The following is a 57671-nucleotide window of genomic DNA, read 5'->3' on the forward strand; positions in this document are numbered from 1 at the left end:
TGCTAAGTGGCGCTGACGATTAACTTACCAAGCGCACTTAACTTCAAACCAAAACCGCCAAGCTTATGGCGTCCACTTGAGTAGTTTGTTAGTTGCCTACGCCCCTATTCTTTTATTTGCACCAAGGTGCTCATTGCTTGCCGCAAACTAAATTACTACCACCACGCCGTGCTTGATAGCTGACAGAACTGACATCTTTCGATTAATGCGAGTTGGCGCGAAAAAGACACCACCGAAGTCACTGAAAAACGGGTTGAGGAAGATGTCACTTCCGTTGCTCACGGACGGACACAAAAAGCAGTTCCGCGAAACCTCGAGGGCTAAAGCGAATGACGCTTTCACGCTGCCACCGGAAAGAAAGTTAAGCAGTGGGGCTTGTCACTGCATAGCTAAAGGGACAATGATTTGACCACTAAATTTCTAAGTGCAACTAACGCCCGCTTAAGTTGTGAGTTACGCACCACTGAAGCCAAATTTTAAACCGTAATCACCCAAACCAAAATTAACGCCAAAACCGCCAAGCGTTACGAATCAACTTGAAGCGTTTGTTAGCAGTGTTCTAACGTCTTACCGCCGTTACTGTGACTTCAATAAGTATGTCACCTTCTAACGCAACACCTAGGCACGCTCGCTGAGGCCAGTGTTCTGAGTTTTCACCCAACCACTCACACCAGACTTTATCCATTTTAGGTTTATCAGGCATATTCGCGATAAACACCTGTGCACTTACTATTTGAGTTTTATCAGAACCTAGCTCTTCAAGGTTTTGTTCTATCGTCTCTAGCGTCAGTTTAGTTTGACCTACTATGTCAAAAGAAGTGTCTGATGATGTTGCTACCGTCCATACCAAATCCTTATATGCTGAGGACTTATTTCTGCCTTGATAGACACCACACTTCCTTTCAATCATTGTGTTCTCCTTGAACTGCTAACGCCCTGTTAAGGTGTGAGCAACGCAATACCGATGCCGCCGCATACCACCTTAAACACTAAACGCAACGCAACGCATAGTAAAAATGCCACGCGTTGCGAATCACTCTTAAACAGTTTGTTAAATTTCAACTAATACCATTCTGACTGGTCATGCTCTTCAACATTTACCTCAATGCTATGCGCCTTAGGTATGTATAAGTCTACGATTTCGACGTCTTCTAACTCCCCTCCGACAAACTCATAGCTCAAGTTAAGCTCACAAATAAAGTCAAAAGGAATTACCTCTTCCCTTGTGGTTGAACCGAACGAATAGAAATGCCCATCTTCTTTGTCGTAAACACCGTTGGAAAAGTCTGGACCGATAACTGTCACATCTAGCTCAATGGTTAAGTCTAAAGCCAGCTGACACTCTTCGTCGCTTACATGAACAACGTTGATTTCAAAATCACCAACTTCTGAAACCGAAAAACTGTCAACCTCAGCGTCTTCCCAACTGGAGCTATTATATACGTCACTACCAGAGATATAATCTGAAACCTGCGCTTTGATCTCGTCTGTCTTTGATTCGATAAATTGCTTTACTTTTTCCGTTCGAGCATTTGTATGGAGGTTATAAATATCAAGTAGCTTTTCTAAACTATCAACTGCTATAAGTCTTTCATTTCCCTCACAATATGCTTTGAGATCTTTATCATCTGAAATGACGTACAGCTTTTCGCTTTCCTCTAGATATGTCTCTAGAGACAATAAAGAAATTGCATCGGGAAACTCAGACTTTTTCTTACCGTCACCGAAAGGAGCCTTTTTCTCAAAGTAGAGCTCTAATAGTTTTTCAGGGTCTATTTGATCTGCTTCAACATATTCATACTTACATTCTGTATTGAAGCTATGGAAAACTTCGTTTGCCTTACCATATACATCCTCTTCTCGAACATCAGCAAACAAGGAAGACAAACTTGGGTCGTCTATTGTGGACAGGATATGAGCTTTTCTTTTAAAAGACTGAAGTGACCCCAGCGCTTCCTTAATGGAGAGTTCAATTTTATTTTCAACCTCTCTTTCGACTACACTGGTCATCAGGTAGCGCAATTCTTCCTTTTGACAAAGCTCTTTCAACGATAAAAAAGAGATAGATTCAAAATTATAATTACTTTTTACGAAATACTGCGTATCTATAAATACATTTCTTGTTTCTAACATTCTGACACCTATGTCAATTTGAAATTTAACGCCTTGTTAATTGGTGAGAAAACGCTTCCACCAAACTTTGTATGACCACCTTAACCACCAATGCTGACCATTACAAAAGTGCCGAGCGTTTTTGAATCCAGTTGAACAATTTGTTATATGCATTTACCACTGAACGTAGTTACTGAGTACTTTTATTACCCAATCAAGAATTCCATTGATGATTAAGAGTGCAAAAGCAACAATAAGCCCGCCAACAAGGGTTTGCCACAGCCAATTCAGTGGTGAGCGTCCTGCCCTTGCAAACCTAACGTTAGGAAATATCTTATTAACCAAATTAAGAATTTGTTGATTGATGAACCCCCAAGCATTTGAGAAAACCAGAAATGTAAACAAAAAGGTAATAATAAATGCACTTTCAATTTTTACATAAGGGTACAATTTCAGAGCCATAACTAAACTAGCAACGAAGCCCAAGCCAACCCCAAACAATTGAATTAATAATTGAGTCCAGTTGTTGCGAATTTTACCGTTATGATTCTGAAATTTTTTGATAATCTCCAACAGCCCACAGAAAACTGAATCCACAAGGTCACCGTCATCTGAAGAGACTTGCAGGGTTGTGTTGTTGGGTTCATTGGAATCTAGACGTAACTCAATACTAGTGCCTTGCTGTTTGTTCGAGAATACAGCTCGATTGGAGTCTAGCGTAAAGATGACTCGTTCAACTCTTGTAGCCTGAGCATAATGCTTTTGTACATCGGAGAACTCTGTCAGTTTATAACCACGATTATCAAACCTAATAATGTAGTTCTGAAGTAAAACGTCTTCTTGAACTCCGCCTTTCTTTTCCAGTTGTTCGTTAGATGAGATGCACCTTTCAGCAAGAAAATCATTAACCTGCTGCAAAAGCTCTTCGTCTACAGTCACGTTCTTGATGAACTGATCTCGTAAAAATGTTCCCACTGAATTCTCCATTGCATATAACGCCTTGTTAAGTAGCAGCTAACTGCCACTGCACTCAAGCAAAGCCACCGTAATCACTAAACCCAATTCAAACCAAAATCGCCGACTGTTAGCTGTCTGCTTGAACAATTTGTTATGGCTTGGACTGTCAGCAAAGGCTTTACTGCCCTGCCTCAACCATTGTCTTTATCTTCTTGGCTTTCTCGAAATGATCAAGTTTGTGCTCTTGTATCCACCACGTCGCCGCTTCCATTAGCAACTCAGGGTCATCATTTTTGTTGGCGAAAAATGCGTAAAACGATACGCCTACGTTCTCACCCTTTTGATCTAGTTTCTTTTGGCAAACTTCAATGACTTTGCGTCTTAATGAGTCACGCATATTTGAAAACCTGTAAATAATAAATGGGATACTCGACAAATAACTCATTGCTGAATGTGAGTTTATTGATATTAAATCTCGAGAGCCATAACGCTTTATAGACGGACCTATTCCGCACTTTCTCGCACGCTACCGCCTTCTATAATCATAGAATTGGTCTATGTTAGAGTATTATTACTGAAAAATCAGTTAGCTAAGTAGTATTAAACTTGTTGCTCATCACAAAAGCTTGAATTTTTCCGTCTAAGTTCGGATCTTACGCCTAAACTGATAAACTGTATGTATAAACAGTACTTAAGGTAGTGCCGATGAAATCTCCTTTTATGAATTACATTCGTGAATTTATGCGTGCTAGGCATTATTCAGAGCGAACCATTGATGCTTACCTTACCTGGATAGTTCAATACATTGTCTACCATAACAAGAAGCATCCTCGCGATCTTAATAGCAAAGATGTAGAGGACTTTCTTTCATATCTAGTGACGAGTCGAAACCTAGCGGCTCGTAGCCAAGCTGTCGCTCTCAATGCTTTAGTATTCTTATATAAACACATAATTGGAAACCCGATTGAGTTAGATATTCAATTCAAAAAATCACATAAAGGAAAAAAACTGCCTACGGTTCTAACAACGAAGGAAGTCACAAAGCTATTAGAAAACATTCCCGCTAACTATTTGCTACCGACACAACTGATGTATGGCTCTGGACTGCGTTTAATGGAGTGTTTAAGGCTTAGATATCAAGATATTGATTTTGAATATGGTGCACTTAGGATATGGCGAGCTAAAGGTAATAAAAACCGTATTGTTACATTGGCTAAAGAGCTATTACCGGCAATCGAACTACAGCAAAAAAATGTCATGAAGCTTTGGCAGCAAGATCTTAAGCAAAAAGAATACTCAGGTGTGTTTTTACCTAATGCATTAGCAACGAAATACCCCAACTCTAACAAAGAACTTAACTGGCAGTATTTATTCCCTTCGCTACGATTGGCCGTTGATCCTGCATCAAAGCGGCTCTATCGTCATCATATTAATGAGACGAGCCTTCAAAAAGTCGTCAAACAAGCGGTAAAAAAGGCGGGTATCAGTAAGTCGGTAAGCTGTCACACTTTGCGACATTCCTTTGCAACTCACCTTCTCGAAAGTGGTGCAGATATTCGCACAGTTCAAGAACAACTTGGCCATACGGATATTAAAACCACCCAGATATATACTCATGTAGTGAATCGTGGCGCTAGTGGAGTAAAAAGCCCACTATCCAACTTACTGTAGGCAATAAAATTTAGGCAATAAAAAAGGAGAGCAAATGCTCTCCTTTATCAAAGATCTAAACTGCTAATTAAAGAGCAGCTTTCGCTTTTTCAACTAGAACTGCAAATGCAGCTTTGTCGAATACAGCGATATCAGCAAGGATCTTACGATCGATCTCGATAGATGCTTTCTTAAGACCGTTGATGAAACGGCTGTAAGATAGACCATTTTGACGAGAAGCCGCGTTGATACGTGCAATCCACAGTTGACGGAATTGACGTTTCTTGTTGCGACGGTCACGGTAAGCGTATTGACCTGCTTTAGTAACAGCTTGGAAAGCTACGCGGTAAACACGTGAACGTGCTCCGTAGTAACCTTTAGCTTGTTTTAGAACTTTCTTATGACGTGCACGAGCTTGTACACCACGTTTTACGCGAGGCATTATGTCTCTCCTAAACTAAACGATTGATAAACTAAAAAGAATTAAGCGTATGGCAACATACGTAGAACTGCAGCAACTTCACATTTAGGAAGAATTGCATTCGGACGTAGTTGACGCTTGTTCTTAGTAGTACGCTTAGTCAGGATGTGACGTTTACCAGCGTGCTTAAATTTGATACCACCAGCTGTTTTCTTAAAACGCTTAGCTGCACCTTTGTTGGATTTCATCTTAGGCATGATGAAGAACTCCGCATTGTTGAGTTAATTAAACAATAGTAATTAGGCGAATAAAACCCTACCGTTTCCTTCTTTAGAAAGGGACGGCAAGGTTATATTACTTGCAAGCCGTAAATTACTTCTTCTTAGGGGCCAACACCATGATCATCTGGCGACCTTCAATTCTCGTTGGGAAAGATTCGACTACTGCAAATTCTTCAGTATCCGCTTTCAAACGATGTAGAACGTCAACACCGATGTCTTGGTGAGCCATTTCGCGGCCACGGAAGCGAATTGTTACCTTCACTTTGTTGCCGTCTTCAAGGAAACCAGTCAGGTTGCGTAGTTTTACCTGATAGTCTCCAATATCAGTTCCAGGACGGAATTTTATTTCCTTAATCTGAACCTGTTTTTGCTTTTTCTTCTGCTCTTTAGCAGCTTTGCTCTTTTCAAAGAGGAACTTACCATAGTCCATCACACGACAAACTGGTGGCTCGGCGTTAGGGCTGATCTCTACGAGATCCATACCAGCTTCTACAGCTGCATCTAGCGCTTCTTGAATCAGAACGACACCAACAGGTTCACCATCTGCACCTGTTAGACGAACTTCACGAATGCCACGAATCTCACCGTTTAAACGGTGCTGGTTTTGTTTGGCCGGTTGTTGGCCACGTCTTCCGCCTTTAATAGGTTATTCCTCCAGATTGAGCTTACGGCTTGCGATTTCGGCTTGGATGTATGCGATAAAGTCATCCACTTTAAATTTACCTAAATCGTTGCCCTTACGAGTACGTACTGCAATTTCTCCAGCTTCCATTTCTTGGTCGCCACAAACAAGCATATACGGTACACGTTTCAAAGTATGTTCGCGGATTTTAAAGCCAATCTTCTCATTTCTCAAGTCCGCTTTGGCTCTAATTCCACTTTTTTGCAGTTTTTTCGTAATTTCTTGAACATATTCAGACTGTTTGTCAGTAATTCCCATAACAACAGCTTGCTCTGGAGCTAACCATGTTGGGAAGAAGCCTGCATATTCTTCAATTAGAATACCAATAAAGCGCTCTAGTGAACCTAAAATCGCGCGGTGAATCATAACTGGCGTGTGACGCTCGTTATCTTCGCCTACGTAAGTTGCCCCTAAACGCTCTGGTAGTGCAAAATCGAGCTGCACTGTACCACATTGCCAAGCTCGGTCCAAACAATCATGCAAAGTAAATTCAATTTTAGGTCCATAAAATGCACCCTCGCCTTCTTGAATCTCGTATGCGATGTCCATAGATTTAAGCGCAAGCTCTAAATCCGACTCTGCACGGTCCCACATTTCATCAGAACCAACACGTTTTTCAGGACGCGTAGATAGCTTAACAACGATATTGTCAAAACCAAACGTCTGGTATGTATCGTAGACCATTTCAATACAAGATTTCACTTCTTGCTGAACTTGCTGCTCGGTACAGAATACGTGTGCATCATCTTGTGTAAAGCCACGAACACGCATAATGCCGTGCAAGGCACCAGACGGCTCATTACGGTGACAAGAGCCAAACTCAGCCATACGCAACGGTAAATCACGGTACGACTTAAGACCTTGGTTAAAGATCTGTACGTGACCAGGACAGTTCATTGGTTTGATAGCGTATTCACGGTTCTCTGAAGAGGTCGTAAACATCGCTTCTGCGTATTTGTCCCAGTGGCCAGAACGCTCCCAAAGTACGCGGTCCATCATCAATGGGCCTTTTACTTCTTGGTAATCGTATTCTGTTAGCTTCTCACGAACAAAGACTTCAAGATCACGGAAGATAGACCAACCATTGTGGTGCCAGAACACCATACCCGGTGCTTCTTGCTGCATGTGGAACAAGTCCAGATGTTTACCAATTTTACGGTGGTCACGCTTCGCCGCTTCTTCTAGGCGTGTTAGATGCGCCTTCAGTGCTTTCTTGTCGTGGAATGCCGTACCATAGATACGTTGCAACATCTTGTTGTCGCTGTTACCACGCCAGTATGCGCCTGCTACGTTCAGCAGTTTAAAGTGCTGGCAGAAGCTCATGTTTGGCACATGTGGACCACGACACATGTCGATGTATTCTTCGTGATGGTATAGACCTGGACGATCATCTTTAGAGACGTTTTCATCCAAGATTTCAATTTTGTAAGTTTCGCCGCGGCTTTCAAATGCGTCGCGCGCTTCTTGCCAGCTTACTTTTTTCTTAACCACTTGATATTTGGTTTTAGCAAGCTCTTTCATGCGCTTTTCGATCTTCTCTATATCATCTTGTGTTAGAGATTCTTCTAGATCGATATCGTAATAAAAGCCATTGTCGATCGTAGGACCAATCGCCATTTTTACGTCTGGGTACAATTGCTTAATCGCATGTCCCAATAAGTGAGCACAAGAGTGACGAACGATCTCTAGACCGTCTTCGTCTTTTGCCGTGATGATTTCTAGGCTTGCATCATTTTCGATGAGATCACAAGCATCTACACGTTCGCCATCTACACGGCCAGCAATGGTTGCTTTCGCTAAACCAGGACCAATAGAAAGGGCAACATCTAGAGTAGAAACAGGGGCATCAAATGAACGCTGACTGCCGTCAGGAAGAGTAATTACAGGCATGTATAATCCTATTACAGTGGTCTTGCACACCAAGCAAGACTTGCATTAATGATTAACAACCTTACGCAGGGTAAGACTGTCACTATTTATAGAGAGAGTTGCGGTATTGAGTGCAAATACAGATGCACGCTTTAGCGCAGTGCGACATTGTAACTAATGAGTGTTAAATAACAATCGAATTCTATCTCTCGTCACATTTTTACTGTCCGGCGTCTTCATATGACGAGTCAATGACATAATAATGAAGATTGAATTACCAACCAGTTTTCCTATTATTAGTAGTGTAAGCGTTTTAATAGTGTGAGCGTTAAACGTCTTTGGCAACGCCTTACCCATTCAAGTAAACGGCATTTAGGTGAACAGTATGGATACTTTAGATTATTACGTCAGACTCAATAAAAACGGCCACGCCAATGTCTATCGCGATGGACACCTTCTACTAGGAAGTGAAGTGATTGAAATTGATAACATGCACGATGAAAACAACCATTTCAACTCAGAAGCAACGGCGATTATTCAACTGGCGAACGGACAGCGACTCGATGATATTAAGGTGCACGGCGAATAAGGTGAATGCTGAATAAGGTACATAGCGAATAAAAAAGAAGGAAGCACTAGGCTTCCTTCTTCGGTTTTATACTCGCCAATTCACTATTTATAGGTCGATAACGTCAAACTCTACAAGTGGAGAGATATCCGCTTCATAGTCTACGCCTTCCACACCAAAGCCAAATAGCTTCAAGAACTCTTCTTTGTACTCAACGTAATCCGTTAGCTCTTTCAAGTTTTCAGAAGTAATCTGTGGCCATAGTGCCTCACAGTGCTTCTGAATGTCTTCGCGCAGTTCCCAGTCATCAAGGCGCAGACGGTTTTTGTCGTCTACTTCAGGTGCTGTACCATCTTCTTTATATAGACGCTGTGAGAACATACGGTGGATCTGTTCCATACAACCTTCATGAATACCTTCTTCGCGCATCTTCTTAAAGACCATCGCGATATATAATGGCATAACAGGGATTGCTGAACTTGCTTGAGTCACAACAGATTTAAGCACAGCAACGTTTGCACTGCCGCCCTTTTCTGCAAGCTTAGCGTTTAGCTCAGACGCTGCGCGGTCTAAGTCCATTTTCGCTTTACCCAATGCGCCTTCCCAGTAGATTGGCCACGTTAGCTCTGTACCAATGTATGAGTAAGCGACAGTCTTACAGCCATCAGCCAAGACACCAGCATCAGACAGTGCGTTAACCCACAATTCCCAATCCTCGCCACCCATAACGGTAACAGTATCTTTGATCTCTTCTTCTGTTGCAGGCTCAACGCTTGCTTCAATAATCGTGTCAGAGTTAGTGTCAACCGCGGTAGACGTGTACGTCTCGCCAATTGGTTTTAGCGATGAACGAATTAGCTCACCGGTATCCGGTAACTTACGCACTGGCGATGCTAGTGAGTAAACCACCATATCAATTTGACCAAGGTCTTCTTTAATCAGATCGATAACTTTTTGTTTTGCTTCGTGAGAGAAGGCATCACCGTTAATGCTTTTTGCATACAGGCCTTCTTCTTTCGCCAACTTTTCAAATGCTGCCGAGTTGTAGTAACCCGCAGTACCTGGCTTGCGCTCAGTCGCTGGCTTTTCGAAAAATACGCCGATTGTTGACGCACCACCACCAAATGCCGCAGCGATACGAGAAGAAAGGCCGTAACCACTAGAAGAACCAACGACAAGTACACGCTTTGGTGCATTAGCGATTGGGCCTTGCGCTTTGGTATAAGCAATTTGTTCTTTTACGTTAGCTTCACAACCTACTGGGTGAGTAGTAGTACAGATAAATCCACGAATTCGGGGTTTGATGATCATATTCAGTTCCTCAAAAAATCCTTGTTAGGATAAAAGGTTCAAAGACAAATCGCATCTTATTTCTGTCAAAACCCCTTAATTTCCTAAGTGGTTGGAGCACTTTCAGAGCAAAAGCCTCTTTTATTGAGATCAAAAGAAGAGCGCATAAGCGCCCTTCTTTGGTTAACTTGTTACGTTTTATCCTGCTGAACGAAATGATGCTCGGCAGGAGTCAGTGATTAGGCCACACTATTTAACTTCGGTTTATTTTCACTGTGTGTTCTGACCTCACTCAAATCGTGGCTAAAGTGGTCCACTTGAATCGCTTTATAGCGCAAAGCATCAGCTGCGTTGATTTTATCGACTTCCTCTTGCGTCAACACCCCCGCTTCCAATGCTTGAGCCAAGCGCTCGTTGAGCAAACCTTTTTTCGCCACTTTGCCCGCTTTGACGCCTTTGAATAACTTCTTCTCTAGGTCTTGAATGTTAAACATCGCAATGAAAGCGTTTTCCATCAACCCAATTTTGTCATCTTCTTTAGGTCCGATGTAACAAAGTTGAGTTAATCGATCACGCTGCGCACCCGGAATCATCATCGCTTTGGCGATATTCAGACCAATATCATCCGACGGTTTTTCAAAGTGATTACCAATTGGGAATAACAATCCTTTTAAAGTACGTCCTGCCCAACGTGCCGGGAAGTTGCGATACGCTTCATTCAAAGACGTCGCGGCATGATGCATACAGTGCTGAACCGCATAGTGGACAAAGTCTAGATCCGCACGCTGACGACCATCATCTTCATACTTTTTCAACGCCGCAGAAGCCATGAACAAATACGCCAATCCATCACCTAAACGCGCTGAGATCGTCTCTTTTCGTTTTAGGTCACCACCAAGCGTTAGCATGGCAAAATCCGCACTTACCGCTAAGGCTTTGCTAAGCCTTGTCAGATCTTTATAGTAGCGCTTCGTTGGGCCACTCATGTACGCCCCAACAAAAGCGGAGCCTGTTAACGCCGCACCAAATGCGCCAAAGGTATTTTTCGTCGCGTGGCCAATGTGCTTGAATAGTAACTTATCAAAGTCCGCCGACCCCTGCTTTTCATCTGGGTTTGCTGCCGCTTCCATCTCTTTTAACACGTAAGGATGACAACGTGTGGCACCTTGACCAAAGATCATTAAGTTACGGGTTAAAATGTTCGCCCCTTCCACCGTAATGGCTACTGGGATCCCAAGATAGCTGGAGGCTAAATAGTTCATAGGGCCATCTTGAATCGCTCGCCCTGCATGAATATCCATGGAGTCATTTAGAATGGTACGCGCCATCTCCGTCATGTGGTATTTCGCAATCGCAGTGACAATGCCTGGCTTTTCACCCATATCAAGCGAAGTTGTGGTCATGGTACGCGTGGCTTCAAGCAGGTACGTCAAACCGCCAATACGGCCCATGGCCTCTGCCACCCCTTCAAACTTACCAATCGACATGCCAAATTGCTTACGCACATAGGCATACGCCCCGGTCGTTCGTGTTGTAAGGTGACCAATTGCCGTGCCCAATGCTGGCAATGAAATACCACGCCCTGCTGACAAACATTCCACCAGCATACGCCATCCACGACCTGCGTAATCAGCGCCGCCAATCAGCCAATCCATAGGAATAAATACATCGTTACCACGTGTTGGACCATTCATAAAGGCAAGATGAATAGGATCATGGCGCTCACCAATTTCCACCCCTTTATGGTTTGCTGGAATCAAAGCACAGGTAATACCTAAATCTTCTTTCTCACCCATCAGTTGGTCAGGATCATGAAGTTTAAAGGCTAAGCCTAATACCGTCGCAACAGGGGCAAGGGTGATGTAGCGCTTGTTCCAGTTAAGGCGGATACCAAGTACTTCTTTACCTTCATGCTCGCCATAACACACAATACCTTTATCTGGGATACCACCCGCATCGGAGCCAGCTTCTGGGCCCGTCAATGCGAAACACGGAATATCCGTTCCGTCTGCAAGACGTGGTAGCCAGTAGTCTTTTTGCTCTTGTGTTCCGTAATGGGACAATAGCTCACCAGGGCCCAACGAGTTAGGAACCATTACCGACACAGCCGCACTAATGCTTCGCGTTGCAATTTTGGTCACTATCGTTGAGTTCGCTAATGAAGAAAATTCACGACCGCCATATTCTTTGGAAATAATCAGTGAGAAGAAACGTTCTTTGCGTAAAAAGTCCCACACGTCTTTCGGAAGATCACGATCTTCCGTGACAATTTTATAGTCATCAAGCATCGCCAGTAGCGTTTCAAGCTCGTTGTCCATAAACGACTGCTCTTCCGCCGTTAGAGAAGGCTTGGGGTATTGATGTAGTGTTTTAAAATTAGGCGTTCCAGAGAACAGCTCACCATCCCACCAAACACTGCCCGCTTCCATGGCCTCACGCTCTGTTGCGGATAGTGGTGGCAGTACTTTTTTAAACATTTTAAACGCTGGGTCACTTACCCATTTTCTTCTTAGAGAGCTCATGTTACCTATCCTTTTGTTCACAATTTGTCTTGTTTTTAAAATAATTATTTAGGGTACAAACTTTGAGGTACAGCCCTTTCAACCATGGTTGAAAAAGGGAAACACGTAAACAATTGTCGAGTTCAAAATAAAAAACTCAAGTTAACCATCTTGGCTATTCAGCAGCGACACCTGCAGCCAAGTACGGAATAATTTGATCGATGATCACTTCGGCATCGACATTTCTTTCAAATGAACTGTATGCTATTTCTGAAAGGGCTTGACTTGAAGCCATAGTAAAAACACACGTTCCTAGGGTGAAATGCAACCGCCAAAACAGCGTTTCGGGGGTTAACTGAGTATTCGCCTTTAACACCGATTGAGTAAACATTGCCAAGGTTTCGGTGTAACGCGTGGTAATAAACCAGCGTAAATGCCCTTGAACATCGGTATAGCCACGACCCACTAACAACATGAAGCGACTGGCGCCATTCGGCTTTACTTGATTCAAACTCAACAACGGCTGCTTCAGTGCAACAAACACTTCTTCCATCGTGTACGTGTCGCGATCATTAAGCTCATACAACGCTTTTTCTACTGCTGGCATAAAGGCTTCTAGATAACGATTCAATACCGCTCTTACTAACGTTTTTTTATCACCGAAATGATAGTTGACCGATGCCAAGTTCACATTCGCTTTGCTGGTAATCGTACGCAGGGATGTGTCGTTAAAGCCCTGTTCGGCAAACAATACCTCGGCTACATCTAAGATTTTGTCTTTGGTGGTTATCTTTGCCATTTCAATCATCCGTATAAAACATATGTTTGAATATACCCCCGCAACAGCAATATAACAAGTGATTAACATCAAAGAATTCAAAACTGGTTAGACCAGCGGTAAAAAAGGTCACGGAACATCAAACGGTTACAAAAAGAAATTTGTTTGATTTTTTTGAAAGGAAAAGGGAACTAACGCAAAAGAGGGGGGTCTATTATTATGCAGTCAGTAATGAACCGATGAACACATTTCCACTGATTTTTCATTACTGGCGGCAATGCTGCTTTTTTCTTATAAACTCCTATATTTGTATGTGCCCAAACCACACTTGGTTTGGGCTTTTTTTTGGTTCCAGATTTTTATTTTACGGTGAAATTGTTAGCCCTCCCACAATGATTTAGTATCTGAAAACAACGACTTAAACCAAAGAACCACCGTATCAATGAGACGTGTAAAAAACGAACCTTGCTCAATACTCGACTTCGCTACGAGCGGCTCCGTCATGATCTCTTCAACGCCCACTCGCCACGTCACACTGCCAACAATATCGCCTTGTTTTACTGGTGCGATAAGCGGCGCATAGATCTCCACTTCTTTCGACAGCTCTCTGCCTTTCCCTCGCACATACGTGGCGTAGACATCTTGTTCAAAGCCGACCGAGAGATTCTTGCCCTCGCCTTTCCAGATTCGGACCGAGCGCTCATCACTATCGGCTACCGCCAACTGGTCGGTTTCATAGAAGCGGAAACCGTAATTAAGCAACTGTCTGGACGCCTCTACTCGCGTTTGTTTACTTGGCGTCCCCATCACAACAGAAATCAATCGCATCTGCCCTTCTGTCGCAGAGCTAACCAAACTGTAACCAGCCTCTGATGTATACCCCGTTTTCCCGCCGTCCACATTGAGTGAGTTGTCCCACAATAAACGGTTTCGGTTATATTGCTTAATATCCGCCCAAACAAAGCGTTTTTCCGAGTACAGCTCGTAAACCTCTGGTACGTCTTCAATGATACGTTGCATCAAGATGGCCATATTTTGTGGCGTAGTATGAATCCCTTCACCATCAAGTCCGTGGGCGTTGATAAACTCTGTACTGCTCATTCCCAGCGACAGTGCCCATTGATTCATTAATGCGACAAAACCACTCTCTGTGCCCGCTACGTGTTCAGCTAACGCAACAGCGGCGTCGTTACCAGATTGTATGATCAGTCCTCGCATCAAATCTGCTACTGTGACGTTGTCACCAGGCTTAATGAACATTTTGGACGAATCTGGGAATTTTACCGACCACGCATTTTCACTCACGGCGACTTTACTGTCCCAAGATGTTCGCCCTGATTCAATTTCTTTGCCCACGACGTAAGCCGTCATCAGTTTTGTCAGGCTTGCAGGTGCTAACGCTCCATCTTGATTCTTACCCACTAAAATTGCGCCAGATTGGTAGTCCATCAGCACATAGCCTTTCGCATTTAATGTTGGTGGGTTTGGTGTCACCAACGCATAAGCGGTAGCAGACGAACACAAAGTCATAGATGCTAATAGCAGTGACAATGATTTATTCATCTCACTTACTCCTTAAATTATGGTTGCTCCACTGGTTTTCGATAGAGGAAATGCGGCATCGCTTGATGTTATAAAGTCATCGAGTTCTGAATGGAGCAGATAAATGAGTCCCCTCTCATCAAATTAGTTGAAAATCAGTTATTTCACATGGTTTTTTTGTAAGATTTATTACGACGTCAAGTGTTGGAAAAATGCGAAGAGACAAAGTAGCAGGGTTTAGGTCGGCGCTAGAGAAAATGGCGTGCTTTCGTGGAATGAAATCACCCAAAGAAAACATTTTAAGCTAGGTGCAACGATCTTATTGGCAATCTAAGTACGCAATCGCCGAGCCAGCCTGCTTTTTAGCTAAATACATGGCTCTGTCCGCTATCGCAATCGCATCTGTTGTGCACCACTGCGACTCTTTACACAGCGTCACACCAATACTTAAGCTCACATCAATCTCTTTACCGTCACTGGTCTTAAAGCGGTGAGAAAAAACTTGTAACAAATGTTCAGCGATACTTCGAGCATGGGGCTGGTTTTTAATTCCTTTCATCACAACAAGAAATTCATCGCCTCCTAGCCTCGCGATAATGTCTGACTGACGAGTAAAATCATTAATTCGTCGCGCCAATTCTATTAGGATTTCGTCGCCCGTCGTATGACCATATTGATCATTGATAAATTTGAAATTATCGACATCCAAATAAAGAAAGGCTATCGATTGAGTAAAGCTTTCGCTATCGTTGATGAGGGTTTGCAAACGGCGATCAAGTAATCGACGGTTAGGTAAGTTAGTTAATGGATCTAGGTTCTGCTCTTCGATAACTTTCATCTCTCGGGCTTTGCGCTCCGAGATATCCCTAACCACCGCCAATAAGTAACAAGACCCATTATGCTCTACCATATTGACACTTGCTTCTACAGGTAGCTCGGTACCATCTTTTCTTCTATGCGTCGCTTCAATATATTTGTTGCGCTCTACCTTCATGCTAGATACATGATCTTTCCATGACAAAGAGGGAGTAAACAACGGATTAATGTCTGGCACGCTTAAACGCAGCATTTCAGCCTTAGAGTAACCTAAGCGCTGATAGGCGAGCTCATTACAGTTGAGAATTTGTCCTGAGGCGGGGTCCACCACATAAATGGCATCGTTTGACTTGAGTACCAGTTGCTCCAATAGCAGCTCGCCAGCCTGAGACTGACGTTCGATTGATAGATCACGAATTTGAGCGATAAACTGCGTCACCAAACCATCCTCATCGCGCTGGGCTACAATACAAAGCAACGCATAAATAATATGCCCTTGCTTATGTTGGTAACGTTTTTTAATCTCTACCGCTTCATTAGGATGCTGGTCGAGTTTTCTACGAATAACCTTATTAAGCTCTCTATCATCTGGATGAGTAATCACGACGTGATCAGACATAATTTCAGTTCGGGTATAACCCAATAGACTCAGCAGCGCTTGATTAACATAGTCAAGCTTACCTGACGAGTCGGTGATGATCGTCGGTACTGACGTTACATCAAATAGTTTCAATATTGCACTATTCAAATTGAGTGTACTCTTATCAATCACTTCCTTATCACCTCTTACGGCATCCGTTCCGCATCTATCGGCTTAAACTTACATGGCTCAAACTGACTGACATTTAATGCTCTCGTGCTCATCACATTTTAATGTTTGACTAACTGTCCTGTTGGTTAACTGCCGACGTAAAAGATATCGACATAAATAAACCGTAATCTTCTATATTGAAGCGTGTATTTCATAAAATTCGAATCATTGGCTTGCCATTATTTACAAATTACTCAAAATTGAGACAGATCAAACTCCTGTTTGATTACTCATTTCGAGGCATATATTCCACGTTCCTTATGCAATAGCATCGCGCCTCTCCTATTCTTGGGCTCGCTATGCACACTCAAACAGACCACAAAATCAATATTGTTAATCAGCAACTTAACAATAAAGCCAATCATAACGCGGCCACCAGTACGCTTATTTCTTGCAAGCCCAGCATTTGTCGTAAGCCCAACTTAGCCGAGGCGACTAAAACGCTCATTACTCAAGTAAAAGCTGAACTGCCGCTATACGATGAGTCCACATTCAAATGTGGCCCTGATAACTCATGCATAGGCTGTCCCAAAAAACTATTGGAATTGGTTGAAACGGAAGTGAGTTATTGGGAGTCAGCACTAGATCGCGGCATCACACCCAATTTTGAAGAACTGCGTCGTTTTGGAAAACTGTGCCACAGCGTCAGACGCGGTCTCATGCGTAATGGACTGGTTAAAAATAACAATTAGCCTAACCATTAAAATGCCGTGAAATGATCACGGCATTATAGTCTACCCAATCTCATCTCCCACTGTACAAACGTGCTTTCACTCATCTCTGCTATAAATAAACAATATCATTGAAATTTATTCCAATTTTGTCCGGTCGAGTGTCATAAGCTTCATGATTTTTAAGAATTTTGCGTGTGTGTTGATCTGAAAGCAAACTCACTATTGATTCTGACACACTAACCTTTAGTATCTTTTAGTAACAATTCGGCATGGTTTGCCACCCTATTCACAATGGATGATAAAATGAATAAAAAGACATTCAGCAGTTTTGCATTGAGCACTATCCTCGGTCTTGCGCCTTTTCAACTCTACGCACAAGATACCAATACATCGCAAAGCAATTCCTCCGATATCAGCTGGAGCGCGGTAGTAAAAGAAGCGAAGGGACAGACAGTCTACTTCCATGCATGGGGGGGGAGCCAAGAAATCAACCGCTATTTGCAATGGGCTGGGCAACAAATCCAACAGCAATATGGTGTCACATTTAATCATGTTAAAGTCACGGATATCGCTGAAACCAGTGCGCGATTATTAGCCGAGAAAGCCGCAGGGAAGAATAAAAACGGCAGTGTTGATATGGTGTGGATCAATGGCGAGAACTTTAAGTCCATGAAAGAAAATGCACTTCTTCATGGTCCGTTTGTCACATCACTACCAAGTTGGCAATACGTCGATAAATCATTGCCTATCGATGTTGATTTTTCAGTACCAACCGACGGACTTGAAGCACCTTGGGGTGTGGGTCAACTGGTTTATATCCATGATACAGCGACGCTCAACAATCCACCAACTTCATACTCAGAAATGCTCAACTACGCACAAGCGTATCCCGGCAAACTCAGCTACCCTAAACCACCAGAGTTCCATGGCACCAGCTTCTTAAAATCATTACTGATTGAGTTAACTGAAAATGATCCGTCTTTAGCAAAACCTGTTGCGGAGGCGGACTTTGCCGGCGTCACTCAACCACTATGGGCGTATCTCGACGCATTTCATAAGGTCGCATGGCGTGGCGGCAAACAATTCCCGGCAGGTACCGCTGAAACGCTACAGTTGCTTGATGATGGGCAACTTGATTTAGCGATTACGTTTAACCCCAATGCGGTTTTTTCTGCTCAAGAAAGCGGCACATTAAGCGAAACCACCGCCGCCTACGCTTTCGATAATGGTGCACTATCTAACATTCACTTTCTTGCAATTCCATGGAATGCAAAGGCACAAGCAGGCGCACAGGTTGCCATCAACTTCCTACTCAGCCCAGAAGCACAGTCTCGCAAGGGTGACATTACCGTATGGGGCGACCCTTCAGTGCTAGAAACGCAGTATTTACAAGGCTCCGCTGCCAAAAGTCAGCAATTCAAGTCGGTAGCAGAACCGCATCCAAGTTGGCAAGCCGCTCTCGAACAAGAGTGGCTAAAGCGTTATGGTAGCTAGTTCACGATGCTAAGACTGTTGTACGGCCTATTAGTCGTTGTCTGCATACTACCAACCATACCCGGATTGCTGGGTGTGGTGGTGGCATCACTTGGCTACATTCCACCATTGAACCTGCATGCATTTTCTTTGGATGGATTTAGCCAAGTATTCGCCTGGCAAGGCGTTGAAACGTCGCTATTGCTGACCTTATTCACGACACTCGTCAGCAGCTACCTTGCCTGCGCGTTGACCTTTTTTATCTTAGAGTCCTGCTGGAATCGTCCAATCTGGAACAAAATCGAACTGGCACTGTCTCCGCTGCTTGCTATGCCGCATGTGGCTTTCGCCATCGGGTTCGCGTTTTTATTTGCGCCAACTGGATTTGGTATTCGCATGCTCATCGAGTTTTTCGACATCAACCTACATTCCGACGCCGAGGCTCGCGCTTGGCTTATTAAAGACCCATATGGTGCGGGTCTAACGCTCATGCTGGCCTTAAAAGAAGTGCCTTTTCTACTCCTAATGAGTATCCCTATTGTTAAACAGCTTAAAGTTCAGGAAACGATAAAAGTCGCGTCGGCGTTAGGCTATCGTCATCATGTGACATGGTGGAAGGTCATCATGCCTCAATGGTTTAACAAAATGCGTTTCCCCATACTTGCCGTCATCGCATACAGTTTATCCGTCGTTGATGTGGCATTAGTACTTGGTCCAACTAACCCACCGACCTTTGCCGTACTGGTTTGGCAGTGGTTCAATGACCCCGATCTACAGCTGTTGCCTCGCGCTTCAGCAGGCGCCGTCATGTTATTTATGATGGCGTCACTTTTTATCCTGCTAGCCAGACTAATCGAACACGCAATCTGCAGCTATGCAAAGCAATGGCAATATTCTGGGCGCAAGGCGCCTCGCCTCCCCGGCAGAGCGATTATTCTAGCCATCATCACGCTTTCGCTTACCATTGTTCCGCTTATAATCACTTGGAGCTTTGCCCTGCGGTGGCGCTTTCCTGATATTTTACCAAGCCGTTTTACCTTACGATTTTGGCAATATGAATGGCACGGTGTACTCGACGTTTTGTCGCAAAGTTTATCCATCGCTTTGGTCTCTGCCACTCTTGCCCTTTTCTTTGCAGTGATTGGCCATGAATATCGACTCCGTTATCGATGGCAAATCCCGGGGTATGTCATTGCCATCCCTATGCTGATTCCACAGTTAAGCATTTTGTTCGGATTACAAATTATGACGCTGGTTGTCAGCGATGGCAGTTACGCATTCTGGGTCTGTTGGTCTCATGTGTTTTTTGCTTTTCCCTTTGTGTATCTTTCATTAGATGGCCCCTGGCGCAGTTACAATGAAAAATTAACTCAAGTGTCACTAAGCCTTGGCAAGGGCCCTGTTTACACCTGGATGCACGTAAAACTGCCACAGTTACTGCCTGCCATCATCTTTGCTTGGGCAGTTGGAATGAGTGTCAGTTTAGCTCAATACCTGCCAACACTGGTTCTCGGGGCGGGGCGCATTTCTACCGTCACCACCGAAGCGGTTGCGCTGTCGAGCGGTTTTGACCGCCGTGTCACCGCCATTTATGCGCTTTTCCAAGCCCTGCTTCCACTACTCTTTTTTACTCTGGCCATACTGGTCAGTCGGTTAAATACTCGTTATCGAAAGGTTCGAGTAAAAGGATTACGACTCAATGACGCTTTCTCTAGAAAACCTCACCATCTGTAAGAGTGATGGCGAGGTGCTGTTTTCTAATTGCAACATCTCGATTCAACCGGGAGAAATTGTGACCTTAATGGGCCCGAGTGGTTGTGGGAAATCAACGCTGCTCGATGCTGTCGCTGGGCACCTAAGTGCTGAATTCACATACACTGGACGCGTTATTCTAAACGATCAGGCTATGGATGCTCTCGCTCCCCATGAAAGGCGTGTCGGCATATTATTTCAAGATGATCTGCTATTCCCTCACCTTAATGTTTGGGAAAACTTGGCATTTGCACTTCCCAATGCAATAAAAGGCAAAGACCGCAAAAAAGAGGCATTAAGCGCGCTTAACGCCATAACGCTGACACAACTTGCCCACCATTACCCTGAACAGTTATCAGGCGGCCAACGCGCGCGGATCAGCTTAACAAGAATGTTGCTTGCAAAGCCAAAAGTCGCGCTACTTGACGAGCCTTTTAGTAAACTTGATAAGGCGTTACGCAGCCAATTTCGAGACTGGGTGGTCACGCAATTACATGACGCCAATATTCCCGCGTTAATGGTTACTCACGACAAGGACGACATTCCATTAAATAGTCGAGTCTATACTTGGCCATGGGAGGCTCACACACATGCTTGATAGACTCAGTATTAAGGTTATACGCTGGCCGTTGTCAAAATGCGCCGACGCACTCAATCATTTCGATATCACGGCAAATCAGATCACCCTGTTCGGCTTTGCTCTCGGCTGTCTAGCCTTCCCCGCCTTGGCATTGGAACAGTATACTGTCGCACTGATGTTCATCTTACTCAATCGGATCTGTGACGGGTTGGACGGCGCACTCGCACGTATTCAAGGTATCTCGGATGCGGGTGGTTTTCTCGATATTAGCCTCGATTTTTTGTTTTATTCTCTCATCCCTTTCGGATTTGTTGTTGCCAACCCTGAAAGCAATGCCATCGCTGGCGCGTTTCTTATTTTCTCTTTTATCGGTACTGGTTCAAGCTTTTTGGCGTTTGCTGTAATGGCAGGAAAACAGGGCATAGAAAACCCAGTTTATCAGCACAAATCCTTATACTATATGAGTGGACTAACCGAAGGCACTGAAACCATTGCTTGCTTCGTGCTGTTTTGTTTATTCCCACAACATTTTGCCATTATTGCTTATGCTTTCGGCTGCGCTTGCTGGTTTACCACATTCACTCGTATTTACTCCGGATTTCACACGCTTAAAGACCCAAAGAGCCAAGTCCCAGAGAATAAAAAAAGCTAAGAATAATCAGCAATAATGAGATGGGGCTAACGGTGACATCGCCTCAATCCTGCATTAATATGATAAAATTAACGTTAGTATTAACATTGAAAAAACGAAGGATTTACTATGTCTTCTGATTACACGGGTTCTAGCTCGGCGTATGCACGCCAAGAAAGCGGCTACCGCGAAAAAGCATTAAAGCTCTACCCATGGGTATGTGGTAACTGTGCTCGTGAGTTTGTTTATTCAAACCTTCGTGAACTTACGGTTCACCATAAAGATCACGACCATACGAACAATCCCAACGACGGCAGCAACTGGGAACTCTTGTGTCTGTATTGCCACGATCATGAGCACTCAAAGTACACCGACCACGACCGTTACGGCAGTGAAGTCAAACCGGGCCAAGATGAGCATGAAGGTGCCACTCATAACCCGTTCGCTGATTTAGCGAAAATGATGAAAAAGTAAGGTAGATACCATACTAAAAAACGAATAGTAGATAATAAAAAAGGATACCAGTCGGTATCCTTTTTTTACTTAGAGAGGCTTGTTAAACGTCGTATGTCGTTGACGCTGTATCGCCACCAGTACCGGTCCAGTTTGTGTGGAAGAACTCACCACGTGGACGGTCTGTGCGCTCGTAAGTGTGAGCACCGAAGTAGTCACGTTGAGCTTGCAGAAGGTTCGCTGGAAGACGAGCGGTTGTGTAACCGTCTAGGAACGAAAGTGCAGAGATAGTACATGGCATTGGGATACCAGACTCTAGTGACTTCGCAGAAACCTTACGCCACGCTGCTAGGCTGCTTTGTAGGATGTTCTTGAAGTACTCATCAGAACCTAGGAAGGCGATGTCTGGGTTTGCTTCGTACGCATCACGGATGTTGCCTAGGAAAGCAGAACGGATGATACAACCGCCACGCCACATTAGCGCAACGTTACCGTAGTTTAGATCCCAACCATTTTCGTTCGACGCTTCACGCATTAGCATGAAACCTTGAGCGTAAGAAATAATTTTAGAAGCCAGTAGTGCTTGGCGTAGTGCATCAACCCACTCTTGCTTGTCGCCTTCAACTGGAGTGATTGTCTTCTCAAACAATGCTTCAGCTTCAACACGTTGGTCTTTCAGTGCAGATAGACAACGAGAGAATACAGACTCAGAGATTAGTGTTAGAGGAATACCTAGATCTAGTGCGTTAATACCCGTCCACTTACCGGTACCTTTTTGGCCAGCAGTGTCGAGGATCTTCTCAACTAAAGCTTCGCCGTCTTCATCTTTGTAGCCAAGGATGTCAGCTGTGATTTCAACTAGGTAGCTGTCTAGCTCAGTCTTGTTCCAGTCAGCGAATACTGCTTGCATCTCGTCAGCAGACATACCTAGGCCATCTTTCATGAACTGGTATGCTTCCGTGATAAGCTGCATGTCACCGTATTCGATGCCGTTGTGTACCATCTTAACGAAGTGGCCTGCACCGTCGTTACCAACCCAGTCACAACAAGGCTCACCAGCGTCAGTTTTTGCAGAGATACCTTGGAAGATTGGCTTAACCGCTTCCCAAGCTTCAGCCGCACCACCTGGCATGATTGAAGGACCAAAACGTGCACCTTCTTCACCACCAGATACACCAGTACCGATAAAGTGAATACCTTTCTCACGACAATGCGCGACACGGCGGTTGGTATCTGGGTAGTTAGTGTTACCACCATCAATGATGATGTCACCCTTGTCTAGAAGCGGGATTAGGTTTTCGATGAACGTATCTACAACGTCACCAGCACGGACCATAAGCATCACTTTACGTGGCGCTTCTAGCTTCTCAACTAGCTCTTCTAGAGAGTAAGCACCAACAATGTTCGTCCCTTTCGCAGGACCTTGTAAAAATTCATCAACTTTGGCAGCAGTACGGTTATGCGCCACAACTTTAAAGCCGTGATCGTTCATGTTTAGGATAAGGTTCTGACCCATTACGGCCAAACCAATAACACCAATATCACCTTTCATCATTCTCTCCATCAATTCGGCAACTTAACTTGCTGCGATTAAGTTTTATTTAACTTCATACAACCAAAGCAAACGGCTCTGATCGTTAATTTTATTTAAGTTTACAGCTCACAATAGTCTGTGTCTGTGAGGTTTTTACATGGGAAGCGCCAAGCTCGGCCGTCGTCATGCAATAACTTGTCGCACTCTTTTGGTCCCCAAGTGCCACATGCATAGCCATACAACGCTTGCGGTCCCTGCTTATAATCTAAGATTGGCTGAACAAACTCCCAGCATGCTTCTACGGCATCGCTGCGGGCAAATAGCGTGGCATCACCATTCAGCGCATCCAACAATAAACGTTCGTATGCGGTTAGCATCTGAGTCTCTTGCAATGAAGCGTAGTGGAAATTCATCTTCACTTCTTTGGCGTTAAACCCAGCACCGGGCTCTTTCAAGCCAAAACTCATTTGAATGCCTTCATCTGGCTGAATACGAATAATGAGCTTGTTTTCAGGTGCATTTTTGCCAAAAACAGGATGTGGTGTTTGTTTGAAGTGAATCACGACTTCAGTCACACGTGTAGGCAAACGCTTACCAGACCGAACGTAAAATGGCACACCATTCCAACGCCAGTTGTCGATAAACATTTTAAGGCCCACGTACGTTTCCGTTCTTGAATCGTCCGCGACGCCATGTTCGTCTCGGTAACTCGGTAGAAACTGTCCGCGTACATTGGACTCGGTATACTGCCCTAGTACGAGGTTGTCGCGTAAGTCATCATCAGATAACGGACGAAGACACTGCAGCACTTTTACTACTTCATTACGAATAGCATCGGCATTGATTTGCGCTGGCGACTCCATGCCCACCATTGCTAAAACTTGCAACAAGTGGTTTTGGAACATGTCACGAACTGCGCCAGAACCGTCGTAGTAACCACCACGTTCTTCTACACCAAGGAACTCAGCGCCAGTGATTTCGACATAATCCACATACTGATGGTTCCAAAGTGGTTCAAACATCGCATTCGAGAAACGCAAAACCAGCAGGTTTTGAACCGTTTCTTTACCTAAGTAGTGGTCGATACGGTAGATTTGATGCTCTTGGAAATGCTCATGAATCTCTTTATCTAATTTACGAGCAGAAGCAAGATCGTAGCCAAATGGTTTTTCGATAATAAGACGCTTCCAGCCATCCGCTTCACTGTTAAGACCGTGAGCCGCTAGACTTGCAGGAATAATGCTGTAAAGGCTTGGCGGTGTCGCCAAATAGAAGAGCGTATTACGTTGTTCAAAACCATACTGGTTGGCAACGTCATCAAGACGGGTTGCCAGTTTTGCGTAATCTTGAGTATCCGATGTATCAATCGCTTGATAATGAAGGTGGTTGCAGAATGCTTCTAGTGTTTCCGGTTCCGTTTTCTCCATTTCTTGCAATGACTTTTTAAGCTTTTCTCTATAAGACTCGTCACTGTATTTTGTGCGGCTTACACCAAGAATAGCGAATGATTTTGGCAGCTGTTTGCTGGCAAACAAATGGTAAAGTGCAGGGATCAACTTACGGTAAGTCAGATCACCTGAAGCACCAAAAATAACGATGCTGCTGTTTTCAGGGATTACCATCTTTTTTCCTTAGACAATGGGGGCAATTGTTTAGCGGACGCAATGTTAACAGCGTGCTAGACAAAAAGAAAATAACTTTTACCTATCCAAATAATAGGCAAATTCACTCAATTTATGACATCTGACCACTAGACCGCAAACGTTTCACTCACCATATAAAACTGAACTCATTAGAAACAGCACATTCCATGCGACTTAAGGGCTCTGGCTAGAGGAAAATCAAACCGTTGCCAAAATTTACAAACAAATAATAATAAAATCCAAATTTTAACAATATAATAGAAAGGTCAATCGACGAATAGCTATAAGAAACAGTGAGACAGTCAATATGCTTTCAATTTTCGAAATCTACAAAATCGGCGTCGGCCCCTCAAGTTCCCATACCAATGGGCCTATGATCGCCGGATATGAATTTACTCAACTACTTACGTCTGCGCTAGACAGCGTCGATCGAATTCAAGTCGATTTATATGGTTCGCTTTCGCTCACTGGCATTGGTCATCATACCGACCGCGCAACTATCCTCGGATTATTGGGTAACAAACCTGACACTATTAAAATCACCAGTGCCAATGAAGCGATGCGCGCCGCGATTAAAGAAGGTAAACTGGCGCTGTCTGGTGAACATAATATCAATTTCAACTTCAAGAAAGACATTATCTTCCACGAAGAGAACCTGCCATTACATGAAAATGGCATGACTATTTCAGCTTTTGATGCCGACGGAAACCGCCTGGCTTTCGAAACCTACTATTCCATTGGTGGCGGATTTATCGCGACCGAGGACGAACTAAAATTCGGCAAAAAAACCCAAACAACAGAGGTTGAGTTTCCGTTTTCTAGTGCGGATGAGATGCTTGAAAAAGCAGAGAAAAGTGGCATGAGCTTAGGCGGCTTCATTCTTCGTAATGAGGTGTCATTCACGAGTATGGAAGACATCGACGCCAAAGCAGAACAAATCTGGCGTGTCATGATGCGTTGCATGGAGCGTGGCTTTGAAACCGAAGGAATCTTAGACGGTGGTCTTAATGTCACTCGTCGTGCGCCGAATCTACTGAAAAAATTAGAAGCCAATGCGGCCATAGAAAATGACCCAATGGAAATCCTAGACTGGATTAACCTGTTTGCGTTTGCGGTAAGCGAAGAAAACGCGGCGGGTGGACAAGTGGTCACCTCCCCGACCAATGGTGCCGCGGGTGTAATTCCGGCGGTATTGATGTATTACCATCGCTTTATTAAAGAGCTCGACACAAAACAGTTGAAAGACTTTCTTGCCGTCTCTGGTGCTATCGGTATTTTGTACAAGACCAATGCCTCAATCTCTGGTGCTGAAGTGGGTTGTCAAGGCGAAGTCGGTGTTTCATCGTCCATGGCTGCTGCAGGCTTAACCGCACTTCGTGGCGGCAGTAACGAGCAAATCTGTATTGCGGCAGAAATTGCCATGGAGCACTCACTTGGCATGACCTGTGACCCAATTGGCGGTTTGGTTCAAGTGCCATGTATCGAACGAAATGCGATGGGTGCAATGAAAGCAATCAACGCCTCTCGCATGGCACTAAAGCGCACCAGCAAATGCCTTATCTCGCTAGATAAAGTGATCGAGACGATGTACCAAACAGGAAAAGACATGCATAAGAAATATCGTGAAACGTCACAAGGGGGACTTGCGCTTATTCACCTTGCACCGCCGTGCGAGTAGTGTTTTGTTGACATAGGTAAAAATAAGAAAGGCGGCCCATAACCTGGCCGCCTTTTTCAGAACATATTGTGAGTCATACTACTTAGCAATCAGATCTTGATACGCAATCGTCTTACCTTGTGGCTTCTCATTGGCCAATTTAGCTTTCGGAGATCCCGGTTGCGCTAACCAATATTCTCTGCCTTTTTTCTCATTGAGTTTAGGACCACACTCTCCCTGTACGCCGCTACGCTCTAAACGTTTGAGCACTTTATCTTGCGCTGCTGCGAGTCCATCTAACGCTTGCTGAGGCGTTTTCTCGCCACTTGCCGCTTCAGAAACATATTGCCACCAAAGTTGCGCCAGTTTCGGATAATCAGGAACGTTAGTTCCAGTAGGCGTCCATTGCTTGCGCGCATCGCTGCGATAGAACTCAACGAGACCACCTAGCTTCGGTGCAGCATCTGTCATGGCTTGTGAGTTAATATCCGACTCACGAATTGGCGTTAACCCCACTAATGTTTTCTTTAAGCTCACTGACTTCGACACCACAAACTGAGCATACAACCACGCCGCTTGACGGCGATCAAGTGGTGTACTGTTCAAGAACGTCCAAGAGCCCGCATCTTGGTAGCCCAATTTCATCCCCTCTTCCCAGTATGGTCCTTTGGGAGAAGGTGCCATGCGCCATTTCGGTGTCCCATCTTCATTGACAACTGGTAGCCCTGGTTTGGTCATATCAGCCGTAAATGCGGTATACCAAAATATTTGCTGCGCGATGGACCCCTGAGCAGGTACTGGGCCAGCTTCACCGAAGGTCATACCTTGAGCTTCTGGTGGCGCGTACTGCTTCAGCCAATCTACGTATTTTGTCGTAGCATAAACGGCAGCAGGGCCATTGGTTGCGCCACCTCGAGCCACATCCGACCCAACAGGGCTACACCCTTCCAATCGAATACCCCACTCATCCACTGGTAAGCCATTAGGTAGCCCTTTGTCACCTGCGCCTGCCATTGAGAACCACGAGTCGGTAAAGCGCCAGCCTAATGATGGATCTTTTTTTCCATAATCCATGTGTCCGTATACGCGCTCCCCATCGATCATTTTAACTTTTTCACTGAAGAACTCAGCGATGTCTTCATAAGCAGACCAATTCAACGGCACTCCTAACTCATAGCCATATATCTCTTTGAATTTGGCTTTGAGATCTTCGCGTTCAAACCAATCGGCACGGAACCAATAAAGGTTAGCAAATTGTTGATCCGGCAATTGATAGATTTTGCCATCAGGCCCGGTAGTAAAGTCGATGCCAATAAAGTCAGGGAGATCGAGGTACGGGTTAGTCACACTTTTGCCTTCACCCGCAATAAAGTCCGAAATAGGAACCACTTTGCCATAGCGAACATGAGTACCAATCAAGTCCGAATCATTAATATAACCATCATAGATATTTCGATCCGTTTGCATCTGGGTCTGCAATTTTTCGACCACATCCCCTTCCTGAATCAAGTCGTGATTAACCTTAATTCCGGTAATTTCATAGAAAGCCTTCGCCAGCACTTTCGCTTCATATTCATGAGTGGTGATCGTTTCTGAAGCAACATTAATTTCCATTCCTTGAAACGGTTTTGCAGCATCAATAAACCATTGCATTTCTTTAGTTTGCTCATCAGTACTTAGCGTTGATGGCGTAAACTCTTCATCCATCCACTTCTTCGCTGCCGCCATATCTGCATAAGCCTTTGGTGACAACGCCGCAAACATTAATGACAATGAGATGCACGTGGCGAGATAAGGTTTATTTATATCCTTTTTCATTATTATTTTACTCCGTTTTTGAGTGTTTACGTTACAACTTACTACGCAATTAATGGACACAGTTCCAATCACCTTTCTATAAACGTTGTGCCTGTGTCGGTTATTACAGCATTAGCAGCACCGTCAGTTGGCGATGCAGATAATTTCAGTTAAACTTATTTGTTAAAATATTCATTCCTATTGGTCATTAGCCATCTCATTTTTTATCTAGACAATAACGAATGACTAATTTCATGAAATGAATTTATTCACCCCCATTTCAATACCGTGCTCAGCCACAAAATCGAAATTGAAAATGGAACCCAAATAGACAGTTCGGTTGCGCCGATAAATCCTAAATGAATATAAGCGGCGCTGAGTAGTCCAATAAAAAGCCTGTCTCCTCGAGTGGTACTGATCGGCAAAAATCCTTTTCTTTCAATACAGGGTGATTTCACTTCCAGTATTGTCATCGTTAATAGAATCGACGCTATCCCTAAAAAAAACATCGCTGATGGTGTTGTCCATGCCATCCAATTCATCATACTTCTCCTGTTAAACTCGACCCAATGCAAACCCTTTCGCCACATGGTTTCGTACAAACCAAATTACAAGTATTCCGGGTAAAATCGTTAGTACGCCAGCGGCAGCCAACACTCCCCAGTCAATGCCCGAAGCACTGACCGTTCTCGTCATAACAGCAGAGATTGGCTTTGCATCCACCGACGTTAATGTCCGAGCCAACAGCAGTTCGACCCAGCTAAACATAAAGCAGAAAAATGCCGTCACACCAATCCCAGAGCGAATCATTGGTAAGAATATTTTCGCGAAAAATTTGGGGAAACTATAGCCATCAATATAGGCGGTCTCATCAATTTCTCTTGGGACCCCAGACATGAAGCCTTCCAATATCCACACAGCAAGAGGGACATTAAATAAACAATGAGCTAGCGCTACTGCAATATGCGTGTCAAACAACCCTACCGAAGAATACAGCTGAAAGAAGGGCAACAAAAACACGGCAGGTGGTGCCATCCTGTTAGTTAATAGCCAAAAGAATAAGTGCTTATCACCAATGAATTTATAACGTGAGAATGCATAGGCTGCAGGTAACGCGACGAGCAGTGTAATACACATATTCATCACTACGTAGATAACGGAATTCACATAACCCATATACCAAGTAGGGTCAGAAAATATCGTCGTGTAGTTGTTAAACGTCCACGCCTCTGGCCAAAAACTCAAACCACCCAATATTTCTTGATTTTCTTTGAATGACATATTAAGCAACCAATAGATCGGCAGCATTAAGCACACAATATAAAATGACAGCCCCACTATTTGTGTATATCGCGTATATTTAGATTTAGTCATTGTACCTTCCTTTATTTGTTTTCACCGTGCGTCATTGCGGTATAAAACAACCAACTGACCAGCAATATAATTAAGAAGTAAATAATAGAGAATGCCGCGGCGGGCCCAATATCAAATTGACCAATGGCCATCTGTGTGAGCGTTTGGCTTAGAAACGTCGTCGAGTTACCCGGCCCCCCACCGGTAAGAACAAACGGCTCGGTATAGATCATAAAACTGTCCATAAAGCGAATTAGGACACCGATAAGCAAGACGCTCTTCAGCTTAGGCAGTTGAATATAACGTATGATTGACCATGTTGACGCTCTATCGATATTGGCCGCTTGATAGTAAGCATCTGGAATGGCTCTTAGCCCCGAGTAACACAACAGCGCAATCAATGAAGTCCAGTGCCAAACGTCCATTAAGATAACCGTCAGCCATGCGTCAATAGGGTTACCCGCATAGTTGTAGTTAATCCCTAGGTTGTTGAGCGACCAACCTAACAGCCCAATATCAGCCCGTCCAAAGATCTGCCAAATGGTGCCCACCACATTGAGCGGAATCAACAACGGCACGGCGAGAATTATCAAACAAAATGCCGACCACTTCCCTTTTGTTGGCATCGTCAATGCCACAATAATTCCGAGCGGAACTTCAATTAATAACACCGTAAAGGTAAACCCGAACTGCCTCAATAGCGCCCCATGTAAGCGTTCATCATTGAGCATTTCACGGTACCACTCTGTACCAACAAAATACGCCGTATGAGCATCAAAAATATCCTGTAGTGAGTAGTTCACCACGGTCATTAAAGGAACAATGGCGCTAAAGGCCACCAAAACAAATACTGGGAGTACCAGAAACCAAGCCTTATTGTTCGTTACCTTATTCATTGGTTTTCTCCTACCTTCACCAAATATTCGTTCACGTACAACATGGTCCATTGCTCTGGAAAACTGATGTAAGCAATGTCTTTCGGGACCAACTGATCTTCTTGAAGACGTGCTTTTATTTGCTGCGTTCCAAGCTTAAGTGTCAGAATTTTATACGTACCTAAATCTTCAACATGCTCCACACGAGAGACCAGCGCACTCGGTGTTTCCTTTTCCCATACGTGTACAAATTCGGGCCGAATGCCGATCTTAATGTTGTCGCTGGCCGTTTCGGCAATAACCTCTCGGAATCCTTTTGATAGCGGTATCTCAACATTGTCAAATGACACGCCATGCTGTGTTGGCTCTACCGACATCAAGTTCATGCCTGGGCTACCAATAAAATAGCCAACAAACGTGTGGTTAGGTCGCTCAAACAAGTCCCTTGGCGTCCCAAATTGCACGATTTTTCCGTCGTACATCACTGCGATTTCATCAGCGAATGTCGAAGCTTCTAATTGATCGTGTGTTACATAGACCATGGTGATGTTGAACTGTTGATGGATCTGCTTGAGCTTACGACGCAGCTTCCATTTTAATTGCGGGTCGATCACGGTGAGAGGTTCGTCGAACAAAATCGCGGACACATCATCACGTACCAGGCCTCGTCCCATTGATACTTTTTGCTTTTCATCCGCCGTTAAGTGCTGCGCTTTTTTTGACAACACATTTGTTAGCTCAAGAATGTCTGCAATTTCCGTAACCTTAGAGTGAATTTTGGCCTTGTGAACCTTCATATTCTTCAGCGGAAAGGCCAAATTTTCATAGACGGTCATGGTGTCGTAGATAACTGGGAACTGAAAAACCTGAGCAATATTTCTATCTTGTGGGCGCAATTCATTGACTTTTAGGTCATCAAACAAGACTTCCCCCTGTGAAGGGCTCATCAATCCGGAGATGATGTTTAGAAGCGTGGATTTACCGCAACCAGACGGCCCCAGTAGCGCATAAGCTCCCCCTTTCTTCCAAACATGATTCATTTCTTGAATGGCATAGGTCGAATTAGCATCTGGCGATTTATCGTAGGTATGAGCGAGTGATTTGAGCGTAATTTGCACCATGGTTATCGTCCTCGCACATCATTGATAGGCGCATGAATGAGCTTCTCATCCATGCCGAATACGTAGAATTTGTGAATGGGAATATAGATCTTGATCGTTTCATCCACTTCATAGCTGTGCACCCCGGCCAAATGAAGCACTAAATCAAAATGCATGTTACGCACGTGTAAAAAAGTTTCAGAGCCACTAATCTCAGCCACTTCAACTTGAACCGTCAGCTCAACATCATCATCATTTTTCGGCAATAAACTGAGATGACTCGGTCTGATACCAAAGTTGTAGCGATCTTTAGGTAACAGGCTAAGCGACTGGTTAAGCGCAAAATGGGCGCTCTGATCAAACGTAACTTCACTGTCCGTCACATCTCCAGGCAATAAGTTTATGGGAGGCTCACTAAACAACGTGGCGGAGACGATGTTATCTGGTTGATGGTAGACCTGCGGTGTGATGCCGGTTTGTACGACACTTCCTTCATGCAATATTGTGGTCGTCCCGCCTAATGCAAGCGCTTCATTAGGTTCTGTTGTGGCATAAATGGCAATGGTGTGGCGCGTCTTGAATAACTCTCTCATTTCCTGTCGCAACTCTTCACGCAACTTATAGTCCAAGTTGACAAGCGGCTCATCAAACAAAATGATTTCTGCGTCTTTAACCAACGCCCGCGCCATCGCAGTACGTTGCTGCTGGCCACCCGATAGTGCTAAGGGATGTTTGTTTAAGTGCTCAGTAATACGCAGCATCTCAGCGGTCGCATGAACGCGCTCTTGAATATCTTTCTTTGGCGTTCCGGCTAATCGTAGCGGTGAGGCGATATTTTCGAATACCGTTAAATTGGGGTAGTTAATAAATTGCTGATAGACCATAGAGATGTTTCTGTCGCGAACTGACACCCCAGTGACATCCACACCGTTCACCTCAATTCTTCCCGACGTGGGTTGATCCAAACCCGCAATAAGACGCATTAGCGAAGTTTTTCCTGCTAACGTACGTCCCAACAGAACATTAAACGACCCGGGTTCAAACGTAAGGTTGATATTGGAGATATGAGTTTCTCCATCAACAATTTTGCTTACCTGCTCAAGTGTTAGCGACACGAGTAACTCCTACATTCCCAAACAATAACTTTCGATATTGCTCAATAATGCGAGAGTTGTGCCAACAAATTAAATTAGTAACATAAATATTACATTTGTAGATACAAGCCATTGAAGAGTAATAGAATAAATTACTAAGACACTGTTGTTACTCAAATTTACCCACTGTTTATTTTCTTGATCCAAGTAACAATTGTTAACATTTTGTGTTCAGAGTGTTCACTGGAATGATATGTTGTTTGAGCAATTAGTGAACATTTTTGTTCGCATACGAACCTTTAGTGTTTCCACTCTAAAAATGGCGTAAGTAATGGCATGGACAATATTCACAAAACAATCATAGAGAAATCATGGCGACGATGCCGCGAAGCGGGGCTTTCCCATTCCAGTACGCCCATCATTGAAATGACAACCGGGCAGCCTTTTTCGCACATTGAAGAACAAAGTGCCAGTTTGATTCATACCACTCAGCAAAAAGTGCTGCCGTTTTATGACAGTCTGCTCGCCAACAGCAATTGCTTGATCTCGCTCGCCAACCCTAAAGGTCAAGTACTCAACAGCTGGGGGGAACAACATTTTTTTAGTCGTCAGCAACCGAATGTCTTTAAAAATGGCGTACACTGGAAAGAAAGTCTAATAGGAACAAATGCAATAGGAACGGCGTTACAAACAGGCTCTGTTGTGCAAGTTTTTAGAGATGAGCATTTTCTCGCGTCCAATCGCTTTATGGCAGGATCGGCCGCGCCGTTATTTGATGCCGATCGTCGGCTCACCGGGGTATTGTCCATTTCAAGTGATGCGTATATGCCGACAGCCCATACATTAGGTATGGTCAAACTGATGTCTCAAGCCATCGAAAACCAGCTCATTGCCAGCCGCTTCCAACATGATCACTACTTATTTTGGTTCAATTCATCCCCCGACAATATTGATAGTCAATGGTCTTCATTACTTGTGTTCAACGAGGATGGCATTATCGTTTCAGCGAATCGCAGAGCCGAAGTCGTATTAGGTAAAAACCTTGCCCTGCAGCGATTTGAGCAAATTTTTGATGCTAAACTGAATCATGTCATGTCACATCCTGCTTTTACGCCGTTTCCGGTCTCATCGCTGAGTCAATCTCGGGTGTTCGCCATTGTGCTTCCTCCTACGCAGCCAAAAGCTCGACGACTTGATTACCGAACCAGCACTCCTACACCACCACAAACGACCACCGATGCGCCTCTTGATCTCGCTGGAATCAATATGGGCGATCCCCGATTGGCTAAAGCAATCAGTCAGGCAAGCCGAATTCTGCATACTGACATTCCGATATTGATTCATGGGGAGACAGGCGTTGGTAAAGAGGTGTTTGTGAATGCCCTCCATCAGTCCAGCGCACGAAAAAATGCACCTTTGATTGCGGTTAACTGCGCAGCGATACCCTCTGAACTGGTGGAGTCTGAATTATTTGGGTACGAAAAAGGGGCATTTACTGGCGCGCATACGCAAGGCTATATTGGTCTTATTAGAAAAGCCGACAAAGGCACATTGTTTCTAGATGAGCTCGGTGATATGCCGATGAATGTCCAAGCGAGGTTATTACGGGTCTTGCAAGAAAGACAGGTCACACCTTTAGGTTCCACGTCTTCTTACCCAGTTGATTTTAAACTTGTTTCGGCAACCAACCGTCATCTTAAACTGGATGTGGACCAAGGTACTTTTCGACAAGATTTATACTATCGAGTCACCGGGTTAAATATCACCATCCCACCATTGAGAGAACGCACTGACAAAGAAGCCGTGATCGCCTTCCTACTGCGCAGGTACTCGCTCTCTGAGTCCTTACCCCGCTTAAGTTTTGATGTATTGGCACTATTTAAAGCACATCCATGGCCCGGCAATATACGACAAATGGTGAGTGTGATTCAGATTGCAGTGGCGATGTCAGATACTGATACCATTACGATAGAGCACCTTCCCGATGATTTTTTAAGTGATTTGGAGCCGTCTCTCATCTCTTCTCCTGAACGTATTATTCCGCAAACACTAGACAGCCCGCCTGATGATTGGCTATCAGTGTATGAGGCGCAAGGGCGGAACATTTCCGCGACGGCAAAGGTTTTAAACGTCAGTAGGAATACTATGTATAAGCGGTTACGCGAACACGGTATTCGTTAACGATCCCCCAAATTGGGCTCAGGGGATCCATTAGATTTGTGGCAGTGTTACTACCAAAGAGATAGGTTCACTATGATGTGAGTTTTTCTTTTAGACGAGATATCACAGAGGTTTTAATAGTACTCAACCTTGGTTTGTCTTGTTCTGGAAACGGTATTGGCCGCATTAACGCCATCGTTTTAAGCCCTAATCGAGCCGTGATCAACCCCACACCAATGCCTTGTCCCGCCCTAGCTGAGAGCTTCTCTGCGATATTTAACGACAAAAGATCAGCACTCGATTCAATCGCAAGCTCACTCGCACCAGCCAGTGCAATATTCACTAGCACCAATTTAAACAGCTTTAAACGAGACCAATAACCCAACTCGACGCCATAAACCGCAGATAACTGATCAATCATTCTAAAGTTTCGCCATGCTATCAATAACATGTCGGCAATGGCCAATGGGCTTAACGCCACCAATAATGCCGCTTCTCCCGATAACTTAGAGACGGTTGTCAGCGCTTGTTTGTCCTGTTCCTTTATCACCATAGATTGATACATGTTGAGTATTTCAGCATCGCTATGTGCACTATGAACACTGTTTTTCCAACGGTCAAACGCTGGGTGCTCTGGTTGAATACCCGCTTCTTGAGCCAGTTTCTGGCAGAAGGCTTGTCCTTGTCCCACACCATCATTGTCAATAATTGCTTCTGCTTGTTCTTGAGCAGAGAAATGATCTTTCAGTTTTCTAAGTTTGTACAACTCTTTGCCGAAAGCTCCAATTCCTAAAGCGGCGATGGCTGTCACTAACCCAGACCAGCCCAGCGATAGCCAGTCACCGGTATTGATTGCAGTTACGACATTATCAACTGCTTGCCATCCAACGAGCCCAGTAAATACGATCAGCAATGAGCTTGCCAACCATCCTTTCTTACCGCTCCCTTTGACGACTTGTTCTAATTCTTTATCTTCCAAGTCATCGGATAGTTCCGGAACCGAAGGAACAAAGGTGTCTTGTGCCTCAAATAACGCCTGACTATTCACCTCTAAAGACTTATCAAGTGTCGGTTCATCTTCGGCGAAAACTTTCCGCCCTTTTATGTCATTCATCGAAGTTTATCTCCAATTAAATACTGCAATGCTTTATCTATTCGTATATGGCGACAAGGGGTATCCGGGTCGTGCTCAAGAGGCCTAAATGCCGTAAATTCAAATCGATTATTTTGCCAATACTCTGGTTTTGGCAGCTTTGCTGGTACATCCCCCGGATAAAGCGTCATCGGGTCGCCTGCCAATGTTGTCCCTCGCAGTGCTGGCATATTTTCGGTACTTTTCCCGACAAACCCCGCCTCTGTCGCGAGGATGGACGCCACACTCATACAACTCATGTCGATGTTTTCAAAGGCCGTTTCTTGCCAAGCGGGATGAACCATCTGCTGCAACAAACTGACTAAGTTATTATGCTGCTCGGGTGTGACATGATCAGCTTTCGTGGCAGCAAACAAGATTTTGTCAATTCGAGACGAAAACACACGACGAAGCAAATTGCTCTGTCCATAGCGAAAGCTCTTCATAATTTGTTGCAACGCACCTTTCATATCGTGAAAGGCTTCTGAACTTGCCATGAGAGGCTGCAGGCAATCCACCAGCACAATCTGACGATCAAAGGTAGAAAAGTGGTTCTTATAGAACTGTTTCACTACTTTGGTTTGATACTCTTCATAACGACGTTTGAGCATGGCATAACCACTTGTCTTTACCACTTTCTCTGACGGCGCATGACAAGGAAAAAACTGCAATACTGGTGCACCTTTTAACTCACCCGGCAGAACAAAACGTCCTGGTTGTACCCAATGAAGTCCGCGTGCTTTGCACGTGTATAAGTATTGAGTAAAGCTATCAGCAATGTCAGCGATGACCTTTTCGTTCTCTTCGCCATTCGCGTCAAACTGATCAAGCGTTGTCAGCCAATCTTGCGCACATTCACGACGAATCCCAGTAAGATTGTCAAACTGTAGCTCACTCCACTGCTCAAACGTAAGATCGAGTAACGGTAGGTCTAGTAACCACTCGCCAGGATAATCAATAACATCAATATAAAGTGTCGATGTTTTGCTCACTAGCCGTTTTGCCCCTTTAGCGGGCTTGTACTTAACCGCTAAACGTATCTCACTCACATCACGTGTTGGCTCCGGCCAACTAGGCGGCGTCGAGAGCAATTGACTCACAGCCTCGTCATAAGCGAAGCGAGGAACCATTAAGTTAGATTGAGGGACACGCTTTGCGCCGATCAATCGTCCGTCTCGCGCGCAATCAAGTAACGGCAAATTGTCATGAGTCGACGTGTGAAGTAATTGGTTAACTAACGAAGTAATGAACGCGGTTTTCCCCGCGCGAGACAAACCGGTAACCGCAACTCTTACATGAGAGTCCATACTGCGGTGTAAAAGATCGGATACTTCTTGACCTATTCGGCTCATTCAACGAACTCCAAATAAATAACGAGGTGACAGTATGTACTATACGAGATTAACGAAACATGAACAAAAAACCCCTGAAATTATTCAGAGGTTTTCGTCATAGTCAGAGGTTTTAATAAAAAAGCGTAGGATTTCGCTTAATCGTCTTCGATCAATTTGTAGATAACGAAGAGTGCAATTTCAAGAAGCGCAGTCAATACACAGACCATCGTTACATACTTCTCATTGAAGATGCTGACACCATGAAAGATCAGATCGTAGCCAACAAAAAAACCGACGATGAGCAGTACTGCAATTTGTAATATTTGTATAAATCGAGGCATTCGCGCGCTCTCCTTCGTTATTTTTTCAGTATACTGCTGAATTATAGATAAAAAAGAGAATATGTCTGCACATACCCTCTTATTATTTTCCGTCTATGATGCGCTTTCAGCCTCAGCAATTTTCACTTTCCAAGTATCTGGTCCAATTTGGTGAGCATTCGCCCCTGTTGAGTCAACCGCAACCGTGACCGGCATATCTTCAACTTCAAACTCATAAATCGCTTCCATACCGAGATCTTCAAACGCCACAACACGAGCTTTCTTAATCGCTTTAGCTACGAGATATGCAGCACCACCCACCGCCATTAGATACACCGCTTTGTGCTCTTTAATGGATTGAACGGTCGCCGGTCCACGTTCTGCTTTACCAATCATTCCCATGATGCCAGTGTCATTGAGCATCATATCGGTAAACTTATCCATACGCGTCGAAGTCGTCGGTCCTGCCGGACCAACAGCTTCATCACCCACGGCATCAACAGGACCAACGTAGTAAATGAATTTGCCTTTAAAGTCCACGCCTTCAGGTAAACCTTCACCACTTTCTAACATCCCTTGAATACGCTTATGCGCCGCGTCGCGACCCGTCAGAATTTTGCCAGAAAGCAGAACCGTTTCGCCAGTTTTCCATTCTTGAACGTCTTCTTTTGTTACGTCATCGAGGTTCACACGACGCGTATTCGCGCCCGCTTCCCAAGTAATATCCGGCCACTCTTCCAATTTAGGTGGCGTAAGTTCAGCAGGACCACTTCCATCAAGAGTAAAATGGACATGACGCGTTGCGGCACAATTGGGGATAAGACAGACGGGCTTGGAAGCGGCATGCGTCGGCGCGGTTTTGATTTTCACATCAACAACCGTCGTCAATCCGCCTAAGCCTTGAGCACCAATACCAAGTTTATTCACACGGTTAAAAATATCGAGTCGAAGTTCTTCTTCTGCGTTTTCGGCACCTTTATCAATAAGCTCTTGAATATCGATATGCTCCATCAGCGATTCTTTGGCTAGTACCGCCGCTTTTTCTGCGGTACCACCAATCCCTATTCCAAGCATACCCGGAGGACACCAACCTGCGCCCATTGTCGGCAAGGTTTTTTCTACCCACTCCGCAACGTCATCTGATGGGTTTAGCATCACCATTTTCGTTTTGTTCTCTGAACCGCCGCCTTTCGCCGCAATCTGAATTTCTACTTTATCACCTGGTACCATATTAATGTGTACTACTGCGGGTGTGTTGTCTTTGGTATTAATTCGCTTACCGGCAGGATCGGCGAGCACTGAAGCGCGCAACGGGTTATCTGGATTCGTATAAGCTTGTCGCACCCCTTCATCGACCATCTGTTGGACGGTAAGATCTGACTCCCATTGGACATTCATACCAATGTTAACAAAACACGTCACAATACCCGTATCTTGGCAAATTGGTCGATGACCTTCCGCAGACATTCGAGAGTTGATCAAAATCTGTGCAATCGCATCTTTTGCCGCTTGGCTCTCTTCTTTTTGATACGCTTTGTCCAACGCCTGAACAAAATCGAGAGGGTGATAGTACGAGATGTACTGCAATGCATCAGCGACACTACTGATTACGTCTTCTTTACGAATAATCGCCATTGAATACCTCTTTATTCTAATTGCTTCCTGTAAGACGGACTTCTAATAAACTATTTCCTTGTTTATAACAGGCTAAACCCCATTAAATTCAAGGATAAATGTCCAACTTTTTATTGTGAAAATATGATACTCTTGCTTTCCTCTATGCGCCACGTGTGCGACAACGTTTCTGTCACAATTTACACAAATGAATACAAAAGAACTGCAACCTATTCAATTCCTTGACGTTCCTTATCAAGAAGATCTTGCCAAACACTACTTTGCCGCGATTGAAGCTCAGCCTTGGTCGATGTTGCTTAAATCTTCATCTTTGAATCATGAAAATGGCCGATTTGATATTCTCGTCAGTAATCCAATAGCCACATTAGTCACTCACGATTCAACAACCACATTAACGCATGATGCAGTGATCGACCCTAGCCACTCAAGACAAGAAACCATTGTTAGCCATAGTCAGCAAGACCCCTTTCTCTTAGTTGAAAGCGCCATTCAAGACCATATTGGTCCGATAAATTACGATTCAAAATGGCCGTTTCTAGGGGGGGCACTAGGCTACTTTGCCTATGACCTAGGACGACGAGTTGAAGACCTTCCTGAATTGTCACGTCATGATATTCATGCGCCAGATATGGCGGTAGGCATTTACGACTGGGCTCTGATTGTCGATCATCAAGACAAAGAAGCGGTCGTCATTGGTCGTCACGCCAATGAGAAACTTAAGTGGCTGCAAGCTCAGAAAACAGCACCAATTGCGCCGTTTACGCGAACATCGGACTGGCTGACCAACATGTGCCACACTGATTACGCAACTAAATTTTCAGCGGTTCAGCAATACCTGCAAGCAGGAGATTGCTACCAAATTAACCTCGCTCAACGCTGGCAAGCCGATTATCAAGGTAGTGAGTGGCAAGCTTTCCTGAAACTTGACCAACAAAACCAAGCCCCTTTTAGCGCTTTTATTCGTCTAGACGACATTGCTGTATTGAGCGTATCGCCAGAGCGTTTCTTACAGGTTAACGACAAACAAATTGAGACGAAACCAATCAAAGGAACACGTCCACGCAGCCTTGATTCAAAGCAAGACCAAGCGAATGCGGTTGAGTTAGTAAATGCAGAAAAGGACCAAGCCGAGAACTTGATGATCGTCGATTTACTTCGCAATGATATTGGTCGCGTTGCCAAACCAGGTAGCGTCAAAGTACCCAAGCTGTTTGCCATTGAGAGCTTTCCCGCCGTTCACCACTTAGTCAGTACGATTACCGCGACGCTAGATGACAAGTTCAACGCCATTGACCTATTAAGAGCGAGCTTTCCCGGGGGGTCAATTACCGGTGCGCCTAAAATTCGGGCCATGGAAATAATTGAAGAATTGGAACCTCACCGTCGGCATATATACTGCGGCAGTATTGGCTATATCAGCGCTCATGGCGTCATGGATACGAGTATTACGATTAGAACGTTAGCGGCCTATGAAGGTAAACTTCACGCTTGGGCGGGGGGCGGAATTGTTGCCGATAGTCAATGCGAAGCAGAGTATCAAGAGACCTTTGATAAGCTAGCTAAAATCCTACCTATCCTGTAACCCCACTTTATTAGGCCACTGTCTTCTATATTCACTTAAGCTAAGTTAGGGTTCCATTTCGTCAGCGTTTTTACGAGATCTTTTGCGGTATAGGGTTTGGACAAAATATCGTCCATCCCTACATCAAAGCATGTTTGCCTTTCTTCCCTTGTCGTGCCAGCAGTCAATGCCACGATAGGGTTTTGATACTGCTCGGCACGCAATATTCGGGTGGCCTCAAATCCATCCATGACTGGCATACGGCAGTCCATAAAAATAAGGTCATACTGACGCTTTCTTGCACAGTCAACCGCTTCAACACCATTCACGGCCACATCATGGGAAATCGCCAATTTACTTAGCATCTTCGTAATAATGACTTGATTAAGCTTAATATCATCAACAACCAGCACTTTCATTGTTGATAAATCAAAGGATGCTGACGCTCCGTTCTCTACTCTTTGCGAATGGATTTCAGCCGTTTCAACGTTAAGCGGCAAAACCACTTTAAAGACCGTACCAACGCCTAATTCACTGCTAAGGGAGATGCTGCCACCCATTAATTCGACTAAACGTTTACAAATCGCCAGACCCAAGCCCGTTCCTTCATAATTTCTTGAGCTCGAACGATCGGCTTGAGTAAACGGCTGAAACAATTTTTCTTGAGCAGAGTCACTAATCCCAATACCAGTATCAGAAATACGGAACACGTAGTTCCCATTTTCTTCTTCAATGTTCAAGTGGACATGCCCACGATCGGTGAACTTAACCGCATTTCCTAGCAGATTAACCAGAACCTGAGTCAAGCGCTCCTGATCGGCACATATGATTTTGTCATCTAAGCATTGTGCGTCGATACTAAAGTTCAGTTGTTTCTCTGTTGTTTTGTGCTCAAAAATACTTTGCAACATACTATCGATATTGTACCAACGAAATTCAGAATCAATCAGCTCTAACATCCCGGCATTAATCTTACTGAAATCGAGAAGGTCATTAATAATGGTGCGCAGCATCAAGCCTGATTGGCTTAGGTTTTGGTGCAGGTCTTTTTGCGAGTCAGTAAGCTTGGTATCGGCTAATAGCTCAACACTGCCTAGCAAGCCATTAAGTGGCGTTCTAAGCTCATGGTTTATCATCGCCAAAAACTCTCGAGTCGCTCGCTCAGACGCTTCTGCTCGCTCTTTCGATTCAACTAAGCGAAGGGTGATCAGATTACGATAAATTGAACTTGATAGTAACTCACCAACCGAGGACATTTGGCTATGAACAAAGCCCATATCGACTGAGGATTGAGACACGATCAAATTAATTGAACCAATTTGTTTTTGCTCCACCTCGATTGGGATACTCGTGTTGATATGCGCATCCCCTTCCAGTATGACTTTAGGAGGACCTGAGACATAAGAAGGTAACTTTAATGAAGGTAAAGTATCAGGGGCTAACGTAATAGAACATTCTATACTTTCAGAGATTTCATCCAGTTGCTTGACCACATCGAGCAGTAATACATCATCAATATTCGTTCGCAAAAACAACCGACCAAAGTAAATCAATATTTTTTCAACGCGCTGCTGTAACTCTAAACGTTTAAAGCTCGCTTCTGAGCGCTGCTCGACTTGCTTAAGTGCCACTTCAAGTTTCTGATTGGCATAGAACAACTCAAGGCTTTTTTCTTCCAATAACTTCTCAGCGGCCTGACGGGCAGCCTTTTCACGCTTTAGTTTTCTTTCGATTGCTGCTTGACTAGGCATAGGGTTCTCAAGATAGCGTCAAATGAAAGCGAACCACACTATTGTCGTCTGTTTGTGGGACCATATTAACCTCTATTGTTTCACCAAAATGATTCGCACATCCTTCGATCAAACCCAAGCAAACGTGCGACATGCATCGTGCGCTCTCATAATCCATAACCATTTCGGATTCATTTTCACTAATAAAATGAAACTTCGGCGGCTGTGCGTCGGCATACAACTTTTTCACTTCCACATGAATATAGTTTTCTACATGGCGAATAAATTGAAACGTAGAGTCACTGTTATTGATCCCTGCATTATTAGGTAATGACCGTAACAACGCATTAAAGACGGTTTGACCGAAAACCTGTTGCAATGTTGCGGGATCAATATTGGTTTTTTTACTTAGATTCACAATGAGTTTCACCAAATCTCTATGGTCATAACTGCCCACCGAGGTATATATCCCCTCATCCCCTGACATTTCGAGGACATCATCCAAAACATCCAAACCAAACTTTTCTTCAACCAACTCCATGAACTCAGTAAAGATAATTCCTTTCATCTACGTTCTCCTTGCTTGCCGTTTGAATGTGTCACTATTATTCTTCCACAGTAAAAGTATTAGAAGAATATCACGATAAATCAACACTATTGACGTAAGTAATAACGTTGTTCACTGGTACGAGTTAGATTGTTATGGAAGAAAAACCAATCGAGCCATCATCAAAGCTCACAGTCAAATTTAAACTAATTTGGTCAGCCGATTCACTCGTCCACACTGAACAAAAGTTGGTACTATTTGCGGTAATAAGAGCCTGGTGACAACTCAAATCAACGTCTCGAATTTTCTTGGATGTGCGTTGACTCACTAATTGTTCAATTTCACGTCGACAGACTTGCCAATGATTTTCTTCCTGCCTTTTCACACAGTTTTGGTAAACGAGATTAGGCATAAAAATCAGTTCAAAGGACAATAAGGCGTCCGACTCACAAGAGTAAGATGGCCTGACCGAGATTTTTTCACGTCCTGTTCCATTATTAGGAATGGTGAGTCTAAAAATATCAGTACACGATTTCTGTACTGCAAGCCTGTCGGAATAATCTAAATTAACCGTATCGCCATCAACATTTGGTGTTGCAATTGCACTCCGTAGATCAGACTTATTAATTTCAATTGCACACCACTTTTTCATTGTATGACTCAGTCTGGCAATATTGCTGTCATTCTCACCCGGTATAGCAACGCCAACCCCAACCATATCTACCGCATCTGAAATATTATATAAAAGCAGATCGGGAACCTTTCCAACCAAGTTAGCGTAATTTATTTCAAATGCGCCGCTTGGTTGTGGTTCGAATATCGCCCCCTGAACCAAAGAATACAACGCCTCAACAAACAAAATGGGACTCGCCAACTGGTCGGTATTTTCTAACAATTGCCGTTGCTCAAACGTACAGCGACTGGCCGATGATGGAAATAGCAATCGCTGCGGGATAACGGTTGAAAACAAGGTAACGTCAACCACGAGCCTTTGCTGAATTAGTGTTTTCTGGGTTACGTTAAACAAGGACACATCGAGTATGCAACGTCGAGGCGTTATACCTCGGTCCGCATAATCTTGCATGACAACACAATACTGCGCGGTTTGTTTAACCGTATAACCCAAAGACGGGCTCGATACCGTCATAATACGCAAATGGTCACTGACTGATACCGGTACTCCTAACGCATCAGCAAACTGCCGCTTAGATATAAATACCGAATGATCACTTAATATTGAATAAGAAAATGTCGGTTTTTGGGAGTTTATACGACTAAATTGCTCGGGAACGTGTCTATGAACACGATGAATAAGGTGGCAGTCGACACCGATAACAACGCCCTCTACCATACAACGTAAGTGAATCTCGCCAGTAAACCCATCGGTAGGAATGAAGCCATATATCCCATGGCCAAAGTCTTTTAATACTCCACCTGAGTGCTCACATACAACAAGCTCCGGAGATAGCTGGTTTAATGCAATGCTCTCAGAAAATAAATACTGCTCGGTAAACACAAACATGCCGCAGGGAAGTTGCACTATCGTCCTGGTATCTGCCGCATTCTCAAAGGGGGGCGATATCGATTCAAAGTCTGTCATATCAGCACATGACCCTCTCTGTAGAGTTAGAGAGTAATCCCTTCACCTGATGCGGCGTCATCGGACGATAAAACAAATAGCCCTGAATGTAGTCAATACCAATATTTGTTAGTACTTCTAACTCAGCTTCGGTTTCAACACCTTCCGCCACCACTTTAATATTCAAATCATGTGATAACTGCGCTAACATTTTTACCGCGAAGTATTTCTGCTTGCTATCCTGAATGTTTGAAATGAATTTTTTATCAATTTTCAATTCATCAAAGTCGAAATCACTAAAGTAAGAAAATGACGCATTTCCCGTACCAAAATCGTCCACCGCTATTTTGACACCCGATGACCGAATGGTTTCTATTAATGTTTCGTTTTTACTGTTATTGGTAAAATAGGACGTTTCGGTTATTTCAATTGTGACGAGACCATTATCAATCAACGACGAATTGATCAGCTCAAAAATATCATAGAGATGTTCAGAATACTCTCCTGACTCTGCAAGTGAACAGTTTAGAGAGATCGACACGGCTTCAGCTCTTGTTGCTTGAATCTTTAGCAATTCCTCTATCGCTCGCTCAGCCACTATGAGATCAAGCTCTGAAATGAGCTTTAGATCTTCCGCTAAGTAAATCACCTCCTGAACGGTATAATTTATACCTTCAAACCTAAACCGACATAACGCTTCCAATTTGGCCACTTTTCCTGTCGACAAATCTACAATAGGCTGAAAGTTAACATCAATGTCCTTATCTCTAATCGCGTCAATTAACAAGCGCTCTAAGTGCCGCCTTCTAATATTCGCTTTGATCAACGTTTCATCATAAAAGTTAATATTGCTCGTTCCTACTTCATGGGCATACATTGCTTGCAATGACTGTGAGATCACTTCATCGACACTATCTTTATTCCCTCCATGAAGGGCTACCCCGATTTTCCCTTCAGAGATATCTTTAATTAAGTGATCCTCTAAATACGCCCTAAGACCAGCAAAAAACTGCCCAACGCTGGTGTTTATCGTAAGTAAGTTCTGCCCATCGGTATTTCTAGTCCTAATTAGGACTAGAAATGTATTATTGCCTAAATAACCAAAGCTCTCTTTATTATGAAAATCACTCAGTGCGAGTAACACTTTGTCACGTGATGCCTGTTCAAGACCAGAATAAAAACTGGGTTGAAAAGCCAATACTACAAACTTATCGGTACGGTGAGATAAATCCTGCGCTTTTTTACGAAAAGACATTTCATCAAGTACACGTTTGGAGATGTCCATACCATCGCTGGACATCGAGCTGCGACCTCGAAGATCAAAGTCAGTACGAAACGTATAGATGTACAAACTCTGAGAATTGACTAATTGAATTTGTCGCACATTCACCATTTCGAGCATCGTTTTATTGTCTTTAGACCGTGTCGCCATTGCACCTTGCCATTTATCAGAGCAAGTAATGGCTTGTTTGAATGCTTCAATATGCGCACGATTTTGATGGAATAAACTAATGTCGGTGATGTTGTGTCCCAGCATCGTAATGGCGGAGACTGAATGTTGCTGACACAGCGTTTCATTTACAAAGATAACGTCATGGTTATGGTTTGCGATCATCACTCCCCCCATTCGTTCATCGAGTAGCTGCTCAATAAGAGTGAGTACACTAATGGAGTCGATTGCCTTTGAAAGTACGGTGGCACAACCCTTAATCTTGCCATCAAGTACCAGATAAACTTCAAACTTGACGATCATTACATCCGCTTCCGCAGTTCGTAGCGCTACCGATGTGGCTTCCGGTTTGCCACTGAACTCTACATTTCGGATTAGGCTCTGCAATTGATTGATTGTCTCTAATGAGGGTGCTTGTACGTGGTCACGAATGCCATCGAGCGACAGTAGCTTCTGCCAAAATGCCGCCGTCGATATGACATACGCCATATCGGACAGTGCTTCGGTCCAGAATATTTTTCCTTTACTCTTTGTGCTTGCTACCATGACGTCTCTCTTATAAAACGTTATATATTATAATGTTGTGTCAAACGCACTGTATAAAATCTGATAGATAAAAACTATTGTATGAGAACAGTGTTGCATCAAGTCGAATAAGCCTACTTTCAAACTAGGAAAAATGCGTAAAAAATCAAGCCAAGCCCACTCAACTCCCTATTTGAGTTCCCTAATGACCGAGAGGGGGTAAGAGCTCTTGATGTCAGAGATTCAACCGACTGTGTGACGTTCATCTCGTTCCTTTAACAAAATTCTACTTTATCAATAACTCACTTGAATCAATCAAAAACACTCCTAGTTTAGTGATATCCCAAGCTTAACGAGAACGTGTGATGAACTATATTTATGTGTCTGATATATATGACGATCATTATATTTCTTCCCCTCCTTTGAGGCGCTTAAGTGAAAAAGAGGTGCCGGAAGAAGAGATTGAGATTAGAGATATCTTGTTATGTTGGTACGAAGCAGGGTTTTTACCACTTCAGCATTCAAGACAATTGCCATCAGAGTTTCTTGATAGCAAAATGACATTTGAACGACTAACCCGCACACTAAATAGACTAATGAAATGCAAAGCGTATTTTTTTGCCGTAAAACGCGTTATTTCAATGTGGAATAGTGATTCACTTGAGTGTCGATATCTTACCTACTTGCTCCACAAGCACTCACAAGGTTCACAGCTCGTCGGTGATTGCTTTCTTCCATAAATTGACTTGGCGCTTTTGTGAGACAACTCATTAATGACTAGGATATCAATAGAGATATTATGCTGAGCGTGTTAATATCGTGTTAAAAGGTCAACCATATGATTTTTATGTATAAGTTCGTTACCGACAAACTGGACACTCAATATATCCAATTACCTCCAACTGACCGTGAATTGGATCACGCAGACATCCCTCTTGAAGAAATAGAGATGAGAGAAATGCTGTCCGCGTGGTATGACACGGCCTATCTACCTTTAGTCACCGCAAACAGCCTGGGAGACAGTAACCAACAAGAAAGTGCTCGCTTAAAGAAAGTAGAGACCACATTGTTGTTTGTACTGAAAAATAGAGTTTATCGAGCAGCATTCGAGCGTATCTTAACGACGATGACAGCATCAACAAGTCGAGAGCGCCTGTTAAGATTACTAGCCGATTCAAAAGGACGTTACTCAGTACAGTAATAACGACGAAGAACGAGGTGACGGGTGTTAGCTAACATGTTTATTGACTGGGGTGCAGGCACTTAAAGACGATTCCTACGGGCGTGCAGCTGCCATAAATAAACGGGTTTTTCTGCAAAGTATGCATTTTTAGTGAAGCGTTTGGGGGACGGCTCGGTCTACGCCAACGTTCATACCACCCTCGCCGTATCACGACTCCCCGCTGAAACTATAGGCTCATTACCTTTAGTTAATCCAACCATCAAACTTGAGTTTAGTTTGAAGCTTTGCCACCCCTTCTTGCTGCAGTTGTCGTACTCGCTCTTTCGACAACCCATATTTTTCACCGAGTGCTTCTAAAGTAAGGATTTCTTTGCCAAACAAGCCAAAACGATGAATGACAATATCCTTATATTTGTCTGGTAGTGTCATGATGACTTGCTCTAGGTTATTCAGTAATTTTTCATCATAACAGACCTCATAAGGCTCAGGTATTGCCTCTGATCGACAGTTATCCAGTGACAAATACGCTTTATCGATAGTATCTACTGAAGAGCTAGACTCGATAAAACCACTCATATGAATCAATTCACTAATGTGATTTTGCGACTTGTCCGCTTTGGCCGCAATTTCTTTCACTGAAGGTGCGCGCTTTAAATCGGCGCTCATTTTATTGGTCTGTTTAGATAAACGATTTATTTCTTTAATAACATGGACGGGTAATCGAACCGTTCTCCCGGTATTCATCAAAGAAGACTCGATACTTTCACGTATCCACCACACGGCGTACGTACTAAAACGAAACCCTTTATCAGGGTCAAATTTGTCTACCGCCTTCATCAGCCCTAGATTCCCTTCTTCAATAAGATCTAAGATTGTATGATTACTCAACCCTCGCTTGGTGTAACCCCTGGCTATTTTTACGACAAGTCTTAAATTAGATTCAATTAGCACATCCCTTGCGGACTTTTCACCACTTCGAGCCAATGTTGCATAATGAAATTCTTGCTCGGGTGTAAGTAAGTCAATCCCCACAACATCACTGATGTACTTCGAGTAAAAGTCGGTACTTTTTTCGGTATAGTCCTTGTTTGTATCTCTTAGACTTGAGTCTTGTATCCGTGTACCCATCACGTGCTCCTTATTGCATTCTCCGACATAAAAGCAACGATCACGTTTGTTAATTATTTGTAAGAATCGCCGCACAAATAAGCATAGGCAGGTTTATTCCATGCATCAAAGTTTAATACCAAAGAATAAGCAAATTAGCGGTAAATCTAGTAGTAAAGTATTAGATTCTCGCCCTGGAAAACTAACGAGTTTAGATGAGAGTTGATTTTAAGAAACCAATGCAGTTTCTATTTTCATTTTCTTGTGAGCTGTACTATTTTGTAACTGTATGAAGTTGAAAAGTAAACGTTAACCAGAGTAAAACTCCCCATAGAATCGTAGAAGGATCTTAGAATGATTGATTTCGAAGTATTACGCAGCTACATGGATAATGACGAAGACATCATCGCTGCAGTGTTTATGGCATTTATGGAAGAACATGAAAATGGCGCAGAAACGGTCCAACACCTTTACCAAACACAAAATTGGGGGGAACTCTTTATCACCGCTCATTCTTTAAAAGGTATCTTAGCGAGCTTTGGTGAGACCAAAGCTGTTGATAAACTAGAGGCGATTGAAGGAACAACTCGTAACAACCAGTCCCCTAATGTTGAAGACATAAACTTTGTTATTGAAGAAATGCAGGTGATAAAAAACCAAATTAATGAATATTTAGCGTCAGTATCGTAAGTCACAATGACTAGGCTTGAATTCCTACAACGCTTTCAACTTCATCAACTGTCCGACTACCACCCGGAATCAAAGCAGCGTTCAGCCCACTTGCAACATGTATCACTGCGGTCTGCTAGTGTGCTCATCGGCCTCGTTGAGCGACAAGGGCGATTACAGGTCATTTTGACTAAAAGAGCCGCTCACCTTAAGCACCATCCGGGTCAAATTAGCTTTCCCGGTGGAAAAGTAGAGCCTAGCGATCCCAATGCACATTTTACAGCTCTTAGAGAAGCAGAAGAAGAAATAGGCCTTCGCTATGATGAAGTAAACATCATCGGTCATTTGCCCGATCTTCTCACTATCAGCCGCTTCCAAGTGACACCCGTTATTGCCTTTGTCGATCCGAACTATCAACCTAAACTGGATAAAAATGAGGTCGACTACCTTTTTGAAGTGCCATTAGAATTTCTTGCTCATACCGCTAACATGGCAACACATCGTTTTAACATCGATGGAAAGAATCATCGTGTTCTCGCGATCCCTTATCAATCCCACTTCATATGGGGAGTGACCGCGCAAATTATTCAAAGTTTACAAACTCAACTCTCGCAACAATAGCGTTACCCCATGCAACAATAGCCGCACAATCCCGCAATAAAAAGCAATCGTTTACGCAATATCGGATTAGATTAACTAATGCCATAGATAGGTAATCTAATCTGTAGCACAGAAAAAACGTGAGCCAACTAACGAATTCATCAGTACAATCAATAGACCCACCCAAACCATGACCTAGATCTAATTTTTACAAGTAAAAACATTGCAAACTCCTCCCGACTTATTTCCTGTTCCCAAAATGAGTAAAACTTAATGACTACTTCAACTTCTACGGCTACAAGCCGCACTTCATCTAAGTGGAATTATAAAGATTTCACTTGGGCTTTATCACTTTTCGGTACTGCAGTTGGTGCCGGTGTACTTTTTCTACCAATTAAAGCGGGTGCTGGTGGTTTTTGGCCATTAGTTATCTTAGCGCTAATTGCTGCGCCAATGACTTGGTTCGCACACAAAAGTTTAGCGCGTTTTGTTCTTTCAGCTAAAAACCCAGATGCAGATATTACCGATACGGTAGAAGAGCATTTCGGTAAAACTGGCGCAAACCTTATTACCTTTGCTTACTTTTTCGCCATTTACCCTATCGTTCTAATTTACGGTGTAGGTATTACCAATACCGTTGATTCATTCCTAGTAAACCAAATGGGTATGGAATCTATCCCTCGCTGGTTACTGTCAGGTTGTTTAATCGCAGCGATGACGTGTGGTGTGGTGTTTGGTAAAGAGCTTATGCTAAAAGCAACCTCAGTGATGGTATACCCACTGGTTGCGATCTTACTTGCTCTTTCACTTTACCTAATCCCTGATTGGAATACTTCAATGGTTAGCGTTAGCCCAGACTGGGGCACAATGCCAGCAGTTATCTGGCTTGCAATCCCTATCATTGTATTCTCATTCAACCACAGCCCAATTATCAGCCAGTTCTCTAAAGAACAGCGTCGTGTCTACGGTGACGATGCCGTTAAGAAAACAGACATGATCACTGGCGGTGCTGCAACAATGCTTATGGGCTTTGTTATGTTCTTCGTATTCTCTGTTGTGTTGTCTCTGTCACCAGAGCAGCTTGCGACAGCACAAGAACAAAACATCAGCGTACTATCTTACTTAGCAAACGTTCATGAATCTCCACTGATTTCTTACCTTGGCCCAATCGTTGCCTTTGCTGCAATTACATCAAGCTACTTTGGTCACTTCCTAGGTGCTCATGAAGGTTTGGTTGGTCTGGGCAAATCACGCTCTGCAATGCCAGTTAAGAAACTTGAAAAAGCGTCTTTGTTATTCATTGTTATCACTACTTGGATTGTTTCTATCATCAACCCAAGCATCCTTGGCATGATTGAAACAATGGGCGCACCAATGATTGCGGCTATCCTGTTCCTAATGCCTGTGTTTGCAATGCGTAAAGTACCAGCAATGGCTAAGTTGAAAACCTCTCCTCCTGTACAAATTTTTACAGCAGTTTGTGGTATTGCGGCAATTACTTCTGTAATCTACGGCGCTTTTTAATTGACTCCATCAATTAAAAAAATAAACAACCTATAACAATAATATAAGCCTCCTCATTAGAGGGGGCTTTGCTAGAGGTAAATCAGTATGATCAGTGTTTTCGATATCTATAAAATTGGTGTTGGTCCTTCAAGCTCGCACACAGTGGGTCCAATGAAGGCAGGTAAAGAGTTTATTGATGACTTACGTTCAATGGGCAAATTACGTGACATCACCAAAATTACCGTAGATGTTTATGGATCACTATCACTGACAGGGAAAGGTCACCACACAGATATTGCAATTATTATGGGCTTGGCTGGTAACTCACCTGAAAAGGTAGATATCGACTCCATTCCTAACTTTATTGCGCGCGTAGAAGAAACTGAGCGTCTTCCCGTTGGCATGCATTGCCATACGGTGTCATTTCCACGCGATGGCGGAATGAACTTTCACTCTTCAAACTTATCGCTCCACGAAAACGGCATGCAAATTCATGCTTGGATAGATGAAGAAGTGGCTTACTCAAAAACGTACTACTCGATCGGCGGTGGTTTCATTGTCGACGAAGAGCATTTCGGTAAAGAAGAAACATCAGCAATCAAAGCACCGTACGAATTTAACACCGCTGAAGAGTTGATCAACCAATGTAAAGAACACGGCTTGTCTATTAGTACCCTTGTCATGGCCAATGAACATGCAATGTACTCTGATGACGAAGTTCGCACCTACTTTGCCAACATCTGGAAAACCATGCGTGAATGTATGGAACGCGGTATGAATACAGAAGGTATTTTGCCAGGTCCATTGCGAGTGCCTCGTCGTGCATCGGCATTACGCCAACAGTTAATCACTTCAGAAAAAACAACAACCGATCCGATGGCTGTTGTAGACTGGGTGAACATGTATGCGTTTGCAGTTAATGAAGAAAATGCTGCTGGTGGCCGTGTAGTGACCGCGCCAACCAATGGTGCGTGTGGCATCATTCCAGCGGTACTCGCGTATTACGATAAGTTTATCCAAACCGTGACTGAAAAAGATTATATTCGCTACTTTGCGGCTTCAGGTGCAGTCGGTGGTTTATATAAACAGAACGCTTCTATTTCTGGCGCTGAGGTTGGCTGTCAGGGTGAAGTGGGCGTTGCTTGCTCCATGGCGGCAGCGGGTCTTGCCGAGCTTATGGGGGGAAGCCCTGAGCAAGTATGTATGGCGGCCGAAATCGCGATGGAACACAACCTAGGGCTCACTTGTGACCCTGTGGCGGGCCAAGTACAAGTACCGTGTATTGAGCGTAACGGCATCGCTGCGGTTAAAGCCATTAATTCAACTCGCATGGCACTTCGCCGCGCCTCAGCACCACGTGTCTCTTTAGACAAAGTGATTGAGACGATGCTTGAAACAGGTAAAGACATGAATGCTAAGTACCGTGAAACCTCGCAAGGTGGTCTAGCGATTAAAGTTGTGTGCTAAACCCAACAATTTACCAGTGAAAACAAAAAACCGAAGCATCAGCTTCGGTTTTTTATTTGCTTAATAGCATATCAATACATTTATCGACCTACTCACCGATATAAATACAACCTGCCGTGCACGTCTCTTTAATTTCTACTTTACTTAGCAATGGCAAGCTTGGCTTGAGCTGTTCCCAAATCCACTTTGCTAGCACTTCACTTGTTGGATTCTCTAACCCTTCAATATCGTTCAAATAGTAGTGATCAAGGCGGTTATAGATTGGCTTGAATGCCGCTTTTATTTCAGAAAAATCAATCACCCAACCAGTGTGTGGATCTACTTCACCTTCAACATAGAGACGCACCAAAAAAGAGTGCCCATGTAAACGTCCGCATTTATGCCCTTCTGGCACATGGGGAAGATGGTGAGCAGCTTCAAACATGAACTCTTTATACAACTCAGTTTTCATAGGGTATCTCTGGTAAAAAATGACACGCAATCCTACTGAAAAGCGAGCAGTATCTCAAGTTATACAGTAAAGAATACGTTAGAGAAAAAACCAATAGTGATAAAGGTCGAAACAGCCGAACTGACCAGCAGTGTTGACATCCTTGCTGTCGGAAACCGTTCGAGTAGCATACATATCGCCAAGTAAGTTGGATAAAGACCAAACAAATACCTTGGCATGGCATTCACACCCGATGAAAGAGGAATAAGCAAATTGATCAGCATAAACACGGCTTCTGCATAACGTTTTTTAAAGAATAAATAACCGTTAAGTGTGAGTCCTATTAGAGACACGATGACCAAGTAAAGTTTGGCCCCGCCAGTCTCCACACCATAAATAAGCCAATCCACAGGGTTACTAAAGACTCTCCCCCAAGCAACTTGAATATGACCAAACGCTAAGGCATCCCCCATATGAAAGTGAAGGAAAGCCATATACGCAAAGAATCCCAGTGGAATTAACCAAATAGCGACGATAACTGACAACGCATTGCTTTTTAACCGCACAAAACTTGATGCACCATACGCCTGCACACCAACAATCAGAACAGAGAAAACCAACATAACACCTAAATTACGCGTTACTGCCGCGATTAACCCAAGCAGTCCAACAAGCCACCAGTTTTTCCGATAGCACGCAATAAAAACACCGCTAACAAGCGCAATATACAAAGGCTCTGAGTAACCCGATAACGAATAGACGGTATAAGGTGAAAAACACATCAACCAAATAGCCGTATCTTGAGTATCTTTACTAAATAACCGTTGCTTGAGTGCCATCACAAACACAACAATACTGGCGATAAAGGTAAGATTCGACATCACTATCAAGCCAAGATTCGTATCACCAACAAGTATCGACATCCACTTGCCCAAATACGGTGATACTGGCATGAAGGCCCAATTCGCCGCATTACCCCCTTTCATATAACTTGGGATGATCGCATACCCATCATCGGCGATTCTTTGGAACCACATGCAGTCGAAACGACAAATCTGCTGCCAAACATCCATATTTGTCATTGATTCTGGGTTATACGCGTGGGCACCTATCAACCCCAAACTATAGAACACTGTTCGGCTCACGATAATAGCAAGAAGTATCGTCAACCATTGCTGCTTTGATAGGGTCAGAGAAGGCTGTTCATGTTGCATTAGATTAACTCGCCTTTTTAACTTGATGGTTAGATTGGTCTAGATTCATGCCCTGCGAGCCTTGTTCGTTCCCATACCGCCCATAGACCCCTTCGACAAGGTATATAGGACGTTGCTTCAACTCTCGATACATTCGGCTAATGTAACCACCGATAATACCCAACGAAATAAGTTGAATACCGCCAAGAAACAGTACAACGCTAATCGTGGACGCATAGCCCGGCGTTTTGACATCAAAAAACGTCGCACCAATGATAATCTTCAACATAAACACGAAGGCCAAACAAGAAATGGCACAGCCAATAAACCCCCAAATTCTTAACGGCCACGCCGTAAAGCTAAAAATGCCGTCAACAGCAAAATTCCACAATTTCCAGTAGTTAAATTTCGTTTCACCGCAATGGCGTTTTGGCCGTTGAAATTGCACGCCTGTTGAGCGAAATGCTGACCACGCCATCAGCCCTTTCATAAAACGATTGCGCTCTGGGAGTTGGCGTAATGCATCAATCACGACACGGTCTATCAAACGGAAATCCCCAGCATTTTCTGGGATCTTTGTTTCTGACGTTACCCAGTTAAAGAAGCGATAAAAGCCACCAGCAGTCAGTCGCTTAAACCAGGTATCTTTTGAGCGATCGACTCTAACGCCATAGATGGTATCCCACTGTTTGGTTTGCCATAACTCGACAAACTCTAAAATCACGTCAGGTGGGTCTTGCAAATCCACGTCCATAATGACGCAAGCATCGCCTTTTACGTAATCTAGCCCTGCCGTCATTGCGGCTTCTTTACCAAAATTACGGGCTAAGTTGACTAAGCTCACTTGACTATCCGAAGCCATTACCGCCTCTATCGCGAGCCTTGTGTTATCGCTGCTACCATCATTGACAAAAACAACATCAAGGTTCGCTTTAATTGAATCTAGCGACGAATATAAGGTTTGTATAAAGGGTGCAATGGACCTTTCTTCGTTATAGACAGGAACCAATATTGATAAGGTAAAATCGTTATTTTGCTTCATGATGTTAATTCCTGTATTGAAATCTGTTTAATGGTTAAGCTCGCTCGCGTTTCAATTTGCCAATGTTGAAGCGGCGCGCTGCCATCAATCACGCCTACGGGGATAATGGCTTCTAATGTTTCAATACCTAGCGGTAGCAATTTAATTTTATTACCCTGCCCCAACGACAGGTAAACCGGCTCTGTAATCGATTTTGACAAGGACAGTTGAACTCGCACTGGTCCCACTGGTAACTGGGGGAAATTAAAAAACAGCCCCCCAGAATGAAGCATGTCCCTACCATCCCCAGTCGCTTTGTTTGCCCAACCCGCGCGACTCAAATAGGGCGACTTTTCACTGGCTGCCACAACACCAGATCTCGGCCACAACATTGTTGAATTTGCTTTCGCCCAATAAAGGGTTTTCTTGTCGATATAATAAGTTTGGTAAGCAACCGTCACATTAGGATGGGCGGCAAGATATAGCGTCCATAAGTAGAACGACGAGAGACTCAGTAACAATGCAAACGTCAGTGGTCTAAAAAAACGTTTATTCAAGGTAATGTTGTCATCGACCGTTTTCGATTCAAGAGAGTGAGAAGGCATGAGTAAATACATTTAGTTACATATACTCTCGTTTTACGCTTATGGCCGTTCCCTCCTGTCAGTAAACCGTCAGAAGCTGATTAAGATTACATGAACACCTAATGCCAGCCGTCAACCCATCAAGCTCGCCTATCTATCCTTTTAGTTGTTTATTCAGTCACTAACGAGTGCTTGACCATAGATTGCTCCAATTCTCAGAAATAGTACGAGTTGCAATAAAAACCATGAGCTTTGCGAGGTTTTACGAAGATTCAACTTTTCTCACCTATTGAAATTAACTTACCATTCACGCTGTCAGCCCAACTTTTTAACAAACATAATTATGCGACTTACAATAACTAATAAACTACTTATCGCGCTTATCTTAGTATTTGGCACCGTTGTGATCACCTCCACTACGTACCAATATAATCAACAACGTGAGCTCATTTATTCCGTACTCGGTGAACAACTCCATGACAAGGCTGGTAACTACTTTGACAGCTTAAATATGATGATGCTTACTGGCACCATGGCGCAAAAAGAAACACTAAGAAATAAGGCGTTAGCACAGGAGAATATAGAAACGGTAAGAGTGCTGCGTGGCGATGCTGTCAGTAAGCTCTATGGCGCAGGATTAGCAAACCAAGTCCCTATTGATGATATCGATAAACGCGCGTTACTTGGTGAGACCGTATTGGAGCCCTTTAAAGCAGAATGGGGGAATGGCTTAGTGGTCGCCCTACCAATGAAAGCCAGTGCTGACTATCGCGGCACTAACTGTATTACCTGCCACATGACACAGGAAGGGGAAGTGCTTGGCGCCATCCGGATTGAGTACAACTTAAATCAAGTGAACGGCTTAATTAATAAGCGCACCGCAATTGCTGTCGGCATCATGGCTGCCATCGCTTTTATCGGTTACTTGTGCACCATTTTCATTGCTCGCCGATTTATTGTGGCACCGGTTCAAACGACATCTCGATTTATGAACCGAGTCAGCGGCAGTAAAGATCTCTCTATACGCCTATCTCAACACCAAAA

52 protein-coding genes (1 of these 52 running past the window's edge) are annotated in these 57671 nt (G+C 43.8%); 18 read left to right on the top strand and 34 right to left on the bottom strand.

Translation table 11 applies throughout. The features are described 5' to 3' along the window. Positions 1 to 559: 559 nt before the first annotated feature. The 4 genes from MD535_RS18960 to MD535_RS18980 form a co-directional block, all read right to left on the bottom strand. The gene (locus MD535_RS18960; protein WP_265676641.1) at positions 560 to 910 is read right to left on the bottom strand and encodes a RidA family protein; all 351 of its coding nucleotides are present in this window, start codon (positions 908 to 910) and stop codon (positions 560 to 562) included. Positions 911 to 1062: 152 nt separating this feature from the next. Beyond that, the gene (locus MD535_RS18970) at positions 1063 to 2133 is read right to left on the bottom strand and encodes a PIN domain-containing protein (protein ID WP_102387252.1); all 1071 of its coding nucleotides are present in this window, start codon (positions 2131 to 2133) and stop codon (positions 1063 to 1065) included. Positions 2134 to 2286: 153 nt separating this feature from the next. Then, complete coding sequence (locus tag MD535_RS18975) at positions 2287 to 3087, bottom strand: hypothetical protein (RefSeq protein WP_265676642.1); 801 nt, start codon at positions 3085 to 3087, stop codon at positions 2287 to 2289. 160 nt (positions 3088 to 3247) lie between these two features. Continuing rightward, positions 3248 to 3466 carry a DUF6500 family protein gene (locus MD535_RS18980; RefSeq protein ID WP_265676643.1) on the bottom strand — a complete coding sequence of 73 codons (219 nt, stop codon included), beginning with the start codon at positions 3464 to 3466 and terminating at the stop codon, positions 3248 to 3250. Positions 3467 to 3774: 308 nt separating this feature from the next. On the opposite strand from MD535_RS18980, the gene MD535_RS18985 reads away from it, so the two are divergent. Next, positions 3775 to 4740: an integron integrase gene (locus tag MD535_RS18985; protein ID WP_265676644.1), complete on the top strand. Its 966-nt coding sequence runs from the start codon at positions 3775 to 3777 to the stop codon at positions 4738 to 4740. 67 nt (positions 4741 to 4807) lie between these two features. Here MD535_RS18985 and rplT read toward each other — a convergent pair whose 3' ends face one another. The 4 genes from rplT to thrS all read right to left on the bottom strand — a co-directional run bounded on the left by rplT (position 4808) and on the right by thrS (position 7993). Then, entirely contained in the window at positions 4808 to 5161 is a 354-nt protein-coding gene (gene rplT, locus MD535_RS18990) for a 50S ribosomal protein L20 (protein ID WP_004401084.1), read from the bottom strand. A 41-nt stretch (positions 5162 to 5202) separates the two neighbouring features. Continuing rightward, entirely contained in the window at positions 5203 to 5397 is a 195-nt protein-coding gene (gene rpmI, locus MD535_RS18995; RefSeq protein WP_250618111.1) for a 50S ribosomal protein L35, read from the bottom strand. 115 nt (positions 5398 to 5512) lie between these two features. Continuing rightward, positions 5513 to 6064 (bottom strand): translation initiation factor IF-3, encoded by a 552-nt coding sequence (infC, locus tag MD535_RS19000; RefSeq protein ID WP_265676688.1) that lies wholly within the window; start codon positions 6062 to 6064, stop codon positions 5513 to 5515. 3 nt (positions 6065 to 6067) lie between these two features. Next, on the bottom strand, positions 6068 to 7993 hold the full coding sequence (gene thrS, locus MD535_RS19005) for a threonine--tRNA ligase (RefSeq protein WP_265676645.1): 1926 nt from the start codon (positions 7991 to 7993) through the stop codon (positions 6068 to 6070). Between the two features lie 364 nt (positions 7994 to 8357). Between thrS and MD535_RS19010 the strand changes: the two genes are divergently transcribed. Next, positions 8358 to 8561: a hypothetical protein gene (locus MD535_RS19010; RefSeq protein ID WP_265676646.1), complete on the top strand. Its 204-nt coding sequence runs from the start codon at positions 8358 to 8360 to the stop codon at positions 8559 to 8561. Positions 8562 to 8648: 87 nt separating this feature from the next. On the opposite strand, the gene fabV is transcribed toward MD535_RS19010, so the two are convergent. The 5 genes from fabV to MD535_RS19035 all read right to left on the bottom strand — a co-directional run bounded on the left by fabV (position 8649) and on the right by MD535_RS19035 (position 16239). Then, positions 8649 to 9851 (bottom strand): enoyl-ACP reductase FabV, encoded by a 1203-nt coding sequence (gene fabV / locus MD535_RS19015; RefSeq protein WP_265676647.1) that lies wholly within the window; start codon positions 9849 to 9851, stop codon positions 8649 to 8651. 218 nt (positions 9852 to 10069) lie between these two features. Next, on the bottom strand, positions 10070 to 12352 hold the full coding sequence (locus MD535_RS19020) for an acyl-CoA dehydrogenase (protein WP_265676648.1): 2283 nt from the start codon (positions 12350 to 12352) through the stop codon (positions 10070 to 10072). Between the two features lie 154 nt (positions 12353 to 12506). Further along, positions 12507 to 13139, bottom strand: coding sequence for a TetR/AcrR family transcriptional regulator (locus MD535_RS19025; RefSeq protein WP_265676649.1), 633 nt, complete (start codon positions 13137 to 13139; stop codon positions 12507 to 12509). 348 nt (positions 13140 to 13487) lie between these two features. Further along, positions 13488 to 14672, bottom strand: coding sequence for a D-alanyl-D-alanine carboxypeptidase family protein (locus tag MD535_RS19030; protein WP_265676650.1), 1185 nt, complete (start codon positions 14670 to 14672; stop codon positions 13488 to 13490). 298 nt (positions 14673 to 14970) lie between these two features. Beyond that, a complete protein-coding gene (locus MD535_RS19035; protein WP_265676651.1) occupies positions 14971 to 16239 on the bottom strand; it encodes a sensor domain-containing diguanylate cyclase in 1269 nt (422 codons plus the stop codon). Positions 16240 to 16577: 338 nt separating this feature from the next. Between MD535_RS19035 and MD535_RS19040 the strand changes: the two genes are divergently transcribed. From MD535_RS19040 to MD535_RS19065, 6 genes are all read left to right on the top strand, one after another. After that, on the top strand, positions 16578 to 16970 hold the full coding sequence (locus MD535_RS19040) for a hypothetical protein (RefSeq protein WP_279348327.1): 393 nt from the start codon (positions 16578 to 16580) through the stop codon (positions 16968 to 16970). 285 nt (positions 16971 to 17255) lie between these two features. Then, positions 17256 to 18446: an ABC transporter substrate-binding protein gene (locus tag MD535_RS19045; protein ID WP_265676652.1), complete on the top strand. Its 1191-nt coding sequence runs from the start codon at positions 17256 to 17258 to the stop codon at positions 18444 to 18446. Positions 18447 to 18452: 6 nt separating this feature from the next. Next, a complete protein-coding gene (locus tag MD535_RS19050) occupies positions 18453 to 20159 on the top strand; it encodes an ABC transporter permease (protein WP_265676653.1) in 1707 nt (568 codons plus the stop codon). Continuing rightward, a complete protein-coding gene (locus tag MD535_RS19055) occupies positions 20125 to 20775 on the top strand; it encodes an ATP-binding cassette domain-containing protein (RefSeq protein WP_265676654.1) in 651 nt (216 codons plus the stop codon). The genes MD535_RS19050 and MD535_RS19055 overlap by 35 nt, the downstream gene beginning before the upstream one ends. Next, positions 20768 to 21409, top strand: a complete 642-nt coding sequence (locus MD535_RS19060) for a CDP-alcohol phosphatidyltransferase family protein (protein WP_265676655.1) — start codon at positions 20768 to 20770, stop codon at positions 21407 to 21409. The genes MD535_RS19055 and MD535_RS19060 overlap by 8 nt, the downstream gene beginning before the upstream one ends. A 108-nt stretch (positions 21410 to 21517) precedes the next feature. Next, complete coding sequence (locus tag MD535_RS19065; RefSeq protein ID WP_265676656.1) at positions 21518 to 21862, top strand: YajD family HNH nuclease; 345 nt, start codon at positions 21518 to 21520, stop codon at positions 21860 to 21862. 82 nt (positions 21863 to 21944) lie between these two features. On the opposite strand, the gene gnd is transcribed toward MD535_RS19065, so the two are convergent. Both gnd and zwf read right to left on the bottom strand, forming a co-directional pair. After that, entirely contained in the window at positions 21945 to 23393 is a 1449-nt protein-coding gene (gene gnd, locus MD535_RS19070) for a decarboxylating NADP(+)-dependent phosphogluconate dehydrogenase (protein ID WP_265676690.1), read from the bottom strand. A 101-nt stretch (positions 23394 to 23494) separates the two neighbouring features. After that, complete coding sequence (zwf, locus tag MD535_RS19075; RefSeq protein ID WP_265676657.1) at positions 23495 to 24997, bottom strand: glucose-6-phosphate dehydrogenase; 1503 nt, start codon at positions 24995 to 24997, stop codon at positions 23495 to 23497. Positions 24998 to 25325: 328 nt separating this feature from the next. Here zwf and MD535_RS19080 point away from each other — a divergent pair, with 328 nt between their 5' ends. Continuing rightward, entirely contained in the window at positions 25326 to 26696 is a 1371-nt protein-coding gene (locus MD535_RS19080) for an L-serine ammonia-lyase (RefSeq protein WP_265676658.1), read from the top strand. Between the two features lie 78 nt (positions 26697 to 26774). Here MD535_RS19080 and MD535_RS19085 read toward each other — a convergent pair whose 3' ends face one another. From MD535_RS19085 to MD535_RS19110, 6 genes are all read right to left on the bottom strand, one after another. Next, on the bottom strand, positions 26775 to 28493 hold the full coding sequence (locus MD535_RS19085; RefSeq protein WP_265676659.1) for an ABC transporter substrate-binding protein: 1719 nt from the start codon (positions 28491 to 28493) through the stop codon (positions 26775 to 26777). Positions 28494 to 28741: 248 nt separating this feature from the next. Next, entirely contained in the window at positions 28742 to 29014 is a 273-nt protein-coding gene (locus tag MD535_RS19090) for a DUF2160 domain-containing protein (protein WP_265676691.1), read from the bottom strand. A gap of 13 nt (positions 29015 to 29027) precedes the next feature. Further along, positions 29028 to 29846 carry a carbohydrate ABC transporter permease gene (locus MD535_RS19095; RefSeq protein ID WP_265676660.1) on the bottom strand — a complete coding sequence of 273 codons (819 nt, stop codon included), beginning with the start codon at positions 29844 to 29846 and terminating at the stop codon, positions 29028 to 29030. A gap of 11 nt (positions 29847 to 29857) precedes the next feature. Continuing rightward, complete coding sequence (locus MD535_RS19100; protein ID WP_265676661.1) at positions 29858 to 30721, bottom strand: carbohydrate ABC transporter permease; 864 nt, start codon at positions 30719 to 30721, stop codon at positions 29858 to 29860. Beyond that, on the bottom strand, positions 30718 to 31821 hold the full coding sequence (locus MD535_RS19105) for an ABC transporter ATP-binding protein (RefSeq protein WP_265676662.1): 1104 nt from the start codon (positions 31819 to 31821) through the stop codon (positions 30718 to 30720). Before MD535_RS19105 ends, MD535_RS19100 begins: the two co-directional genes overlap by 4 nt. A 2-nt stretch (positions 31822 to 31823) precedes the next feature. Next, positions 31824 to 32915 (bottom strand): ABC transporter ATP-binding protein, encoded by a 1092-nt coding sequence (locus MD535_RS19110; RefSeq protein ID WP_265676663.1) that lies wholly within the window; start codon positions 32913 to 32915, stop codon positions 31824 to 31826. Between the two features lie 315 nt (positions 32916 to 33230). Here MD535_RS19110 and MD535_RS19115 point away from each other — a divergent pair, with 315 nt between their 5' ends. Further along, the gene (locus MD535_RS19115; protein ID WP_265676664.1) at positions 33231 to 35075 is read left to right on the top strand and encodes a sigma-54-dependent Fis family transcriptional regulator; all 1845 of its coding nucleotides are present in this window, start codon (positions 33231 to 33233) and stop codon (positions 35073 to 35075) included. Positions 35076 to 35145: 70 nt separating this feature from the next. Here MD535_RS19115 and MD535_RS19120 read toward each other — a convergent pair whose 3' ends face one another. From MD535_RS19120 to MD535_RS19135, 4 genes are all read right to left on the bottom strand, one after another. Next, a complete protein-coding gene (locus MD535_RS19120) occupies positions 35146 to 36168 on the bottom strand; it encodes a YcjF family protein (protein ID WP_265676665.1) in 1023 nt (340 codons plus the stop codon). After that, positions 36165 to 37538, bottom strand: coding sequence for a YcjX family GTP-binding protein (locus MD535_RS19125; protein ID WP_265676666.1), 1374 nt, complete (start codon positions 37536 to 37538; stop codon positions 36165 to 36167). Before MD535_RS19125 ends, MD535_RS19120 begins: the two co-directional genes overlap by 4 nt. Positions 37539 to 37675: 137 nt before the next feature. Then, a complete protein-coding gene (locus tag MD535_RS19130) occupies positions 37676 to 37861 on the bottom strand; it encodes a hypothetical protein (RefSeq protein WP_250618127.1) in 186 nt (61 codons plus the stop codon). Positions 37862 to 37954: 93 nt separating this feature from the next. Beyond that, positions 37955 to 39475, bottom strand: coding sequence for a fumarate hydratase (locus MD535_RS19135; protein WP_265676667.1), 1521 nt, complete (start codon positions 39473 to 39475; stop codon positions 37955 to 37957). Positions 39476 to 39662: 187 nt separating this feature from the next. On the opposite strand from MD535_RS19135, the gene pabB reads away from it, so the two are divergent. Next, positions 39663 to 41057 (top strand): aminodeoxychorismate synthase component I, encoded by a 1395-nt coding sequence (gene pabB / locus MD535_RS19140; protein WP_265676668.1) that lies wholly within the window; start codon positions 39663 to 39665, stop codon positions 41055 to 41057. 35 nt (positions 41058 to 41092) lie between these two features. Here pabB and MD535_RS19145 read toward each other — a convergent pair whose 3' ends face one another. From MD535_RS19145 to MD535_RS19160, 4 genes are all read right to left on the bottom strand, one after another. Further along, the gene (locus tag MD535_RS19145; RefSeq protein WP_265676669.1) at positions 41093 to 42787 is read right to left on the bottom strand and encodes an ATP-binding protein; all 1695 of its coding nucleotides are present in this window, start codon (positions 42785 to 42787) and stop codon (positions 41093 to 41095) included. Between the two features lie 7 nt (positions 42788 to 42794). Next, positions 42795 to 43334, bottom strand: a complete 540-nt coding sequence (locus MD535_RS19150; RefSeq protein ID WP_265676670.1) for a heme NO-binding domain-containing protein — start codon at positions 43332 to 43334, stop codon at positions 42795 to 42797. Between the two features lie 124 nt (positions 43335 to 43458). Next, a complete protein-coding gene (locus MD535_RS19155; RefSeq protein WP_265676671.1) occupies positions 43459 to 44913 on the bottom strand; it encodes a hypothetical protein in 1455 nt (484 codons plus the stop codon). 1 nt (position 44914) lies between these two features. Continuing rightward, positions 44915 to 46888, bottom strand: a complete 1974-nt coding sequence (locus MD535_RS19160) for an EAL domain-containing protein (RefSeq protein WP_265676672.1) — start codon at positions 46886 to 46888, stop codon at positions 44915 to 44917. A 341-nt stretch (positions 46889 to 47229) separates the two neighbouring features. Here MD535_RS19160 and MD535_RS19165 point away from each other — a divergent pair, with 341 nt between their 5' ends. Next, on the top strand, positions 47230 to 47607 hold the full coding sequence (locus tag MD535_RS19165) for a hypothetical protein (protein WP_265676673.1): 378 nt from the start codon (positions 47230 to 47232) through the stop codon (positions 47605 to 47607). 98 nt (positions 47608 to 47705) lie between these two features. Next, complete coding sequence (locus MD535_RS19170; RefSeq protein WP_265676674.1) at positions 47706 to 48068, top strand: hypothetical protein; 363 nt, start codon at positions 47706 to 47708, stop codon at positions 48066 to 48068. A gap of 225 nt (positions 48069 to 48293) precedes the next feature. Here MD535_RS19170 and MD535_RS19175 read toward each other — a convergent pair whose 3' ends face one another. Next, the gene (locus MD535_RS19175; RefSeq protein ID WP_265676675.1) at positions 48294 to 49178 is read right to left on the bottom strand and encodes a sigma-70 family RNA polymerase sigma factor; all 885 of its coding nucleotides are present in this window, start codon (positions 49176 to 49178) and stop codon (positions 48294 to 48296) included. A gap of 333 nt (positions 49179 to 49511) precedes the next feature. On the opposite strand from MD535_RS19175, the gene MD535_RS19180 reads away from it, so the two are divergent. The 4 genes from MD535_RS19180 to MD535_RS19195 all read left to right on the top strand — a co-directional run bounded on the left by MD535_RS19180 (position 49512) and on the right by MD535_RS19195 (position 53399). Beyond that, positions 49512 to 49847: an Hpt domain-containing protein gene (locus MD535_RS19180; RefSeq protein WP_265676676.1), complete on the top strand. Its 336-nt coding sequence runs from the start codon at positions 49512 to 49514 to the stop codon at positions 49845 to 49847. 6 nt (positions 49848 to 49853) lie between these two features. Beyond that, on the top strand, positions 49854 to 50447 hold the full coding sequence (locus tag MD535_RS19185) for a CoA pyrophosphatase (RefSeq protein ID WP_265676677.1): 594 nt from the start codon (positions 49854 to 49856) through the stop codon (positions 50445 to 50447). Between the two features lie 252 nt (positions 50448 to 50699). Further along, the gene (locus MD535_RS19190; protein WP_265676678.1) at positions 50700 to 51950 is read left to right on the top strand and encodes an aromatic amino acid transport family protein; all 1251 of its coding nucleotides are present in this window, start codon (positions 50700 to 50702) and stop codon (positions 51948 to 51950) included. A gap of 87 nt (positions 51951 to 52037) precedes the next feature. Then, positions 52038 to 53399, top strand: coding sequence for an L-serine ammonia-lyase (locus MD535_RS19195; protein ID WP_265676679.1), 1362 nt, complete (start codon positions 52038 to 52040; stop codon positions 53397 to 53399). An 88-nt stretch (positions 53400 to 53487) separates the two neighbouring features. On the opposite strand, the gene queD is transcribed toward MD535_RS19195, so the two are convergent. Genes queD through MD535_RS19215 form a run of 4 tightly spaced genes read right to left on the bottom strand, consistent with a single transcriptional unit; the run spans position 53488 to position 56648 of the window. Next, positions 53488 to 53850 (bottom strand): 6-carboxytetrahydropterin synthase QueD, encoded by a 363-nt coding sequence (gene queD / locus MD535_RS19200; RefSeq protein ID WP_265676680.1) that lies wholly within the window; start codon positions 53848 to 53850, stop codon positions 53488 to 53490. Positions 53851 to 53909: 59 nt separating this feature from the next. After that, entirely contained in the window at positions 53910 to 55043 is a 1134-nt protein-coding gene (locus MD535_RS19205; RefSeq protein ID WP_265676681.1) for a hypothetical protein, read from the bottom strand. Between the two features lie 4 nt (positions 55044 to 55047). Beyond that, positions 55048 to 56064 carry a glycosyltransferase family 2 protein gene (locus MD535_RS19210; protein ID WP_265676682.1) on the bottom strand — a complete coding sequence of 339 codons (1017 nt, stop codon included), beginning with the start codon at positions 56062 to 56064 and terminating at the stop codon, positions 55048 to 55050. Beyond that, positions 56061 to 56648, bottom strand: a complete 588-nt coding sequence (locus tag MD535_RS19215) for a hypothetical protein (protein ID WP_265676683.1) — start codon at positions 56646 to 56648, stop codon at positions 56061 to 56063. The genes MD535_RS19210 and MD535_RS19215 overlap by 4 nt, the downstream gene beginning before the upstream one ends. Positions 56649 to 56970: 322 nt before the next feature. Here MD535_RS19215 and MD535_RS19220 point away from each other — a divergent pair, with 322 nt between their 5' ends. Further along, on the top strand, positions 56971 to 57671 hold the 5' portion of the coding sequence (locus MD535_RS19220) for a methyl-accepting chemotaxis protein (protein WP_265676684.1). Its footprint extends 919 nt past the window's final position; the window shows 701 of its 1620 coding nt (coding positions 1-701); the start codon lies at positions 56971 to 56973; its stop codon lies beyond the right edge, outside the window.

Source organism: Vibrio qingdaonensis (assembly GCF_026191675.1).
Classification (GTDB): Bacteria; Pseudomonadota; Gammaproteobacteria; order Enterobacterales; family Vibrionaceae; genus Vibrio; species Vibrio qingdaonensis.

What these genes read in the sequence shown, in the direction of transcription:
- MD535_RS18960 (WP_265676641.1), bottom strand. Translation starts at nt 910, where the DNA reads ATGATTGAAAGGAAGTGTGGTGTCTATCAAGGCAGAAATAAGTCCTCA.
- MD535_RS18970 (WP_102387252.1), bottom strand. Translation starts at nt 2,133, where the DNA reads ATGTTAGAAACAAGAAATGTATTTATAGATACGCAGTATTTCGTAAAA.
- MD535_RS18980 (WP_265676643.1), bottom strand. Translation starts at nt 3,466, where the DNA reads ATGCGTGACTCATTAAGACGCAAAGTCATTGAAGTTTGCCAAAAGAAA.
- MD535_RS18985 (WP_265676644.1), top strand. Translation starts at nt 3,775, where the DNA reads ATGAAATCTCCTTTTATGAATTACATTCGTGAATTTATGCGTGCTAGG.
- rplT (WP_004401084.1), bottom strand. Translation starts at nt 5,161, where the DNA reads ATGCCTCGCGTAAAACGTGGTGTACAAGCTCGTGCACGTCATAAGAAA.
- rpmI (WP_250618111.1), bottom strand. Translation starts at nt 5,397, where the DNA reads ATGCCTAAGATGAAATCCAACAAAGGTGCAGCTAAGCGTTTTAAGAAA.
- thrS (WP_265676645.1), bottom strand. Translation starts at nt 7,993, where the DNA reads ATGCCTGTAATTACTCTTCCTGACGGCAGTCAGCGTTCATTTGATGCC.
- MD535_RS19010 (WP_265676646.1), top strand. Translation starts at nt 8,358, where the DNA reads ATGGATACTTTAGATTATTACGTCAGACTCAATAAAAACGGCCACGCC.
- fabV (WP_265676647.1), bottom strand. Translation starts at nt 9,851, where the DNA reads ATGATCATCAAACCCCGAATTCGTGGATTTATCTGTACTACTACTCAC.
- MD535_RS19020 (WP_265676648.1), bottom strand. Translation starts at nt 12,352, where the DNA reads ATGAGCTCTCTAAGAAGAAAATGGGTAAGTGACCCAGCGTTTAAAATG.
- MD535_RS19025 (WP_265676649.1), bottom strand. Translation starts at nt 13,139, where the DNA reads ATGATTGAAATGGCAAAGATAACCACCAAAGACAAAATCTTAGATGTA.
- MD535_RS19030 (WP_265676650.1), bottom strand. Translation starts at nt 14,672, where the DNA reads ATGAATAAATCATTGTCACTGCTATTAGCATCTATGACTTTGTGTTCG.
- MD535_RS19040 (WP_279348327.1), top strand. Translation starts at nt 16,578, where the DNA reads ATGCACACTCAAACAGACCACAAAATCAATATTGTTAATCAGCAACTT.
- MD535_RS19045 (WP_265676652.1), top strand. Translation starts at nt 17,256, where the DNA reads ATGAATAAAAAGACATTCAGCAGTTTTGCATTGAGCACTATCCTCGGT.
- MD535_RS19050 (WP_265676653.1), top strand. Translation starts at nt 18,453, where the DNA reads ATGCTAAGACTGTTGTACGGCCTATTAGTCGTTGTCTGCATACTACCA.
- MD535_RS19055 (WP_265676654.1), top strand. Translation starts at nt 20,125, where the DNA reads ATGACGCTTTCTCTAGAAAACCTCACCATCTGTAAGAGTGATGGCGAG.
- MD535_RS19060 (WP_265676655.1), top strand. Translation starts at nt 20,768, where the DNA reads ATGCTTGATAGACTCAGTATTAAGGTTATACGCTGGCCGTTGTCAAAA.
- MD535_RS19065 (WP_265676656.1), top strand. Translation starts at nt 21,518, where the DNA reads ATGTCTTCTGATTACACGGGTTCTAGCTCGGCGTATGCACGCCAAGAA.
- gnd (WP_265676690.1), bottom strand. Translation starts at nt 23,393, where the DNA reads ATGAAAGGTGATATTGGTGTTATTGGTTTGGCCGTAATGGGTCAGAAC.
- zwf (WP_265676657.1), bottom strand. Translation starts at nt 24,997, where the DNA reads ATGGTAATCCCTGAAAACAGCAGCATCGTTATTTTTGGTGCTTCAGGT.
- MD535_RS19080 (WP_265676658.1), top strand. Translation starts at nt 25,326, where the DNA reads ATGCTTTCAATTTTCGAAATCTACAAAATCGGCGTCGGCCCCTCAAGT.
- MD535_RS19085 (WP_265676659.1), bottom strand. Translation starts at nt 28,493, where the DNA reads ATGAAAAAGGATATAAATAAACCTTATCTCGCCACGTGCATCTCATTG.
- MD535_RS19090 (WP_265676691.1), bottom strand. Translation starts at nt 29,014, where the DNA reads ATGAATTGGATGGCATGGACAACACCATCAGCGATGTTTTTTTTAGGG.
- MD535_RS19095 (WP_265676660.1), bottom strand. Translation starts at nt 29,846, where the DNA reads ATGACTAAATCTAAATATACGCGATATACACAAATAGTGGGGCTGTCA.
- MD535_RS19100 (WP_265676661.1), bottom strand. Translation starts at nt 30,721, where the DNA reads ATGAATAAGGTAACGAACAATAAGGCTTGGTTTCTGGTACTCCCAGTA.
- MD535_RS19105 (WP_265676662.1), bottom strand. Translation starts at nt 31,821, where the DNA reads ATGGTGCAAATTACGCTCAAATCACTCGCTCATACCTACGATAAATCG.
- MD535_RS19115 (WP_265676664.1), top strand. Translation starts at nt 33,231, where the DNA reads ATGGACAATATTCACAAAACAATCATAGAGAAATCATGGCGACGATGC.
- MD535_RS19120 (WP_265676665.1), bottom strand. Translation starts at nt 36,168, where the DNA reads ATGAATGACATAAAAGGGCGGAAAGTTTTCGCCGAAGATGAACCGACA.
- MD535_RS19125 (WP_265676666.1), bottom strand. Translation starts at nt 37,538, where the DNA reads ATGAGCCGAATAGGTCAAGAAGTATCCGATCTTTTACACCGCAGTATG.
- MD535_RS19130 (WP_250618127.1), bottom strand. Translation starts at nt 37,861, where the DNA reads ATGCCTCGATTTATACAAATATTACAAATTGCAGTACTGCTCATCGTC.
- MD535_RS19135 (WP_265676667.1), bottom strand. Translation starts at nt 39,475, where the DNA reads ATGGCGATTATTCGTAAAGAAGACGTAATCAGTAGTGTCGCTGATGCA.
- pabB (WP_265676668.1), top strand. Translation starts at nt 39,663, where the DNA reads ATGAATACAAAAGAACTGCAACCTATTCAATTCCTTGACGTTCCTTAT.
- MD535_RS19145 (WP_265676669.1), bottom strand. Translation starts at nt 42,787, where the DNA reads ATGCCTAGTCAAGCAGCAATCGAAAGAAAACTAAAGCGTGAAAAGGCT.
- MD535_RS19150 (WP_265676670.1), bottom strand. Translation starts at nt 43,334, where the DNA reads ATGAAAGGAATTATCTTTACTGAGTTCATGGAGTTGGTTGAAGAAAAG.
- MD535_RS19155 (WP_265676671.1), bottom strand. Translation starts at nt 44,913, where the DNA reads ATGACAGACTTTGAATCGATATCGCCCCCCTTTGAGAATGCGGCAGAT.
- MD535_RS19160 (WP_265676672.1), bottom strand. Translation starts at nt 46,888, where the DNA reads ATGGTAGCAAGCACAAAGAGTAAAGGAAAAATATTCTGGACCGAAGCA.
- MD535_RS19170 (WP_265676674.1), top strand. Translation starts at nt 47,706, where the DNA reads ATGATTTTTATGTATAAGTTCGTTACCGACAAACTGGACACTCAATAT.
- MD535_RS19175 (WP_265676675.1), bottom strand. Translation starts at nt 49,178, where the DNA reads ATGGGTACACGGATACAAGACTCAAGTCTAAGAGATACAAACAAGGAC.
- MD535_RS19180 (WP_265676676.1), top strand. Translation starts at nt 49,512, where the DNA reads ATGATTGATTTCGAAGTATTACGCAGCTACATGGATAATGACGAAGAC.
- MD535_RS19185 (WP_265676677.1), top strand. Translation starts at nt 49,854, where the DNA reads ATGACTAGGCTTGAATTCCTACAACGCTTTCAACTTCATCAACTGTCC.
- MD535_RS19190 (WP_265676678.1), top strand. Translation starts at nt 50,700, where the DNA reads ATGACTACTTCAACTTCTACGGCTACAAGCCGCACTTCATCTAAGTGG.
- MD535_RS19195 (WP_265676679.1), top strand. Translation starts at nt 52,038, where the DNA reads ATGATCAGTGTTTTCGATATCTATAAAATTGGTGTTGGTCCTTCAAGC.
- queD (WP_265676680.1), bottom strand. Translation starts at nt 53,850, where the DNA reads ATGAAAACTGAGTTGTATAAAGAGTTCATGTTTGAAGCTGCTCACCAT.
- MD535_RS19205 (WP_265676681.1), bottom strand. Translation starts at nt 55,043, where the DNA reads ATGCAACATGAACAGCCTTCTCTGACCCTATCAAAGCAGCAATGGTTG.
- MD535_RS19210 (WP_265676682.1), bottom strand. Translation starts at nt 56,064, where the DNA reads ATGAAGCAAAATAACGATTTTACCTTATCAATATTGGTTCCTGTCTAT.
- MD535_RS19215 (WP_265676683.1), bottom strand. Translation starts at nt 56,648, where the DNA reads ATGCCTTCTCACTCTCTTGAATCGAAAACGGTCGATGACAACATTACC.